Origin of the sequence: Propionivibrio sp., from assembly GCF_029255185.1 — a bacterium.
Lineage (GTDB): Bacteria > Pseudomonadota > Gammaproteobacteria > Burkholderiales > Rhodocyclaceae > Propionivibrio.
The window spans coordinates 1-56669 of sequence record NZ_JAPUVO010000129.1 but is presented as its reverse complement, the minus strand read 5'-3'; the positions used below and the strand labels follow the sequence as shown (position 1 = coordinate 56669).

At 57.8% G+C, this 56669-nt stretch carries 56 protein-coding genes and 1 pseudogene (1 of these 57 running past the window's edge); 24 read left to right on the top strand and 33 right to left on the bottom strand.

Annotated elements, in window-relative coordinates; genetic code table 11:
- From flgB to Q1J43_RS13105, 12 genes are all read left to right on the top strand, one after another.
- Window positions 1-36 carry the 3' end of a flagellar basal body rod protein FlgB gene (gene flgB / locus Q1J43_RS13160; RefSeq protein ID WP_301102953.1) on the top strand. It extends 366 nt beyond the left edge of the window, so 36 of the gene's 402 nt are visible here — the last part of the coding sequence; its start codon lies off the left edge, out of view; its stop codon occupies window positions 34-36.
- A 5-nt stretch (window positions 37-41) separates the two neighbouring features.
- The gene (gene flgC / locus Q1J43_RS13155) at window positions 42-446 is read left to right on the top strand and encodes a flagellar basal body rod protein FlgC (RefSeq protein WP_301102952.1); all 405 of its coding nucleotides are present in this window, start codon (window positions 42-44) and stop codon (window positions 444-446) included.
- 31 nt (window positions 447-477) lie between these two features.
- Complete coding sequence (locus Q1J43_RS13150; RefSeq protein WP_301102951.1) at window positions 478-1167, top strand: flagellar hook assembly protein FlgD; 690 nt, start codon at window positions 478-480, stop codon at window positions 1165-1167.
- A 15-nt stretch (window positions 1168-1182) separates the two neighbouring features.
- A complete protein-coding gene (flgE, locus tag Q1J43_RS13145) occupies window positions 1183-2502 on the top strand; it encodes a flagellar hook protein FlgE (protein ID WP_301102950.1) in 1320 nt (439 codons plus the stop codon).
- A gap of 31 nt (window positions 2503-2533) precedes the next feature.
- A complete protein-coding gene (gene flgF / locus Q1J43_RS13140) occupies window positions 2534-3277 on the top strand; it encodes a flagellar basal-body rod protein FlgF (RefSeq protein ID WP_301102949.1) in 744 nt (247 codons plus the stop codon).
- A 14-nt stretch (window positions 3278-3291) separates the two neighbouring features.
- The gene (gene flgG, locus Q1J43_RS13135) at window positions 3292-4074 is read left to right on the top strand and encodes a flagellar basal-body rod protein FlgG (protein ID WP_301102948.1); all 783 of its coding nucleotides are present in this window, start codon (window positions 3292-3294) and stop codon (window positions 4072-4074) included.
- A gap of 10 nt (window positions 4075-4084) precedes the next feature.
- Window positions 4085-4747, top strand: a complete 663-nt coding sequence (locus Q1J43_RS13130) for a flagellar basal body L-ring protein FlgH (protein ID WP_301102947.1) — start codon at window positions 4085-4087, stop codon at window positions 4745-4747.
- Window positions 4748-4799: 52 nt separating this feature from the next.
- Window positions 4800-5885, top strand: a complete 1086-nt coding sequence (locus tag Q1J43_RS13125; RefSeq protein ID WP_301102991.1) for a flagellar basal body P-ring protein FlgI — start codon at window positions 4800-4802, stop codon at window positions 5883-5885.
- A 42-nt stretch (window positions 5886-5927) separates the two neighbouring features.
- Window positions 5928-6869: a flagellar assembly peptidoglycan hydrolase FlgJ gene (flgJ, locus tag Q1J43_RS13120; protein WP_301102946.1), complete on the top strand. Its 942-nt coding sequence runs from the start codon at window positions 5928-5930 to the stop codon at window positions 6867-6869.
- Between the two features lie 61 nt (window positions 6870-6930).
- Window positions 6931-9168, top strand: a complete 2238-nt coding sequence (gene flgK, locus Q1J43_RS13115) for a flagellar hook-associated protein FlgK (protein WP_301102945.1) — start codon at window positions 6931-6933, stop codon at window positions 9166-9168.
- 10 nt (window positions 9169-9178) lie between these two features.
- Window positions 9179-10789 carry a flagellar hook-associated protein FlgL gene (gene flgL, locus Q1J43_RS13110; RefSeq protein ID WP_301102944.1) on the top strand — a complete coding sequence of 537 codons (1611 nt, stop codon included), beginning with the start codon at window positions 9179-9181 and terminating at the stop codon, window positions 10787-10789.
- A gap of 50 nt (window positions 10790-10839) precedes the next feature.
- Window positions 10840-11268: a hypothetical protein gene (locus Q1J43_RS13105; protein WP_301102943.1), complete on the top strand. Its 429-nt coding sequence runs from the start codon at window positions 10840-10842 to the stop codon at window positions 11266-11268.
- Here the strand turns inward: Q1J43_RS13105 and fliR are convergent.
- The 13 genes from fliR to fliF all read right to left on the bottom strand — a co-directional run bounded on the left by fliR (window position 11265) and on the right by fliF (window position 22027).
- Window positions 11265-12047, bottom strand: coding sequence for a flagellar biosynthetic protein FliR (fliR, locus tag Q1J43_RS13100; protein ID WP_301102942.1), 783 nt, complete (start codon window positions 12045-12047; stop codon window positions 11265-11267). The genes Q1J43_RS13105 and fliR overlap by 4 nt on opposite strands.
- A 7-nt stretch (window positions 12048-12054) precedes the next feature.
- Window positions 12055-12324: a flagellar biosynthesis protein FliQ gene (gene fliQ, locus Q1J43_RS13095; RefSeq protein WP_301102941.1), complete on the bottom strand. Its 270-nt coding sequence runs from the start codon at window positions 12322-12324 to the stop codon at window positions 12055-12057.
- Window positions 12321-13082, bottom strand: a complete 762-nt coding sequence (fliP, locus tag Q1J43_RS13090) for a flagellar type III secretion system pore protein FliP (RefSeq protein ID WP_301102940.1) — start codon at window positions 13080-13082, stop codon at window positions 12321-12323. Before fliP ends, fliQ begins: the two co-directional genes overlap by 4 nt.
- Window positions 13069-13515, bottom strand: coding sequence for a flagellar biosynthetic protein FliO (gene fliO, locus Q1J43_RS13085; RefSeq protein ID WP_301102939.1), 447 nt, complete (start codon window positions 13513-13515; stop codon window positions 13069-13071). Before fliO ends, fliP begins: the two co-directional genes overlap by 14 nt.
- Before the next feature lie 78 nt (window positions 13516-13593).
- The gene (gene fliN / locus Q1J43_RS13080) at window positions 13594-14010 is read right to left on the bottom strand and encodes a flagellar motor switch protein FliN (protein ID WP_301102938.1); all 417 of its coding nucleotides are present in this window, start codon (window positions 14008-14010) and stop codon (window positions 13594-13596) included.
- The gene (fliM, locus tag Q1J43_RS13075) at window positions 14007-15008 is read right to left on the bottom strand and encodes a flagellar motor switch protein FliM (protein WP_301102937.1); all 1002 of its coding nucleotides are present in this window, start codon (window positions 15006-15008) and stop codon (window positions 14007-14009) included. The genes fliN and fliM overlap by 4 nt, the downstream gene beginning before the upstream one ends.
- A gap of 6 nt (window positions 15009-15014) precedes the next feature.
- Window positions 15015-15560 carry a flagellar basal body-associated FliL family protein gene (locus tag Q1J43_RS13070; RefSeq protein ID WP_301102936.1) on the bottom strand — a complete coding sequence of 182 codons (546 nt, stop codon included), beginning with the start codon at window positions 15558-15560 and terminating at the stop codon, window positions 15015-15017.
- A 64-nt stretch (window positions 15561-15624) separates the two neighbouring features.
- Entirely contained in the window at window positions 15625-16647 is a 1023-nt protein-coding gene (locus Q1J43_RS13065) for a flagellar hook-length control protein FliK (RefSeq protein ID WP_301102935.1), read from the bottom strand.
- Window positions 16648-16766: 119 nt separating this feature from the next.
- Entirely contained in the window at window positions 16767-17213 is a 447-nt protein-coding gene (gene fliJ / locus Q1J43_RS13060) for a flagellar export protein FliJ (protein ID WP_301102934.1), read from the bottom strand.
- On the bottom strand, window positions 17210-18640 hold the full coding sequence (gene fliI / locus Q1J43_RS13055; RefSeq protein ID WP_301102933.1) for a flagellar protein export ATPase FliI: 1431 nt from the start codon (window positions 18638-18640) through the stop codon (window positions 17210-17212). Before fliI ends, fliJ begins: the two co-directional genes overlap by 4 nt.
- Before the next feature lie 13 nt (window positions 18641-18653).
- On the bottom strand, window positions 18654-19328 hold the full coding sequence (locus Q1J43_RS13050) for a flagellar assembly protein FliH (RefSeq protein ID WP_301102932.1): 675 nt from the start codon (window positions 19326-19328) through the stop codon (window positions 18654-18656).
- 13 nt (window positions 19329-19341) lie between these two features.
- Entirely contained in the window at window positions 19342-20340 is a 999-nt protein-coding gene (fliG, locus tag Q1J43_RS13045) for a flagellar motor switch protein FliG (RefSeq protein WP_301102931.1), read from the bottom strand.
- Complete coding sequence (gene fliF, locus Q1J43_RS13040) at window positions 20330-22027, bottom strand: flagellar basal-body MS-ring/collar protein FliF (protein ID WP_301102930.1); 1698 nt, start codon at window positions 22025-22027, stop codon at window positions 20330-20332. The genes fliG and fliF overlap by 11 nt, the downstream gene beginning before the upstream one ends.
- Window positions 22028-22131: 104 nt before the next feature.
- Here fliF and Q1J43_RS13035 point away from each other — a divergent pair, with 104 nt between their 5' ends.
- The 3 genes from Q1J43_RS13035 to fliE all read left to right on the top strand — a co-directional run bounded on the left by Q1J43_RS13035 (window position 22132) and on the right by fliE (window position 25073).
- On the top strand, window positions 22132-23313 hold the full coding sequence (locus Q1J43_RS13035; RefSeq protein ID WP_301102929.1) for an ATP-binding protein: 1182 nt from the start codon (window positions 22132-22134) through the stop codon (window positions 23311-23313).
- Window positions 23313-24671 (top strand): sigma-54 dependent transcriptional regulator, encoded by a 1359-nt coding sequence (locus tag Q1J43_RS13030; RefSeq protein ID WP_301102990.1) that lies wholly within the window; start codon window positions 23313-23315, stop codon window positions 24669-24671. The genes Q1J43_RS13035 and Q1J43_RS13030 overlap by 1 nt, the downstream gene beginning before the upstream one ends.
- Before the next feature lie 78 nt (window positions 24672-24749).
- Complete coding sequence (fliE, locus tag Q1J43_RS13025) at window positions 24750-25073, top strand: flagellar hook-basal body complex protein FliE (RefSeq protein WP_301102928.1); 324 nt, start codon at window positions 24750-24752, stop codon at window positions 25071-25073.
- Between the two features lie 62 nt (window positions 25074-25135).
- Here fliE and Q1J43_RS13020 read toward each other — a convergent pair whose 3' ends face one another.
- The 8 genes from Q1J43_RS13020 to Q1J43_RS12985 form a co-directional block, all read right to left on the bottom strand.
- Window positions 25136-25939, bottom strand: coding sequence for a flagellar brake protein (locus tag Q1J43_RS13020; RefSeq protein WP_301102927.1), 804 nt, complete (start codon window positions 25937-25939; stop codon window positions 25136-25138).
- Between the two features lie 120 nt (window positions 25940-26059).
- On the bottom strand, window positions 26060-26386 hold the full coding sequence (locus tag Q1J43_RS13015; RefSeq protein ID WP_301102926.1) for an EscU/YscU/HrcU family type III secretion system export apparatus switch protein: 327 nt from the start codon (window positions 26384-26386) through the stop codon (window positions 26060-26062).
- On the bottom strand, window positions 26367-27527 hold the full coding sequence (locus Q1J43_RS13010) for a flagellar hook-length control protein FliK (protein WP_301102925.1): 1161 nt from the start codon (window positions 27525-27527) through the stop codon (window positions 26367-26369). The genes Q1J43_RS13015 and Q1J43_RS13010 overlap by 20 nt, the downstream gene beginning before the upstream one ends.
- 6 nt (window positions 27528-27533) lie before the next feature.
- Window positions 27534-27818, bottom strand: a complete 285-nt coding sequence (locus Q1J43_RS13005) for a flagellar protein FliT (RefSeq protein WP_301102924.1) — start codon at window positions 27816-27818, stop codon at window positions 27534-27536.
- Complete coding sequence (fliS, locus tag Q1J43_RS13000; protein ID WP_301102923.1) at window positions 27815-28228, bottom strand: flagellar export chaperone FliS; 414 nt, start codon at window positions 28226-28228, stop codon at window positions 27815-27817. The genes Q1J43_RS13005 and fliS overlap by 4 nt, the downstream gene beginning before the upstream one ends.
- A gap of 9 nt (window positions 28229-28237) precedes the next feature.
- Window positions 28238-29653, bottom strand: a complete 1416-nt coding sequence (gene fliD, locus Q1J43_RS12995; RefSeq protein WP_301102922.1) for a flagellar filament capping protein FliD — start codon at window positions 29651-29653, stop codon at window positions 28238-28240.
- Window positions 29654-29715: 62 nt separating this feature from the next.
- On the bottom strand, window positions 29716-30081 hold the full coding sequence (locus tag Q1J43_RS12990; RefSeq protein ID WP_301102921.1) for a flagellar protein FlaG: 366 nt from the start codon (window positions 30079-30081) through the stop codon (window positions 29716-29718).
- A gap of 90 nt (window positions 30082-30171) precedes the next feature.
- Window positions 30172-32466 (bottom strand): flagellin, encoded by a 2295-nt coding sequence (locus Q1J43_RS12985; RefSeq protein ID WP_301102920.1) that lies wholly within the window; start codon window positions 32464-32466, stop codon window positions 30172-30174.
- A gap of 346 nt (window positions 32467-32812) precedes the next feature.
- Between Q1J43_RS12985 and aceK the strand changes: the two genes are divergently transcribed.
- Window positions 32813-34594 carry a bifunctional isocitrate dehydrogenase kinase/phosphatase gene (aceK, locus tag Q1J43_RS12980; RefSeq protein WP_301102919.1) on the top strand — a complete coding sequence of 594 codons (1782 nt, stop codon included), beginning with the start codon at window positions 32813-32815 and terminating at the stop codon, window positions 34592-34594.
- A 34-nt stretch (window positions 34595-34628) separates the two neighbouring features.
- Here aceK and rpmG read toward each other — a convergent pair whose 3' ends face one another.
- The 3 genes from rpmG to radC all read right to left on the bottom strand — a co-directional run bounded on the left by rpmG (window position 34629) and on the right by radC (window position 35798).
- Complete coding sequence (rpmG, locus tag Q1J43_RS12975; RefSeq protein WP_301102918.1) at window positions 34629-34784, bottom strand: 50S ribosomal protein L33; 156 nt, start codon at window positions 34782-34784, stop codon at window positions 34629-34631.
- Window positions 34785-34799: 15 nt separating this feature from the next.
- Window positions 34800-35033, bottom strand: a complete 234-nt coding sequence (gene rpmB / locus Q1J43_RS12970; RefSeq protein ID WP_301102917.1) for a 50S ribosomal protein L28 — start codon at window positions 35031-35033, stop codon at window positions 34800-34802.
- An 87-nt stretch (window positions 35034-35120) separates the two neighbouring features.
- Entirely contained in the window at window positions 35121-35798 is a 678-nt protein-coding gene (gene radC / locus Q1J43_RS12965) for a DNA repair protein RadC (protein WP_301102916.1), read from the bottom strand.
- Window positions 35799-35858: 60 nt separating this feature from the next.
- Here radC and coaBC point away from each other — a divergent pair, with 60 nt between their 5' ends.
- Both coaBC and dut read left to right on the top strand, forming a co-directional pair.
- Window positions 35859-37049, top strand: coding sequence for a bifunctional phosphopantothenoylcysteine decarboxylase/phosphopantothenate--cysteine ligase CoaBC (coaBC, locus tag Q1J43_RS12960; RefSeq protein WP_301102915.1), 1191 nt, complete (start codon window positions 35859-35861; stop codon window positions 37047-37049).
- Window positions 37049-37498: a dUTP diphosphatase gene (gene dut, locus Q1J43_RS12955; protein ID WP_301102914.1), complete on the top strand. Its 450-nt coding sequence runs from the start codon at window positions 37049-37051 to the stop codon at window positions 37496-37498. Before coaBC ends, dut begins: the two co-directional genes overlap by 1 nt.
- A 10-nt stretch (window positions 37499-37508) precedes the next feature.
- Here the strand turns inward: dut and pabB are convergent, their stop codons facing one another.
- From pabB to Q1J43_RS12935, 4 genes are all read right to left on the bottom strand, one after another.
- On the bottom strand, window positions 37509-39281 hold the full coding sequence (gene pabB, locus Q1J43_RS12950; RefSeq protein ID WP_301102913.1) for an aminodeoxychorismate synthase component I: 1773 nt from the start codon (window positions 39279-39281) through the stop codon (window positions 37509-37511).
- Window positions 39282-39319: 38 nt separating this feature from the next.
- The gene (locus Q1J43_RS12945) at window positions 39320-39547 is read right to left on the bottom strand and encodes a sulfurtransferase TusA family protein (RefSeq protein WP_301102912.1); all 228 of its coding nucleotides are present in this window, start codon (window positions 39545-39547) and stop codon (window positions 39320-39322) included.
- A 32-nt stretch (window positions 39548-39579) separates the two neighbouring features.
- Complete coding sequence (locus Q1J43_RS12940) at window positions 39580-41064, bottom strand: M48 family metalloprotease (RefSeq protein ID WP_301102911.1); 1485 nt, start codon at window positions 41062-41064, stop codon at window positions 39580-39582.
- Window positions 41065-41202: 138 nt separating this feature from the next.
- Window positions 41203-41406: a cold-shock protein gene (locus tag Q1J43_RS12935; RefSeq protein ID WP_186409536.1), complete on the bottom strand. Its 204-nt coding sequence runs from the start codon at window positions 41404-41406 to the stop codon at window positions 41203-41205.
- A 241-nt stretch (window positions 41407-41647) separates the two neighbouring features.
- Here Q1J43_RS12935 and clpS point away from each other — a divergent pair, with 241 nt between their 5' ends.
- The 4 genes from clpS (at window position 41648) to aceB (ending at window position 47397) form a co-directional block, all read left to right on the top strand.
- Window positions 41648-41956, top strand: coding sequence for an ATP-dependent Clp protease adapter ClpS (clpS, locus tag Q1J43_RS12930; protein ID WP_301102910.1), 309 nt, complete (start codon window positions 41648-41650; stop codon window positions 41954-41956).
- The gene (gene clpA / locus Q1J43_RS12925; RefSeq protein ID WP_301102909.1) at window positions 41957-44215 is read left to right on the top strand and encodes an ATP-dependent Clp protease ATP-binding subunit ClpA; all 2259 of its coding nucleotides are present in this window, start codon (window positions 41957-41959) and stop codon (window positions 44213-44215) included.
- 235 nt (window positions 44216-44450) lie between these two features.
- On the top strand, window positions 44451-45752 hold the full coding sequence (aceA, locus tag Q1J43_RS12920; protein ID WP_366141915.1) for an isocitrate lyase: 1302 nt from the start codon (window positions 44451-44453) through the stop codon (window positions 45750-45752).
- A 46-nt stretch (window positions 45753-45798) separates the two neighbouring features.
- Entirely contained in the window at window positions 45799-47397 is a 1599-nt protein-coding gene (aceB, locus tag Q1J43_RS12915; RefSeq protein ID WP_301102907.1) for a malate synthase A, read from the top strand.
- 125 nt (window positions 47398-47522) lie between these two features.
- Here the strand turns inward: aceB and Q1J43_RS12910 are convergent, their stop codons facing one another.
- The 4 genes from Q1J43_RS12910 to Q1J43_RS12895 form a co-directional block, all read right to left on the bottom strand.
- The gene (locus tag Q1J43_RS12910) at window positions 47523-49406 is read right to left on the bottom strand and encodes a potassium transporter Kup (RefSeq protein WP_301102906.1); all 1884 of its coding nucleotides are present in this window, start codon (window positions 49404-49406) and stop codon (window positions 47523-47525) included.
- A gap of 130 nt (window positions 49407-49536) precedes the next feature.
- Window positions 49537-51510 (bottom strand): pyruvate carboxylase subunit B, encoded by a 1974-nt coding sequence (locus Q1J43_RS12905; protein ID WP_301102905.1) that lies wholly within the window; start codon window positions 51508-51510, stop codon window positions 49537-49539.
- Between the two features lie 34 nt (window positions 51511-51544).
- Complete coding sequence (locus Q1J43_RS12900) at window positions 51545-51769, bottom strand: hypothetical protein (protein ID WP_301102904.1); 225 nt, start codon at window positions 51767-51769, stop codon at window positions 51545-51547.
- A 31-nt stretch (window positions 51770-51800) separates the two neighbouring features.
- On the bottom strand, window positions 51801-53351 hold the full coding sequence (locus tag Q1J43_RS12895; protein WP_301102903.1) for an acyl-CoA carboxylase subunit beta: 1551 nt from the start codon (window positions 53349-53351) through the stop codon (window positions 51801-51803).
- A 320-nt stretch (window positions 53352-53671) separates the two neighbouring features.
- On the opposite strand from Q1J43_RS12895, the gene Q1J43_RS12890 reads away from it, so the two are divergent.
- Window positions 53672-55642: a fructose-1,6-bisphosphatase gene (locus Q1J43_RS12890; protein ID WP_301102902.1), complete on the top strand. Its 1971-nt coding sequence runs from the start codon at window positions 53672-53674 to the stop codon at window positions 55640-55642.
- Window positions 55643-55755: 113 nt separating this feature from the next.
- The gene (locus Q1J43_RS12885) at window positions 55756-56496 is read left to right on the top strand and encodes a hypothetical protein (RefSeq protein ID WP_301102901.1); all 741 of its coding nucleotides are present in this window, start codon (window positions 55756-55758) and stop codon (window positions 56494-56496) included.
- Here Q1J43_RS12885 and Q1J43_RS12880 read toward each other — a convergent pair.
- Window positions 56460-56669: pseudogene (locus Q1J43_RS12880) on the bottom strand (ISAs1 family transposase); the annotation flags it as partial. The gene Q1J43_RS12885 and the pseudogene Q1J43_RS12880 overlap by 37 nt on opposite strands.

Here is a 56669-nt window from a genome sequence, read left to right as displayed (position 1 = left end):
CAGATCAAAACGTTGATGGCCGCGGCGCAAGGATAATCATTATGAGTGTATTCAACGTTTTTCATATTGCCGGAAGCGCCCTCTCGGCGCAGGCCATGCGTCTTAACACCGTGGCCAGCAACCTGGCCAACGCAGACAGCATCGCCGGTCCGGATGGCAAACCCTACCGCGCCAAGCAAGTCGTTTTTGAGGCCACGCCAATGAATGGCCAGGCCGGGCAGGGGGTGCGCGTCAAACAGGTGGTCGAGGACGCCAGCCCTGGGAGAATGGTTTTTGACCCGCGCAATCCGGCGGCAGACGAAAAGGGCTATGTGATGATGCCGAACGTGAGTGTGGTTGATGAAATGGTCAACATGATTTCAGCCTCGCGTTCGTATCAGACGAATGCCGAAGTCATGAATACCGCCAAGCAGTTACTGCTTAGGACGCTGACGCTCGGCCAGTAATTACAGAATACACAGGACACAGGAGAATCACATGACAGCCGTGCAATCGACAACTTCCGCTAGCGATCTTTACGCTTCGATCAACGCCGCCAATGCAAAAGGCAGCACGACGGCGGCCACGACCTCGACCACGCAAGAGGCGCAGGATCGCTTCCTCAAGCTGCTGGTGACGCAGCTGAAAAATCAGGATCCTCTGAACCCCATGGATAACGCCCAGATGACCAGCCAACTGGCGCAGATGAGTACGGTTTCCGGTATCGAGAAACTCAATACGACGCTCAACTCGCTGGTCGATAGCGCTGGCAGCAGTCAGTCGATGCAGGCTGCGGGAATGATCGGCAAGAGCGTGCTGGTTTCCGGTGCGCAACTCTCCTTGGCCAGAGGGCAGGCCTATGGTGGGGTTAACCTGTCTGGAGCGGCCGATCAGGTGAAGCTGAGCATTTTCAATTCAGCCGGGCAGGTGATTCAGACACAGAATCTTGGCGCGCGTGATGCCGGAGTTTTCAACTTTGCCTGGGACGGTAAGACCGACGCGGGAACGACTGCGGCAGATGGCATTTACAAGTTTTCAGTCAGCGCCACGCAAGGTGGAAACAAGCTCGTGACGGATCCGCTGCAGATTGGCACAGTTTCTGCTCTTGTCAGGTCGGGCAGCGGATTCCTTCTGGATCTGGGTGCTCTCGGAACAGTCGATTTCAAGAACGTGCAACAGATTCTCTAAAATCAGGAGTATCAAATGTCATTCCAACAGGGTTTGAGCGGACTTAACTCGGCGGCCAAGGGGCTGGATGTAACCAGCAACAACATTGCCAACTCGTCAACCGTTGGCTTCAAATCGGCAGCGGCGCACTTTGCCGATGTCTATGCCAACTCGCTTTCCGGTTCAGGCGCTTCGCAGGTTGGCATCGGTACGACAACGATGGCCGTCCAGCAGAGTTTCACGCAGGGCAATGTGACGACGAGCAATAACCCTCTTGACATCGCGATTAATGGCGGCGGTTTTTACCGCATGAGCACCAACGGCACGATCACCTACAGTCGTAACGGTCAGTTTCACCTGGACAAGAACGGTTTTGTTGTCGATGATCGTGCCCGGGTGCTGACCGGATATCCGGTCGATGCCTCGACCGGCAGGGTGGTCCAGTCCTCACCGGTTGAGTTGCAACTGGACTCTGGCGATCAGCCCCCCGTTGCCACGGGGTCCGGGGTTGGCGCCTCGCCGGGGGTGAAGGCCAATGTTAACCTGGACTCGCGCGCGACCACGACGACCTGGATTCCTGCCAACCTCGGTTCGGCCGGACCTCCGGTAGTTCCTGCCGACACCGTGTGGTCACCTAGTCCGGCGACCTATAACTGGTCGACCGCCCTGTCGATTTATGACAGTCTGGGCAATGGACATACCCTGTCGCTGTACGCGGTCAAGACAGTCAATCCCAGGGAGTGGCAGATTCACGCGAATGTTGATGGTACGACCGATCGGGAGGTGACGCTGACCGGCTCGACGCTGACCTTTGATACTTCGGGGTCGCTGGTCGGTTCCAGCGTCGTCAATGCCTCGATCGACCTTGCCGCCGTCATGACGGATCTGGGCAAGGTGAATAGCGCGGCAAGCCCTCTGGCCTTCACCATTGACTTTGCCGGTAGCTCGCAATACGGCAGCCCCTTTGGCGCTAACCGTCTTGAGCAGGATGGGTACACCTCGGGGCGCCTGACCGGGGTCAGCGTCGCCGGTGATGGCGTCCTGCGCGGCAACTACAGCAACGGCCAGGCACGCGATCTGGGGCAGGTGGTCCTGGCCGGTTTTACCAACCCGAATGGCCTGAGCTCGCTGGGTGCCAACCAATGGTCGGAAACTGCGGCGTCCGGCGCGGCGCTAGTCGGCGCGCCTGGAAGCGCAAGCCTTGGCGTTCTGCAAGCGGCAGCGATTGAGGAGTCGAATACCGACTTGACAGCCGAGTTGGTCAATATGATCACCCAGCAACGCAACTATCAGGCTAACGCGCAATCGATCAAAACCCAGGATCAGATCCTGCAGACGCTGGTCAACCTACGCTGATCGTGCGGCGCTCGGAAAAGGATAGCGTGCTATGGATCGACTGATCTACACGGCAATGACCGGCGCCAAGCACGCCTTCCTGCAACAGGCCGGCGTTGCGCAAAATCTGGCCAATGCCTCGACGACCGGTTACCGGGCCATGGAACACCGCTTCCGTGCTGTACCAATACAGGGCGAAGGTGCGCCGACGCGGGCTTTCGTTGTTGATGCTTCGGTGGCCAATGCGTTCGACCAGGGACCAATGCTGACGACCGGGCGGCCGCTGGATGTGGCCATTCAAGGGGCCGGCTGGATTGCGGTGGAAGCCCTTGACGGGCGCGAGGCCTATACCCGCGCCGGAAACCTGCAGATCAACGTCAACGGGCAATTACAGACTGCCGGTGGCCTTAACGTGCTGGGCGACGGTGGGCCGCTGGCCATTCCGCCGGACAACAGAATCACGATCGCAGCGGACGGAACGATTTCAGCCGTCCCTCTTTTCGGTACACCGAACAACGTTAGCGTGGTCGGCCGCATCAAGCTGGTCAACCCGCCGGAAAATGAATTGGCTCGCGGTGACGATGGTCTTTTCCGCGCCAGGGGCGGAGAGCCCGCCGCGCTTGATGAAACCGTAAAAATCGCATCCGAAACGCTGGAAGGCAGTAACGTCAATCCGGTCGACGCCATGGTCAGCATGATTAGTCTGGCCCGCCAGTTCGAGATGCAGATCAAGATGCTACAGACGGCCGACGCCAATGCCAGCAAGGCCAGCCAGATTCTTTCGATGAACGCCTGACAGGACTAGAACACATGATCCGTTCCCTCTGGATTGCCCGTACCGGCCTGGATGCCCAGCAAACAAGCCTGGACGTGATCGCCAACAATCTGGCCAATGTCAGTACCAACGGCTTCAAGCGTGCACGACCGGTGTTCGAGGATTTGCTCTATCAAACCCTGCGCCAGCCGGGAGCACAGTCTTCGCAGTCAACGCAGATTCCCTCCGGGCTGCAACTCGGTACCGGTGTGCGACCCATATCGACGGCAAGTATTTTCACCCAGGGCGCGTTACAGCAAACCGGCAATTCTCTGGATTTGGCGGTCAATGGTGCCGGCTTCATTCAAGTCCTGCTGCCCGATGGCACAACAGCTTATACGCGAGATGGCTCTTTCCAGAAGGACAATCAGGGGCAGGTGGTGACTTCCAGCGGTTATGCGGTGCAGCCGAGCATTACCATTCCGGCCAATGCCTTGACCATCACCATCGGCACCGACGGCGTTGTGTCTGTCACCCAGTCGGGATCGACGGCCATCACTCAGGTCGGTAGCTTGCAATTGGCCACCTTCATCAATGAGGGGGGCTTGCAGAGGATTGGCGAGAATCTCTTTCTGGAAACGGCGTCGAGTGGAACGCCGACACCGACTACGCCGGGAACCAATGGTTCGGGAATCATCGTGCAAAATTATGTGGAGACGTCGAACGTCAACGTTGCCGAGGAACTGGTGAGCATGATCCAGACCCAGCGCGCTTACGAGCTCAATTCCAAGGCGGTATCGACCTCCGACCAGATGCTCGCGCGCCTGACGCAGTTGTAAAGGAGTAACGATGAGAAACTGGCCATATCTGGTTCTTGCCGGCGGGCTGCTCGGCGCTTGCACCACGGTGCCGCCGACCAATGTGCATCAACCAATGACCGCCCGTCCGGCGCCGCGAACGGAAAGCCTGGCGGCCACCGGCAGTATCTTTCAGGCCGGCGTATCGCGAACCTTGTTCGAAGATCGGCGTGCGCGCTACGTTGGCGATACGATGCACATTGCCATCGCCGAAACCACCTCAGCGTCGACCAAGTCAAATACCAAGGCCAGTCGTGACACCAGCATCAGCGCGGCGGTGCCGACCATCACCGGCTTGCCGGGTAAACCCTTCCAGGGCATGGGTTTGTCGGCAACCGGCTCGAACAGCCTTGATGGCAAAGGCGAAGCGGCTGCCAACAACGTCTTTACTGGGACCATCACGGTTACCGTGATTGAAGTCCTGCCCAACGGCAACCTTCTGGTTTCAGGTGAAAAACAAGTGTCTATCGGTGCTGGCACTGAGTTTATTCGACTGTCCGGGATCGTTAACCCGTATTTCATCAACTCGGCGAATACGATTAGTTCGGGGAATGTTGCTGACGCGCGCATTGAGTACAAGGAGAGCGGTGTCATCAGCGAGGCGCAGGTCATGGGTTGGCTGGCGCGATTCTTCCTAAGCGTCCTGCCTTTCTGAGGAGTCTGTCGTGATCAGCATACGAAGCGGCAAATTCTGGCGTCTTGCGGCAATTCTTGCCTGTTGCCTCTTGCCGCTCATTAGCGGCTCCGCCTGGGCGGATCGGATCAAGGATCTGGCCTCGGTACAAGGCGTTCGCAACAACCAACTGGTGGGTTACGGGCTGGTGGTTGGACTGGATGGTACGGGTGACCAAACCACGCAGACGCCTTTTACGACACAAAGCATTATCAACATGCTGGCGCAACTGGGAACGACCCTGCCGACAAGCCAATCACTGCAACTGAAGAACGTTGCTGCGGTGATGATCACCACCAACCTGCCGCCGTTTGCGCGAATCGGCCAGCAGATCGATATTACCGTCTCGTCAATGGGGAACGCCAAGAGTTTGCGCGGCGGTACCCTGGTGATGACACCGCTCAAGGGGGCTGACGGGCAGATTTATGCTCAGGCGCAGGGTAATCTGATGGTTGGCGGCGTCGGGGCAACGGCGGCCGGGAGCAAAGTCGTGATCAACCACCTGCTGGCTGGCCGCATTATTGCGGGGGCGACGGTCGAGCGTGAGGTGCCGACAGCGCTGGGACAGGGCCCCTTCGTTCATTACGAGATGGGCACGAGTGACTTTGGTACCACGCAGCGTGTGGTGGACGTGATCAACCGCGAGATGGGATCAGGCACGGCGCAGGCGGTCGATGGGCGACTGATTCGCGTTAATGCCCCTGAGGAAGCCCATGCCCGTGTGGCGTTCATGGGGCGAATCGAGAATCTTGAAGTACAACCGATGAAATCGATGGCCAAGGTCATTGTGAACCCACGCAATGGTTCGGTAGTGATGAATCAGATGGTTACCATCGAATCCTGCGCCATCGCCCATGGCGCGCTGTCGATAGTGGTCAAAGGCGAGGAGCAAGTCAGTCAGCCCAATGCATTTGCCGGTGGTCAGACGGTGACAAGCACGCAGTCCGAGATTGAAATAAAGCAAGGTAGCGGGGCGCTGATGCCCTTGAAGGCTGGCGCCAACCTTTCCGACGTGGTCAAGGCGATCAATGCACTTGGTGCGAATCCGCAGGACTTGATATCGATCCTGCAGGCAATGAAGGCGGCGGGAGCACTGCGCGCTGATTTGGAAGTGATTTGAATCTGCAACAATTTCTGGCGCGATAATTGCTTGGATTCAGCTATGAAAGCTGAAGACCTCAACGCCAACCATTTTGTCCTTGATCTGAAGGCGACGGCAGATCTGCGCGTCAAGCTCAAGCAGGATCCCCAGGGTGGTTTGAAACAGGCGGCGCAGCAGTTTGAAGGCATGTTGCTGCAAATGATGCTCAAGAGCATGCGCGACGCGACTCCCCAGGACGGACTGATGGACAGTGATCAGACCCGTTTCTTCACTTCCATCATGGATCAACAACTGGCGCAGAACCTTTCGACACAGGGCAAGCTGGGTTTTGCCAAGCTGATCGAGCAGCAACTGGGGCGCAACCAGGTTTCGGGTGCGCCGCTTGATTCGGCGGCCGCGCTTGAAACGCTGCAACAGACCTTGGTTGCGCGACAAACGGCAAATTCTGCCGTTGCCTTGGGTGGCGGCGCCGAACGAGTACGCAGTGCCGTCACGACAGGCAAGGACCTTACAGCGTCTGTGGGGGCTTCCAGCAGCGCCAGCGAGTTTGTCAATCGCATCTGGCCGTACGCCGTCGAGGCGTCAAGCGCCATCGGTGTGCCGGCGCAATTTCTGGTCGCGCACTCGGCACTGGAGAGCGGCTGGGGCAAGAGCGAGATTCGTTCTGCCGACGGTTCGCCAACCTACAACCTGTTTGGCGTCAAGGCCGGACGCAACTGGCAGGGGGCGTCGGTCGAGGTGCCGACCACCGAATACGTGAATGGTGTGGCGCAGACTTCAAGCGAAAAATTCCGGGTATATGGCTCATATGCCGAGTCCTTCCGTGATTACGCGAATCTCATTAAGAACAATCCACGTTTTTCATCTGTGCTTGGCCAGCAGGACGGCACACAGTTTGCCCAATCACTTCAGCAGTCGGGGTATGCCACTGACCCCATGTATGCTGACAAGCTTGGCCGGATCATCAGCGGCAGCACTTTGCGTCAGGCAATGGCAGGTTAGCGTGCTGACCTTAATATTCTTGCAGAATTGCCGATAACGTCAGAGAACAGGAGTTAGCATCATGAGTACAGGACTACTAAGTTCGGCAATTTCCGGTATGCAATCGGCACAGGTCGCCTTGCAGACGGCAGAGCACAATATCAGCAATCAGAACACACCAGGTTTTAACCGGCAGCGCATCGTTCAGGCGACCAATATCGCCATGAGCACCGGGGCTGGATTCATCGGCCAGGGCGCACATGTGTCTACGGTCGAACGCATGTACAGCGGTTTCCTGAACAATCAGGTCAACCGTGCGCAGACCACCAGTAGCGAACTTGATACCTATTACACGCAGATTGCGCAAATCGACAACATGCTTGCCGACCCGAATGCCGGCCTGTCACCGGCCTTGCAGGGGTTCTTTCAGGGCGTGCAGCAGGTCGCGGCGAATCCCGCCCAGTTGCCCGCACGGCAGGCCATGATTTCTTCGGCGCAGGCTTTAGTTGCCCGTTTTAAGGGGCTCAATGACCGCCTCAGTCAAATGCATGACGATATCAATACCCAACTTGGGGCGCAGGTTGGGGCGGTTAATTCGTATGCTCAGCAGATTGCCGATCTGAATGGGAGCATCATCGTTGCCCAGTCGGCGATCAACCAGCCGGCAAACGACCTGCTCGATCAGCGCGACCAATTGGTGAGCGAATTAAATAAGCTGGTCAGTGTCACGACGACGACCAACCGCGATGGAAGCTTCAACGTCTTCTTTGGCACCGGCCAGCAGTTGGTTGTCGGCACGCAAGTGATCACCATGACGGTCGAGCCTTCAGTTGCCGACCCGAGTAAATTTACGGTGGGACTGAGCAGCGGGAACGGCAATCAGGAATTGCCTGAAGCGCTGATTACTGGCGGCAGTATCGGGGGCCTGCTTAAGTTTCGCAGCGAGTCGCTGGATCGGACAACCAACGATCTGGGCCGGAATGCGGCTTCACTGGCCTTGACCTTCAACGCGCAGAATGCCCTGGGCCAGGATTTGCTGGGTCAGGCCGCGGGTGATGCCGGTTTTGCTGCCGACGTCTTCACGCTCTCACAGCCTACGGCAACGGCCAATGGCCGGAATGGTGGTACGGCCGTGCTAACGTTGGCTTTGGTTACGCCGCCACCAATAGACGGCGCCTACACCCTGGCGCAACCGCTGGTTCCCGTGGATCCGCTTAAACCTTTCGAATTGACCAGACAATCAGATGGTAAAACCTGGAACAATGCGACCTTGGCGGGCCTTTCAGCGGCTGTTCTGAGCAGCGAGGGGCTTGACCTGTCCGGTGCGAGTGTGGCGCTCGGAGCATCGACACAAGTTTTTAGCGCAGCGGCAACGGGCACCAACTTTTACACAAAGCTAACGAATTCTGACTATCGCCTGTCTTACGACGGCACCACTCTGGAATACACCGTGCAGCGTTTGTCTGATGGCAAGTCGTGGAACGATACTTCGCTGCCAGCCTTGTCGACGACTGTTGCAAATAGCGAGGGGTTTTCTATCTCGCTGGCCTCGGGAGCGATAGCGGGTGGCGACTCTTTCTTGATCAAGCCCGTCGCCGACGCGGCCAAAAACATGGCGGTCAATCCGACGGTGGCCGGGGATGCGCGGCTGCTTGCCGCCGCCGCGCCTTTCCGTACCGCTACGGCCAGCGCGAACACCGGTTCGGGAAAGATTTCGGCCGGGCAGGCGGCTTTTGGTTTCAGTACCGCATCAATAGATGCCAGCGGGGTGACGATCAAATACGACAGCGCCACCGATACGCTACGTTTCACCAATGTGCTGCCGGCCGGGGCGAATATTTCTGTGACGACAGGCGGCGTGACGACAGTTTATCCGTCAGGCTCACTGGCCATAGACTATACCTCAGGTGCGCAAATTTCATTTGCTGGTGTCAGCTTCCAGATCAGCGGCAACCTTAATAACAACGACACATTCACCGTGGGCAAGAATACTGCCGGGGTGTCCGATGGGCGTAATGCGCTGGCGCTTGGCCAGCTTCAAACGCAGAGCACGATGTCGGGAAAAACGGCAAGCTACCAAAGCGCCTATGCCCAACTGGTCAGCGATGTAGGCAACAAGGCGAGGCTGGTTTCGGTGACCGGAGAGGCCCAGCAGGCTCTGGTGAAGCAGTCGCAAGCGGCACGCGAGGGGCTGTCAGGCGTCAATCTTGATGAAGAAGCAGCCAATTTGATCCGCTATCAGCAGGCTTATCAGGCTGCGGCCAAGTCATTGCAGATTGGCACCAACTTGTTCGACACCTTGTTGGGAATAATGAATTAAGAGGTTTTCCATGCGAATCAGTACCAGTCAAATCTTTGATGCCGGTGCCTTGGGCATCCAGAACGGCCAGAGCAGTCTATATAAGCAGCAGAACCAGATGTCGACCGGGCGTCGGGTGCTGACGCCGCAGGATGATCCTGTTGCCGCAGCACAAGCCCTGGTGGTAACGCAAACTCAGGGCGTGAATGCGCAATACATTCAAAATCAGGGGCAGGCAACGAGTCAACTCGGGATGGTTGATAGCCAACTGACCTCTCTGGTTGACCTGCTGCAAAATGTACGTGAGCGCGTGGTTCAGGCGGGGAATACAACCTTGGCCCAAAGTGACCGTGCGGCGATTGCCACCGAGCTTGACTCGCGCCTATCCGAGATGCTGGGAATCGCCAATAGCGATAACGGTGTCGGTGAATATCTGTTTTCAGGATACCGGGGAAACGTGCTTCCCTTCGCCGTTGATACGACGCTCGGCGTAAGCCCGCCAGCAGCGAGCGCTTCGATCGGGTATTTTGGTGATGAGGGTGAGCGCTTGCTACAGGTCTCGTCCTCACGCCAGATGGCGATCAGCGTCGCCGGCAGCGATCTTTTCATGACTGCCAAAAAGGGAAACGGAACCTTTGTTCCTGCGAACGGTGGAAATGTAGGTGCCGCCATCACCGTCAAAGATCCACTGTCTACCGTCGCCACTGACTCAGGTACGGTCGTTGATCGGCAGCAATGGGCGGCGGCATTGGCTAACCCGTTGGCCGGCCAGCCACTTCAGATTATCTTTGCCGACCCAACACACTACGGTATTTACGACCCCGTCTCCACGTTAACGACCGGGCCGCTTCTCTATACGTCCGGCGCCGCGATTCCACTGATCACGGGTTCAACGCCAGCGGTAGATTTTTCTGCGCAGGTCGTTGTTACAGGAGTTCCGGTTGCTGGGGATACGATTACGATTAGCCCGAGTTCCAACCACGGGACTGCCACCGTTGATGCTGGATCGGTGCTCGATTATCAGAAATGGGCCGCAGCGGTGAATGACACCAATGCCGGCTTGCCGGTTGAGATTCGCTTTTCCCTGGACTTTTCCTCAGTTCCGACAGGCGTGTTGAGCTATGGTATTTACGATCCGGTCGGCGGGCTGACGGCATTGAAACCCTATACCTCAGGGCAGGAAATCCAACTGGTCACGAACAACGGGGTGGATTTTGGTTCGCAGCTTATGGTCAGCGGACAGCCGGCTGTCGGCGATACCTTTACGGTGACGCCCAGCACCAACCAGAGCCTGTTTCAGACCATGCAGAATCTGGTTGGCATTTTGCGCAACCCCGTCGGGGCAGGGTACACCTCGACACAGTTTGCAAATGACCTGGGTGCCGAGTTGACAAATATCAATCAGGCCTTCGATAACGTTGCCAGGGTGCAAGCGATTGTCGGGACCAGGATGCAGGAGATCGATTCACTGGGCAACTCAGCGTCGGACCTGGATGTTCAATACCAGGCCACCTTGTCGAGCCTGCAGGACCTTGATTACGCCAAGGCCATCTCAGATTTCATGAGCCAGAAAATGAATCTGGAAGCGGCACAACAATCCTTTGCCAAGATCAGCAGTTTGAGCCTGTTCAATTACCTGTGAGGGGCGACGTGTATAGTGCGCGAATTTTTTCAGCACTCTTGGTTGGGTTATTGATCGCTGCCTGTGAATCGACACAAACAGTTATTCCAAAAACCGGATCGATCGTTCCCGATGCCGTATTCCAACTCACGCCGACCACTGCCGTGACTCTGGATACCGTGCTTGCCGCTGCGGCAGCGGGCGCACTGATCTACGTGGTCTATGATCCTCTAGCGCCAAACTGGAGTATCGAGGAAAGGCTGCTCAACAAAGATACCTATTTGCTGTCGCTGCGGGCCAAGAGTTTCCGTACCGGCGGTGACGGCGAGGCGATCCAGATCGTCAAGCGACGTGCCTTGCAGCTTCAGCGCGAAAAGGGCTACGCTGGCTATCGCATTCTTGATTACTCGGAAGGCATCGAATCAAGTACCCCACTGACGCACCGTGTTTCCGAGGGAACCATACAACTGGTCAAAACTCAGCTTTCCCCGATGCGTTAGTTACTGGCTACGAAATAGCCGAGCATCGATTGCAGTCCGAACTCGAACAGTTGTTGCAGCGGCGCATTCAGATACGATAGGCTGAACAGCAGGGCGGCAAAGCCCAACACAATGGTTACCGGAAAACCGATGACCATGAGATTGAGCTGTGGTGCCACACGCCCGAGGACGCCCAGGGCAATATTAGTGATCAGCAGCGCGACGACCACTGGCAGCGCCAATAAAACTCCGGAAGAAAAAATGAGCCCCCCGGCATTGGCAATGTTCGACCAGCTTCCGCTGGCGGCTGCCCCAAGGCCTATGGGCAGGATCGTAAAGCTACGTACCAGCGTGGCAATGACCATCAGATGGCCGTTGATGGCCATGAAAATCAGCAAGGCGAGCATGCCCAAGAACTCTGAAATGACCGGGGTCTGGGACGCGCTCTGCGGGTCATAGGCGGTCGCGAAACCCAGCCCCATCTGGTTGCTAATCATGGTGCCGGCCAGATCGATGGCGCTGAATACCAGGCGCATGGCAAAGCCCATGGCCAAGCCAATGATCATTTGCTCGGCTAGGATTAGCAGGCCAAGTCCGGAAGCGGGATCCATCGAAGGAATGCTTGGCAAGGCGGGGGTGATGGCCATGGCGATGGCCAGCCCGAGCAGAAGGCGCACCAGCGGCGTTAGTCCGGCATTATTGAATGGCGGAGCGGCGACCAGGAGCGCGAGGATCCGTGCCAGCGGAAAGAAAAAGGCGACGACCCAGGCGTTGATTTCGACAGAGCTCAGGCTGATCATGGGCCGTTCAGCCGATGATCTGGGGAATGCTCTCAAAGAGCCGGCGGATGTAATCGACCATCATCTGTAGCATCCAGGGTCCGGCCAGGATCAGCACCAGGAACATGCCAACCAGTTTGGGGATGAACGAAAGCGTCTGTTCGTTGATCTGCGTCGCAGCCTGAAAAATACTAATGACCAAGCCGATCACGAGTGCTGACAGCAGCAGTGGTCCGGACAGGATTAAGGTCATCTCGATGGCCTGACGGCCAATATTCATGACCAGTTCGGGAGTCACGTTGCAAAACTCATGACCAGCGAACCGAGCAGCAGATGCCAGCCATCGACAAGTACAAAAAGCATCAGCTTGAACGGCAAAGACACCATGACCGGCGACATCATCATCATGCCCATCGACATCAGTACACTGGCGACCACCATGTCGATGATCAGAAAGGGAATAAAGATGATGAAACCGATCTGGAAGGCGGTTTTCAACTCGCTGGTGACGAAGGCCGGAATCAGCACACGCATCGGGATATCGCTCGCTGACTCCAGGGTGGGCAGTTTGGTCAGCCGGGCAAAGAGGCCAATGTCGGCTTCGCGTGTTTGTTTCAGCATGAAGCCACGCAGCGGTATTGCGCCACGTTCAAGCGCCTGGGCGAACGTGATGCGGTTCTCGGCAAGCGGCTGGTAGGCGTCGACATAAATCTTGTCCAGAACCGGGGCCATGATGAAAAAAGTCAGAAACAAGGAGAGGCCGATCAGAACCTGATTGGGCGGCGAGGTTTGTGTGCCCAGTGCGTGTCGCAACAAGGAAAGCACAATGATGATGCGGGTAAATCCGGTCATCATCAAGAGGGCGGCAGGGATGAAGGTCAGTGCCGTCAGCGTAACCAGCGTTTGCACGGAGAGCGTGTAGGTCTGACTGCCGCCAGCGCCGGGGGTGCTGGTCAGCGCTGGCAAGCCGCCGGCCTGGGCCCAGGCCGCCAGCGGTGAGAACAGCAGGAGCAGAGCGACTGGCATGAGCCAGCGGGTGTGTTTATTTATTTTCATTCTTGCGCTCGCTCATCTGCTTGAGCCATTGGCCAAAGGGCTTCTCGCTACCGGAGGCAGGCAGTTCGCCTTTGGCCAGGGTGTGCAGCGTTTTGATCTGCCCCGGGACAATGCCGACGACCAGCCAGGTATTGCCGATTTCGACGAGGACGATTCGTTCCCGGGTGCTGAGCATCAGGCCGCCAACAATGCGCAGGGGGCCGTTGTTGCCAAAACTGTGTCCGCCGTTGAGCTTACGCAGAAAATAGGCGCCAAAGAACAGGATGCCGATAATCAGCGTCAGGCCGAGCAGCATTTGCACTATTGCTGCACCGGATACGCCGGGCGCTTCGACACCGGAGGTCTGGGCAAAGGTGCGCGCCGAAAGCAGGGCAAGCAGCAGCACGCAGAGGCCGCGGGTAAAACGAGGAGGCAATCGGTAGTATCGAATCAAGGCAGTCGGCCAGTGTCCATTCTGGCCGCTATCTTAAAGCATGCGTACGTAAGGTGAAACCTTGATGCGAATCTAAATCTAGCGTCCAACCTTCCGCATGCGTTCGGAGGGGGTGATGATGTCAGTCAGACGGATGCCGAATTTGTCGTTGACCACCACGACTTCGCCTTGCGCGATGAGTGTGCCATTGACAAAGACCCCCATCGGTTCACCGGCCATCGCATCAAGTTCAACGACTGAGCCATGGGCCAGTTGCAGCAGGTTCTTGATGGTGATTTTTGTTCTGCCCAGTTCGACGGCCATCTGAACCGGGATGTCCAGAATCATGTCGAGTTCATTCATCATTTCAGCCTTGCCGCCGGTCTCGCTAAAGGCGGGAAATATCTGAGCCGGCTTGGCTGCCGGTGCGGCTTCGGCAATCGCCTGCTCGGCCATCGCTGCGGCCCAATCGTCTTCAGCGCTTGGCTCTGTAGCGTTCGGAGTTTCGTCAGTCATGATGTCCCTTTCAGAGCGACTTCCTCGCTCTCCGACGTTATGAATCGTTCGATCTTGAGTGCGAATTGTCTTCCTTGCTGCCCATAACGGCATTCCATCAGCGGAATATTGTCCACGCTAGCAACAATGGTTTCGGGGATGGTAATCGGAATGATGTCGCCGGCCTTCATCTTGAGAATCTGGTCAAGGGTGACCGTGGTCGCGGCGAGCTGTGCGGTGATTTCGACTTCGGCATCTTTGAGTTGCTTGCGCAGCATGACGATCCAGCGTTGATCGGTCGACAACTGGTCGCTTTGCATCGAGCTGTAGAGTAAGTCGCGGATCGGTTCAATCATTGAGTAGGGGAAGCAAATGTGCATGTCCGCTGCCGTTCCACCAAATTCCAGCGAGAACGTCGTCGAAATGACGATCTCGGACGGGGTGGCAATGTTGGCAAACTGCGAATTCATCTCGGAGCGGATGTATTCGAAGGAAAGGTCATATACCGGTTTCCACGAGCGGGAGTATTCCTTGAAGATAACGCCCAACAGCCCCTGAATGATGCGTTGTTCGGTCGGCGTGAAATCACGGCCTTCGACACGGGTATGGAAGCGACCGTCGCCGCCAAACATGTTGTCAACGACGAGAAAAACCAAGTTAGGGTCGAGAACGAAAAGCGAAGTGCCACGCAGCGGCTTGGCTGCAACTAGATTCAAATTGGTCGGCACCACCAGATTGCGTATGAATTCGCTATATTTTTGCACCCGGATCGGACCTACCGAGATGTCAGTCGTCCGATGCATGTAGTTGAACAACCCGATACGCAGATAGCGGGCGAATCGCTCGTTGACCAGTTCGAGCGTCGGCATGCGTCCGCGGACGATACGTTCCTGCGTTCCCAGGTTGTAGGGACGAGCGCCATCGACACTCGCATCGACGGCTTCAAGTTCGTCTGTTTCGCCGGAGACGCCCTTAAGTAGCGCGTCAACCTCGTCCTGGGAAAGAAAGTCGGTGGCCATTGCCGCTTATTGAATGATGAACGAGGTAAATAACACTTCCCTGATCGGGCCTTCGCCTGCCTTGACGCCCGGTTCAAGAATTTCATTGATCAAGTCACGCACTTCGTCGGCCAGGGTTTCCTTGCCTTCTTTGGTGATCAACTCAGTGGCCTTTTTCCCTGACAGAAGCATCATCACGTTGTTGCGCAATTTTGGTGTGTACGACCTTAGTTGTTCGCCTACGCTCAAATTTTCGACTTCAACCGAAATCATGATTTGTAAAAACTGATCACCATTTTCGGGAACAAGGTTAACGGTAAACTGGTCAAGCGCGACATAAACCGGCGCTGCTTCCTTTCCAGTTTTCTTCTTGTTGACTTTTGCTTTTTCGATTGTAACCTCGCCCTCATCGCCCCCCTGGGCAGCACGCCCTTTCAGCAAGAAGAAGGCGCCAAAGCCGCCAACAAGCAAAGCCAGTACAACGGCGGCAGCGATAATGATTATCAGCTTCTTGCTCTTTTTTGGAGGGGCCACGACGACTTCCTCCGCTTCGGGCTTGGCATCCTTGGCCATAGGCGAAACCTCCCTTTGTTAATTGTCTGTCAGTTTTTGCCGTCCAGCGGGTAGTGCATGGCAATCAGGCGAAAATATCAACCAGCCCGTTTCCCTGCTGCGCACCAAATGCTCCGATTTGCAGCGATCCTGCCGTGTTCCCGGCAAGTATAGCGTTATCGGCCATCGACCGCGATGAACTCTGCTGTTGCTCAGCGTTTCCACCCTGTTGTCTGAATGATTCGGCGCTGACGTTGGTTTGTCCCAATTCAATACCTGCACTGGCAAACATCTCGCGCAGTCTTGGCAAAGCCGTTTCGATCGCGTCGCGAACCTCGCCATGTGCCGAAGCAAAGGAAACCGAAGCGTTGCCCTTGTCCATGTTCACCGATATCTCTATCGGCCCCATTTGCGGCGGGTTCAAGGTCAATTGGGCGGACTGCTTGTCGTTAGTGGCGAGCCAGACGATTTTCTGGCCAAAATCTGCGCCCCAGTTTTGATCGCGGATTGGTGTGGGTAGGGCTAGTGATGGAATATCACGGTGAGTCGGGAGGTTGCTAATGTTGTTTGGCGCGGTGTTGTTGAGCACCGGGATGCTGTTTGAGAGGGGGTCGGTCGAAATGTTCTTGGGCAGTACGGCCTCAACCGCCACGGCAACAACGGGGGCAGCGGCAAATTTTGCCGCTTTGTCATCAGTGATCGGCGCCCCGGTTAGCACGGGTTCGGCGATGAGGGATTCGGTTTTTCCTTCTGCTTTAGGGTTTTTCCCGGGTGTTACGGATGTCTGCACTGCCGTCAAAGGGTCGGCCGTGACCTTGTCGGTCTTGGCAATGTCCGGCAAGGCGCTTTGGGTGCTGGTTTGCGGCGCAACAAACCCGAGTGCAGCCAGGAGGGAAGCCGCATCGGCGGTATCGGTTGGTGCCGCCGCATCAGCGACGGGTAAATCCGCTTGGATGGGAGGGGCAAAGGGTATCTCGGGTAGGCTGGCGGCCAGTTGGCCCAGCAACAGGCTGGCGAAATCCTGAGCGGATGTATCGCTGTCGCTCACATTATCGACTGCGGTGGCCTGTGTTGGCTTGGACGGTGCCGAAACGATGGTAATTGACATGGTCTTTCCTTGGTGGCGACTATTGCTCTGGTATGAGCAATATGCGTGCCATACGGAAAATCCTGGCGCTGTCTTCGCCAGGAATAAGTGATGAAACCGGCGATGAAGCAGGCGATGAATTAGCCAGCCGTCTTGTCGTCTTTCATGCGTGCAGCAAACTCGTCCTGGGTTTTTTGTTCACGCTTGAGTTCCTGGGCGTTTTCGCTGGCGTAGTGGCGTTCGGAAAGGGTATCGAAGGCCTTGAGTTTCGTTCGTTGCTGCTGCCAGTGTGTTTGGCCGGAAGCCGTGCGCTGCACCTGCTGTGCGACGGCCAGGCCCTGCGCATCAATGGCTTCGTCAAGTCGCGTGAGAAATTCCTGATAGTTGCGAAATTCGCGCTGAGCCAAGCCGTTCTGCGCCGCCGCCTGAAACCGTGTGGCGTATTCGCCGCGATACTGTTGCAACATTTCGAGTTTGTTTTTTGCGTTGCGTTCGTTGGCAACCAATCGTGCGAGTAGTTGCGTTGCATCATCGGCGCGCATTTGCATCAATTCGAGAACGGTTTGCAGGGAGAAAGGCTTGGTCATGACCGAACTGCGCGGTGAGCACCGAAGAGGGCATAAAGTTGATCAACGCTGCCTGAAAAATTGGCGCGTTCACTCAGGGTTTGCTGCAGGAAGCTTTCAAAGACGGGGTAGAGCTTGATCGCCTGATCGAGCAGCGGGTCGGTGCCAGCGACGTAGGCGCCGACGCTGATCAGGTCGCGTGAGCGTTGAAAGCGTGAGTAAAGCTGCTTGAAGTGGCGGATTTGTTCCAGATGTTCCGGCTCGATCAGATTGACCATGGCGCGCGAGATCGATTGCTCAATATCGATTGCCGGATAATGCCCGGCGTCGGCCAGCGTCCGCGACAGAACAACGTGACCGTCGAGGATGGCGCGTGCGGCATCGGCAATCGGATCTTGCTGGTCATCGCCTTCGGCCAGCACGGTATAGAAGGCGGTGATTGACCCTCCCCCGTCGGCCCCGTTGCCAGCGCGTTCAACCAGTTGTGGAAGCCGGGCAAACACCGAAGGCGGGTAGCCACGGGTGACCGGTGGCTCGCCGATGGCCAGAGCAATTTCACGTTGCGCCATGGCAAAGCGGGTCAGCGAATCCATGATCAGTAGGACATGGCGACCCTGATCGCGAAAGTATTCGGCGATCGATGTGGCGTAGGCGGCGCCTTGCAGGCGCATCAGCGGGCTGACGTCGGCCGGCGCGGCGACGACGACCGACCGGCGCAGCCCCTCCTCGCCGAGAATCTGTTCGATGAACTCCTTGACTTCGCGGCCGCGCTCACCAATCAGTCCGACGACAATGACCTCGGCCGAGGTGTAGCGCGCCATCATGCCGAGCAGGACGCTCTTGCCGACACCGGATCCGGAAAAAAGCCCCATGCGCTGCCCACGGCCAACGGTCAGCAGGGCATTGATGGCGCGAATGCCAACATCCAGCGATTGTTCGATCGGTGCGCGTGACATCGGGTTGACCGGGCGACTTTGCAGCGGACGCAGGGTGTCGGCGATGATTGGCCCGTGTTTGTCGAGGGGGCGGCCGGCACCGTCAATCACCCGTCCAAGCAGGGCGTTGCCGACTGGAAGAAGCTTGGCGCGATCAATGGCGCGCCGCTTGGTGTTTGGTGCTTGCCCCAGCTTTGGTGGCGTGGTGCGTGTTTCCAGAGCAACTACTCTGGCGCCAGGCGACAGGCCGTAAACATCCTCCGACGGCATCAGAAATAGCCGTTCGCCGTTGAAACCGACCACCTCGGCTTCGATCGACGAACCGCCGGCAGGAAGAATCCGGCAAGAACTGCCCAGTGGCAACTTCAGACCGGAAGCTTCCATGACCAGGCCATTGAGGCGTGTCAGGTGGCCGCTGGGGAGCAAGGGCGTGGCCTGACTGGCAGCTTCGCGGCAGTTGTCGAGAAAGCCGCGCCAAGCGCTCAGGCGCTCGTTTTTCAGGGCGTCATTCATGGTCATCAACGCCTCACGGCATATCGCTCAGCCACTCCTGGCTGATGCCGATGGATTCGATCACTCTTCGCCAGCGGGTTTCCAGGGTGGCGTCGACTTCGCTAGCGCCAAGTTCGACGCGACATCCGCCTGCGCTCAGCGTGGCGTCATCAATGATTCGCCAGTTGTTGTGCGCGAGCTGATCGCCAAGGTGCGAGCGGATCAATGCCGCATCGTCGGGATGGGCGAAGAGGGCCGGATGGCCCATATGCGGGTGGAGTGTGGAGACTGCTTCCTTGACTACCGGCAGCAGCAGTTCCGGTTTGACGCGCAGGCTCTGGTGCAGCATCTGACTGGCGATTTCAACGGCGGTCGCCAGCAATTGGTCGGCAACCTGCTGGTCGAGCGCCATGAGCGACTGCTGCAGACTGGTCATCAGAACATCGATTCTGGTCGCGCTGGCGCGCGTTAGCGCAAGTCCTTCCGCATGACCAGCGGCGTAACCCTGCGCGTGAGCTTCGATATGCATGCGCTCAATGTCGTCCGCCGTCGGCAGGACTACCGGCTCGGCACTTTCAGCTTTGCTGATGTCAGCCGGTGCCGCTGCTACTTTGGCTGTGTGTGCGGCGTCCTGTTCGGCTTCGTCGAAGGCAGCAACTTCCCAGCGCTGGTAAGCGGTGAGTTTCTCTTTGGGAGAAAAGCTGGTCATGGCCGCAGCGCGCTCAGATCATTTCCTCGCCACCCGCGCCGCCGAGCACGATCTGGCCTTCGTCGGCCAGACGGCGAACAATCTTGAGGATTTCCTTTTGCTCGCCTTCGACTTCCGAGAGGCGCACCGGGCCGCGCGATTCGAGATCTTCGCGCAACATTTCTGCCGCACGCTGCGACATGTTCCTGAAAATCTTTTCGCGCAATGGCTCGGAAGCGCCTTTCAAGGCAAGAATCAACGAGTCAGATTGGATTTCGCGTAGGAGCAACTGGATGCCGCGGTCGTCCAGATCAAGCAGGTTCTCGAAGACGAACATTTCATCGAGAATTTTCTGTGCCAGGTCGGGGTCGTATTCGCGGATCGAATCAACGACCGTCGTTTCATTGGCGGTGCCCATGAAATTAAGGATTTCAGCGACCGCGCGCACTCCGCCCATGGCCGACTTCTTGATGTTGGCGGAGCCCGAGAGCAGGCGAAGCATGACGTCGTTCAACTCTCTTAGCGCCTCGGGCTGAATCCCTTCAAGGGTGGCGATGCGCAGTATTACATCGTTGCGCAGGCGCTCGGTAAAGTGATTAAGAATGTCACTGGCATGGTCTTTTTCGAGGTGGACGAGAATGGTGGCAATGATTTGCGGGTGTTCGTTGCGGATCAGATCGGAGACTGTCGGCGCATCCATCCATTTCAGTCCTTCAATGCCGTTGGTATCGCCGCCCTGAAGAATGCGCGAGATCAGGTTGGCCGCCTTGTCGTCCCCCAGCGCCTTGGTCAGCACTGAGCGGACATAGGCGTCGGTATCGACGTGCACTGCTGCGGCGTCGCGCGCTGTCTTTTGGAATTGAGCCAGAACGTCTTCTACCCGGGTGCGCGGCACCGACTTCAAGGCGGCCATGGCGTGCCCCAGCTTCTGTACCTCTTTCGGGCCGAGGTGCTTGAGCACTTCGGAGGCGTAGTCCTCGCCGAGCGCAATGAGCAGAATGGCGCTCCTTTCCACGCCGTCTTCAACTGGCATTGGCGCCCGTCCAGTCCTTGATGATGTTGGCGACAACATTCGGGTCTTGCTTTGCGAGGTCGCGTGCGTGCCCGAGTTTTCGCTCCAGGGACTCTGCTGCCGAAGGTGGCAGATTTTCCTCGTCGTCGACGACGATGTTGACGCGCGCTGGGCGCGGCGGTGCGGCAAGCATTGACTTGGCGAGCGGGATAACAATCTTGAGCATCAGGTAGGCGATGATGGCAGCAATAGCGCCGTATTTGAAGAGTTCCTTGAGCAGCGAGAGAATCTCCGGGTCTTTCCAGAGCGGGATTCCCGAATCGTTCCGGTCAATGGTTGTGAACGGCGCATTGGCCACCGAGACGGTGTCGCCGCGTTCCTTGTTAAAACCCATGGCCTCCTTGACCAGCTCGTTGATCTGTTTGAGTTCGACGTCAGAGAGCGGCTTGTTGAGGCCTTTGGCGTCCTTGCGGTGATTGATTACGACCGCCGCCGACAAACGCTTGATCGTACCGACCGATTGTTTGGTGTGACGAATGGTCTTGTCGACCTCGTAATTAACCGTCGAATCCTTGCGCGTGTTAATCGGCTGGGCGACGCTGGCGATCGGCGCCTGAACACCGGCGGCGTTAAGCTGGCCCGGCAAGGGTTGGCCGGGGGCAGCGACAGTGCCTGCGCCGGGGACGGCCGGCAGCGTTAGCGGAGCGGTGGCCGGCACGGGAGGTTGGTTGGAGAGCGCCCCCGGAATGCCGAGTGCCGACGGCGTGGCGCTCGCCGATTCACTACTCTGCTGGCTGCGGATGCTGATGTCGGGTGGTGTGGTATTCGGACGGTGTGTTTCAGCCGTCTGCTCACTTTGCGAGAAATCAACATCGGCGGCAATCTGGACGCGCACGTTGCCTTGTCCGACAATCGGCGACAGTATGTCGTCCACCCGCTTGATGGCGCTTGCCTCGATTTCCTGGACGTAACGGATCTGCGACGGATCGAGGCCGACCTCCATTAATTTGCTCTTCAATTGCGAGAGTAGCGCCCCACTCTGGTCAATGAGCGTGACTCCAGAGACGGCAAGATTCGGTACGCTGGCGGCGACCAGATTCTGGATGCCGGCGATTTGCGAGGGATCGAGCAAGCGACCGGGGTACAGGTTGATCAACACGGAAGCCGAGGGTTTCAATTCTTCGCGAACGAAAACGCTTGGTTTGGGAATCGCCAGATGTACGCGCGCTGTCTGAACCGCGCCGATCGACTGGATGGTGCGAGACAATTCGCCTTCGAGGCCGCGCTGATAATTGACCTGCTCGGCAAACTGACTGATGCCAAACTTCTGATTTTCCATGAGCTCGAAGCCAACGCCGCCACCTTTGGGCAAGCCTTGCGTGGCGAGGCGCAGGCGGACCTCATGCACCCGCCCACCGGGGATCAGAATGGCGCCGCCACTTTCGTTGAAGCGGTAGGGAATGTTGAGCTGTTCAAGCGAAGCGATGATGGCGCCGCCATCACGTTCGGAGATATTGGAAAAAAGAACACGGTAGTCGGCCTGCTTGAGCCAGGTGCTGCTGGCCACGATCAGGGCGACGACAGCAGCAATCGAAATCATCAGCAGAATCTTCTGCTGGTTGCTCAAACGCGACAGGGCATAGCGCAGGCGATCAGTCAGATTGTCTGTGCCTACTGTAGGTCTGGTGTTGGTTCCGGTCGCCGCCATGCTTGCGATAATGTGTTAACTTTGCGATTAATCAAGCAAAAAGCGAAAAGTGCTGAGAAATATTCTACTATTGTAGCTGTTAATTGCACGGGATTTTCCATCGAATGAGTGAAGCGGCGCAAATAGCGGCCCCGGAGATGAAAGCGCAGGAATTGCAGCGTGCTTTTGATGTTTTCAATCAGGTGTCGCTCGAGCTCACTCAGGCTTACGAGGGCTTGCAAGGTCGTGTTGAATCGCTGACCGCCGAGTTGGCCGTTGCCAATGGTGAGTTGCTTAGGCAATACCAGGAAAAGGAGGCGCTTTCCGAGCGTCTTTCCCTGCTGCTTAACGCCCTACCCGCCGGTGTGGTGGTTCTCGACAGCGCAGCACTGATCAGCGAAGCCAATCCGGTCGCCCGACAAATGCTCGGTCAGGCCATCATTGGCAGCGATTGGTCAGCGCTGGCGCAAGCGCAGCTTGCTGCCAGCGATGCGCCGGACGAGTGGCAGCTTGACGCGCGGCGCGTTTCGATTGCCGAGAGTCCGATTGATTCAGCAGGCGGGCGTCTGCTGCTGATTCACGACATTACGGTTGCCCATGAACTCAAGGCCGAGGTTGAACGCAACCAGCGCCTGGCGGCGATGGGTGAGATGGCCGCCGCGCTGGCGCACCAGTTGCGAACACCGCTGGCCACGGCCTTGCTTTACAGCGCCAATCTTGCTCAGCCGGATCTTTCCGATGCCGCACGTACCCGCTTTGCCGGTAAGGCGAGTGAACAGTTGAAGCGTCTCGAGCGCTTGATTCAGGATGTCCTTCTTTTCGCGCGCGGTGAGAGTATTGGTCGTGATGTGATCCCTGCCGCAGCGCTGATTGCCGAAGTCGCCCAGACGATGGCGCCCCTGTGCCAGGAAAAAGGGGTCAGTTTCAGCGTCACCGCCCAGGTCGGTGATGCTATGATCACCGGCAGTCGGAAGGCGCTCGGTGGTGCGCTGGTCAACCTTTTGGAAAATGCCCTGCAGGTCTGCGAGGGGCGTCATGAAGGCGCTGCACAGGTCAGTCTGGGCGCCTGTATCGCTGGTCGGCACCTTCGACTCAGCGTGCGCGATACCGGGGGCGGTATCGCGCCGGAAGCGCAGGCGCGGATTTTCGAACCCTTTTTTACCACTCGGGGTCAGGGGACAGGGCTTGGTCTGGCCATCGCGCTCGGTGTCGCGCGTGCTCATGGCGGCAGCATCGAAGTCAGTTCAATACCCGGTGAGGGGTCGGAATTCGTCATGCTGCTGCCTGCCGGGACGATAGCTGAATGATGGCTCAGGGATTGCCGATACTGGTTGTCGAAGACGACCCCAATTTGCGCGAAGCGGTGTGCGATACGCTCGAACTTGCCGGGCAGGCGGTCGTTTCTGCGTCGGGCGGGGAAGCGGCGCTCAATCTGCTCGAAGCACAGCCTGTGGCGCTGGTGGTCAGCGACGTGCGCATGATGCCGATGGACGGGATTGCCCTGCTCAAAGAGGTTCGTAGCCGTTTCCCGCATCTGCCGGTGGTGTTGATGACCGCCTATGCCGATGTTGACCGGGCGGTTGAGGCCATGCGTTGCGGCGCCTGCGATTTCCTGCTCAAGCCTTTCGAACCGAAGGCGCTGCTTGAACACGTGGCGCGCTACCGTCTGCCGGAAGCGATGGATGACGACCGGGTGGTCGCCAAGGACCCGGTAAGCCGCAATCTTTTCGCCCTGGCCGCACGTGTGGCACAGACCGACACCACAGTATTGCTAACTGGTGAAAGCGGCGTTGGCAAGGAGGTTGTCGCACGCTACATCCACAATCATTCGCAGCGTCGGTCTGGCCCCTTTGTCGCCATTAACTGCGCGGCCATTCCGGACAGCTTGCTCGAAGCGACTTTGTTTGGCTATGAGAAAGGTGCGTTTACCGGTGCGCAGCAGGCTCAGGCCGGCAAGTTCGAACAGGCACAGAATGGAACACTGCTGCTCGATGAAGTGACCGAGATGCCGATCGGACTGCAAGCGAAGCTCCTGCGCGTTCTTCAGGAACGTGAGGTCGAGCGGGTTGGTGGCAAGAAACCGGTCGCCCTGGATATTCGCATTATTGCCACGTCCAACCGGGACATGGCCGAGGCCGTGAGCAGGGGCGTTTTGCGCGAGGACGTTTATTATCGGCTGAACGTGTTTCCCCTGTTGATTCCCGCCCTGCGTCAGCGTCCCGACGATATTGTGCCGCTGGCGCAGCATTTTCTGGCCGAGCACGGCGGTCGTTCACGGCGGACCGGGCTGCGCCTGTCAGCGTCTGCCGAGGATGCACTGCGCCGACACGGGTGGCCGGGAAACGTTCGAGAACTGGAAAATGTCATGCAGCGCGCCGTGATCTTTGCTCCGGGGAATGTCGTTGAAGTTGATGCCTTGCATCTCACGCTGGCGGTGTCGATGCCAGCGGCCGGTGCCATGCGGCAGAATACAGATTCATCAGCAGCACTGGCGGACGAGCAAAAGACCGATAATATGAGAGACATGGAGCGTGAGCATATTCTGGACACCCTGAACGCGGTGGCTGGTTCGCGCAAACTTGCCGGCGAACGCCTGGGAATGTCTGAACGGACTTTGCGACACAAGCTTAAACAGTACCGGGAAGCCGGGTTGTTCATCGAGTGAGCAGATAATTTCCGTTCGCGGCTGTCAATCTGGCGCACTTATTGCGTTGGTCATTGTGACAAATGTTTGGAGAAGGTAATGGATACCCAGGGTATTGATCAGATGCTGAGTGTTTTGCGGGCGACTGCGGCGCAGGCCGGTGGCCGTGTATCCGAAGCACAGAGCCCGGCAACGGGTGGGGCTGACTTCGCTCAGGTGTTGCAGAATTCGATCGCTCAGGTCAATCAGACGCAGCAGCAGGCGGAGGGCATGGCGGCAAATTTTGCCGCCGGCGAGGGTGGCGGCAATCTGCACGAGGTCATGATTTCACTGCAGAAAGCCAATATTTCTTTTCAGGAAATGGTACAGGTGCGCAACAAGCTCGTATCGGCGTATCACGACGTGATGAATATGCAGATATAAAACGCTGCGCTGACTTTTACACTGTGCAGAGAATAACGGCGCTTCGAGGCGCCGTTACTGTTTCAGGCCAAGCCGTTCAGTCTTGCCTTGCGTTCGCGTTCGATGCGCGTGATGTAGCGCTGAACCAGAGTAAGTCGGGAGGCGGATAAGTTTAGGAATTCGCAACCGACGCGGAAAAACCGCGAGCCACTGCGAGTGGTGACGTCAAACTGGTTGCGCACACACAGGCTAACGATCAGCAAACCCTCGTCGGGCAGCATGATTTTGCACTCGTCCAGGATGTCTCCGCGCTGGAAAAGTCCGGCCTGATCGGGTGGTACGATCAGGCCAACACCGCCGCCGCTGATATCCATCAGCGACAGATCGAGACGCAACGTGCTGTCGTCTGGGCACTTGACGATGGTATTAAGTTTGAGTGGATTGACTACCGGAGTGGGCAGCCGAAAATACTCGCGGCGCTGCAGACGGAGCAGTGTTTCGGGAACGCTGGCGAGAAAGGCGAGGCGTCCGTCGTGCTGTGTTTGTGACACTTTGTTCAGGCTGAACTGAACTTTCACCTTGTCGATAATCGTCGTGAAAATGAGCTTGTTGGTCAGCAACGCCCTGCGGTTCATCTCGTCGTCGCTGCCCATGTCGAGGAAAAACTCGCGATTGTCGGTGCTCAGGGCGATGATCGAGGTGAGCAGGAAAGAATTGCCCCGGTCAAAATGGACCGTGACCATCGACCCTTTTTGAATCAGGGCACGCAGGACAGCAAGGATTTCCGACTTGGAGTACAGCAAAAACTTGCTGTAGTCGTTGGGTCGCTCGAGTTCAAATGCAGCTGGTGAGGGTTCTGAGTCCGCCTGGACTTCGGTTTCTGCCATTTTCAATCCTGAAAGCGTTTTCTGTGAAGAGTTTAAAGCAAATTTCCTCCAGGAGAAATGAAAGACTTGAGCAGGAAGGATGACGTAAAGGCTTATGCCAAAACGATTCGTCCAGGCAACTTACGTTTTTTCGAGCGTTTCAGGCAAGGCTGAGAGAACAGGGGATGCGGCGGCCGGCAGGCCATTTTCCAGGCGATAGATCCAGGCCAGCAGTTCCGAAACGGCGATGTAGAGTTGCGGCGGAATGCGCTGATCGAGGTCGATCTGCATCAGCAACGAGACGAGCTCCGGTGATTCGTGCACATAAACGCCGTGTTCGCGAGCGCGCAAGATGATCTGTTCGGCGACTACGCCGCGCCCTTTGGCGACCACTCGCGGGGCTGCGTCCGTCTGGCTGTACGCCAGAGCCACAGCACTTTTCAGCGGATCATTGTCGGCCTTGGCCATCGCTCTTGCCGGCAGTAAGCGAAGCTACGCCAAGCGAGGCCAGGGTGATGCCGGCCTCATCAAGCTGGCTGCGCAGCGCCACGCTCGAAGCGCGCATCAGGGCGCGTGTTTCAGCGTTGCCGGCCGTCATCATCAGGGTAATCTGGGTGCCCTGCAGGCGAAGCTGGGCATCGATTTCACCCAGGTTCGGCAGCGTCAGGTGCAGCCGTGTTGCCCACTTGGCGGCGGTCTCGTCGCCCCCATGATCACGCCGAGCGGCGTCTTCGTCAATTTCCCAGCGCATTTCCTGACCCGGCCAGATCTGGCCCTGCCAACTGAAGTTTTGTGTCGCCAGCGCTTCCAGTTGTTGTTGCACAAGGGTTTGCGTCTGTGGTGCGACCACCTGACCCGGCGCTGCTGACGGTTGAGTAGAGCTGGTTTTGCTGACCTCAGACGTCGGCACGTCGTCTGCAGCTAGACGCAGGGCGGCCGCCGGTTCGCCAGCGCCAACCGGCGCTTTGGGCTGCGCTACACGGCCCTCTTGCGCAGTCATCGCAATCGTCGCGGTTGTGAATGCGTTCGGTGAAGACAGTTTTCCTTGAGGCTCCTGGAGTAGCGCTGCTTGCGGAAAACGGCCTTCAACCCACTCGGCTTGATGCGCTTCGTAGAACATCCCGCTTTGTGTAATCGCCTGCTTGAGCTGGGGCAGCAAGTTTTGTGCGCTGACTGGCGTGGCGCTGAGCGGCTGGTTGGCGTTTAGCGGTGTGGCGGCTCCGCCCTTGGCGTCGCGGGTTTCGGAAAGCAGGTTGCTAATCAGTTGGCCGGTACGGCTAAGCGTTGCCGAGGTCGAGGCGGCAGCCGGCTTGCCGCCTTCGTCCGGGCGGGTGGCTACGGCCAGTGCCAGCTTGCCATCAGATTCGGTGACCAGGAGTTCGAGCGCATCACCACTTTTGGCAGAAAAAGGGAGCGCCAGAGTGACATTGCGTTGGTTGATCATCGCCCGATACGTGCCATTGGGCAGCATGGCCTGAATTTCCGCCATGACCTTCTGACCGGCGATCAGGCCGGAGAGCTTGTCGGCAATTTCCTGCGCCGGCGCCACCGGACGCAGTGCACTGTCGGCAGAAACCTGCAGGCGGCTGGCGACGTCGGCGGGGATCATTGCAGCTTACGGGCTGGTTTCGCGCAGCAGAATGCGCAATGATTTCTGGCGTTCTTCGACCAGTGTGCGAGTTTGCGCATCCAGGTGCTGGCAGCGTTCAATGAGTGTTCGCGCCTGCCCCTGTTCTGATGGCGGCAGTTGCGCGCCAAGGTCGTCAGGCAGTTTGTCTGCAAGAGTGCCGCGCTCCTCGTCAGCGCGCGCCAGGCTGTCCCATTCCTGCGCGGCTGCGGCACGGGCCATGGCCTCGGAGAGCGCCAGAAAATTTTCCAGCACACGTAGATTCTGGCTCATGCCACCGCTTGTTGTTGCTGGGACGGCGCAATGTCGCGCCAGGCTGAATGAATTTCTTCGAGCAAACCGGAGACTTCTTCCAGCGCCTGCAAGTCATTCTTCATATTGGCGCTGAGCAGACGGAACACCATGTAATCGTAGAGGGCTTCGAGCCGGGGGGCGATATCGCCGCCATTCTCCTGGTCAAGGCTGGCCTTTAAGCCGTTGCTGATGATGTCGATGGCCTGCGAGATGGCATGACCCTTGGCGGCGATTTGTTTCAAATGCATGGCGGCGCGGGCGTTGCCGATCGCCGCCTGGGCGCCGGAGAAAAGCAGTAGGATCAGCCGGTGCGGGTCAGCGACCTCAATGGCTGCGTCAACGCCTACCTTCTGGTAGGCTGAAATCGCGTTGCGTGCATTGCCGAACATTTAGTACTCCTAACCAATCTTGGGCAGGTTGGCGAGTTGTTGCGTTAAATAGGTACTGGTCTTATTCAGGTTGGAAATCGTCGTATCCAGCGTGGTGAACTGCTTGCGGTAACGCGCCTCGATTTGTGTCAGGCGGTCGAGAATTTTCTCGCCCTGCTTGTCCAGGCTCTTGATCGAAGCGTTAAGGCCATCGGTGCGGGTGCTGATACTGCCGCCGGTGCTAGTCAGCCCTTCGGCGGCCGTCTTGAATGCGCTGCCATAAGCCGAAACCAGATTGGCGACGCCGGTAAAATCACTGCTGATCGCTGTTGCCAGCTTGCTCGAATCGACGACCAGACTGCCATCCTTCTGAATGTTGACGCCAATATCGGACAGGCGCGTCAAGGTGGTGCTGGTGATGCCTGTGGGAATGCTGCCGGTCACCGAGCGCAGGGTGCTTTGCGCCAAGCGCAGGGTGCTGTCGCCATTGAGCACGCCGGCCGCCTTGGTTGCTGCGTTGTAGCTGCCCAGGCTGGCGCTGGCGGTATTGAAGTCGTTGTAGGCTTTGACAAATGCATTGACGCCGACAGTCAGGCTGGAGGTGTCGCGCTGCACGCTAAAATTGGTTGTGCCTTCTTTGAGCAAGTTGATGGTCAGCCCCTGAACGACACTGGTGATGGTGTTGCCGCTGTTCGTCACGTCGATGCCATTGAGCTTGAATACGGCATCGGAGGCTTCGTCGCCGACTTTCTGGACCAGGCCGCCGCTGTCGGTTGATGGGTCGTAATTGAGCGAGGCGATGTCACCGGTTACGCGAATGACGTTGCCGGTGCCCATGCCTTGGCTGGTCAGCGACAAATAGCTGTCGCTGCCACTGGTGATTACCGTCGCGGTGACGCCGGCACTGGCGGCGTTGATGGCATCGGCGACTCCGCTCAGAGTGGTGACGCCGCTGCCGATGGTAATGGCTGCCGCGCTGCTGCCGGCGATCAGGCTGAAGGCGCCACCACCGCCAACCCCATCGGGGCCGCTGCCCGCGACGCTGCCCGTTTCGATGGTCAGCGTCCGGTCGCCGCTGCCGAGCGCCGGGCTGGCCAGCGAGGTCAGACGTTGCGCCTTGGCCAGCGAGGTGACTTCGATTGTATAGTCCCCCGCAACGGCCGAGGCCTTGGCTGACGCGGTGAGAATGGTGCCGTCGGCAACGGTGACCCGGTTACTGGTGAACTTTGTTGCCGCCGTGATCCCGGTGCTGGGGATCAGGTTGGACGCGGCGGTCTGTAACGCGGAAATCGAGCCTTTGAGCGAACCGAGCGCCGAAATCTTGGCCTGATACGCTGCCTCTTTCTTTGCCAGCGCAGTCAGCGGGCGCTGCTCCACCGACATCAACTGTGAGACGATGCTGTTGACATCCAGGTTCGAGCCCAGGCCCGGAGAGGAAATTGCCATGATTGACTCCTGCTGCGTTCAGCGCCTGACTGATCAGCACGCCACGCGTCGATGCGTGGCGCTCAGGCGTTCTGTTTTACAAACAAACCTTTGATGCTGTCAAGCGCTTTGGCGATGGCGATCATTTCTTCCGAGGGTATCTGGCGGATCACTTCCTTGGTGTCGCGGTCAATGATCTTGACAACAATGCCGCCCGTCTCGTCGCTGAGGCTAAATTCCAATGCATCATTGGTCGGTTGAATATACTCCTCAACGCTTTTTACTGCAGCTTGCAATTGTTCCGTGCTGGCCGCTTGTACGGGTTTTGCTGGCGGCGCTGCCTTTTCTGGCGCGGACGGCGCGGCGGCCCTGGCCTCGCGTACTACGCTGCTGGCTTCGTGGCTGCTCTGTAGCGGTGACGACGTACTGATAATAGTCTGGATGCTCATGTCGCACTCCTTCGTCTAACGGTGTCAGGGCGCGGTCGCGTTGCCGCCACCGCGCCCCTGGTCTTGCTACGACCTGTTACGGCTGTTCGCTTAGCGGAGCAGCGACAGCACGTTCTGCGGCAGCGAGTTGGCCTGGGCCAGCATCGCCGTACCCGCCTGTTGCAGGATCGAGTTGCGCGTCAGGTTAGCTGTTTCTGCGGCAAAGTCGGTGTCCTGGATACGGCTGCGTGATGCGGTCAAGTTTTCCGACGTTGTTTGCAGGCTGGTGACGACTGAAGCAAAACGGTTCTGGAAGGTACCGAGCGCAGCGCGTGAGGCATTGACCGTCGCCAGGGCGCCGTCAATGGTTGCCAACGCGTTGGTCGCCGAATTGGCCGATAGTACGTCAAGCGTTGCAATGCTCGATACCGCCGAAGCGACCGTCGCCGATTGGGTGCCGGAGGCAGCCAGACCGGCCTTGGTGGCGGCAGCGCCAGCCCACACGATGCCGGAGGCAGCCGTGCTGCTTAGCGTGATCGTGCCGTGATTGGTGGTGTTGGTTCCAGCGGCTGCCGTGCCAATGCGTGCCGTAGTGATACCAAGCAGGGTGGCCAATGCGGTTTGGTCGGTCACGGCGGTAGCCGCACTCGTCGCAGTACCGGTTCTGCCCAATTGCAGACTGTCGGTCGTGCCTGCGACATAGGTCATGGCGCCCGTGGTTTGATTGGACGTTACGTTACCGTTAACCGCAGCGCCGCCCGTGGCCGATGCCAGTGCGAGGGTAATCGCTCGGGCCAATTCCTGGCCGCCGTAGGCAGCGCCATTGGACGCTTGCGTACCCTTGGTGCCGGCACTGACCGCCAGTTGAGCGGCATTGGCCGTGGCGATTGCCGATGTTGCGGCGATCGTCGCTTGCGCACTGGTCACCCCAGCAGCGACTTGTTCCGCCGTTCTGACGCTGGTCACCCCGACACCGAAGGTGCCGCCAGCAGCCGTGAGGACCGCACCGCCGCCAGTAACCGTGGTGGTGCCGGCAAACGCGTTGAAGGCGGTGGCGAATGCTTGTGCATCGGTGGCAGCGACGCCCGTTGCGACGATCGAAAAGCTTTGTGCCGTGCCGCCGACGGTGGTGAAGTCATAGGTGCTGCCCGCCGTCATGCCGGCCGAGAAGGTGAGCGTGGTGCCAATCGCAGCCGTCGTGGCCGCTGTTGCGGCAGTAAATGCGCCAGTACCCAGGGTGGCGGCACCGACGCTGGCGCCGTTTGCCGTCAGGGTGCCGGCGGCAACCGAACCGCCAGCAAAGGTGGGTGTGCCGAAGGCGCCGGCGGTAATCACCGTGCCAAGAACCTGGGCCGCCGGTGAATCGGCAGTCAAACCGGTTTGCGTCAGGAAGGCGGCTTTGGCGGTTGCGGCGTTGGCCGGAGTTGTCGCTGTGGCAACCAGTGCAAGGTTAACGTCGCGGCCATCGGCGGCGGTCAGGGTTAGCACGCCAGTGGTCGCATCGGCAACTGCGGTAACGCCGGTTTGCGTCGATACGGCGGTGATCGCTGCCGCGATGTTGGCACCCTGGCCGGCAGACGTGGTGCCGGCGGCGATGGCGCCGATGTTGATGCCGTTGATGCTGAAGGTGTTGGCGGCAATCGCCGTATTCAGAGTGGTCGCAACGCCGGTAACGCTATTGGAGTTGGCAGTTGCCGTAACCCCCGATTTGTCGCCGATGCTGTTGATCGCGGCGGCAATCGAGAAGGCGCTGGCGGTGCTTTGTCCGGGGCCGGTGCCGAGGCTGGAGGCGCCGACCTGGAAGCCGTTGAGTGTCAGATCGCCGGTGGATAGTGCAGTCGTTGTCGCGGTTGAGGTGGTGGTTGCGGCAAAGCTGGTGCCGACGCCGCCAAGCGCCGAGGTACGTGCGCTGACGATCTGGCTGATAGTGATGCTGTCACTGGAAGTGGCGTTGGCGCCGACCTGGAATTTTTGCGCGGTGAACGAACCATCGAGCAGTTTGGTCCCGTTGAAGGCTGAATTCTGTGCGGTGCGGTCGATTTCAGCGGCCAGCGACTGGACTTCGGCGTTGATTGCCGCGCGGTCCGCTGCGGTATTTGAGGCGTTGGCCGACTGGACGGCTAGTTCGCGCATCCGCTGCAGGCCGTCGCCGATCTGTGCCAGATCGCCTTCAGCCGTTTGCGACAGGGAAACGCCGTCGTTGGCATTGCGCGCTGCCTGGTTCAAGCCGCGGATCTGCGAAGTCATGCGTTCGGAAATGGAGAGGCCGGCAGCGTCGTCCTTGGCGCTATTGATGCGCAGACCAGAAGACAGGCGCTGCAAGGAGGTGGCCAGCGCGGACTGCGACATGTTCAAGTTACGTTGCGCGTTGAGCGACGGTACGTTGGTGTTGATAATTTGGGGCATTTGTATCTCCTGGTCTGAATTGACTTTGGGGTCCTGTTTACTTGCCTTACGGTGTTCTACCGGCCCATCCTTTGTGGCGAATAATTCACTTACAACTCGCTTTACGACCTGCTGAAGCAAAACTTTAGAATTTTCTTCAGCCAGCCGTGTAAGCCCTTAACGGTGTTTTGTGCGCGGACTTTAGCTGCGGTTTTGGCTTCAATCCGATTTACATGGCCGTGCTTATTGCAGGATGAGCTGACACGATTTATTTTTTCCGGATTTTGACGCGACTGCAAACAATGTATATTCATGAGCCTGTTCTATCTCGGACAATTTTCGATTCTGCACCCTTCCGGCAATTACTATGAACATCTCGACAGTCAGAAGCCCCCTGGCTCTAAATATTGCCAAGGCCATGCTCGATGGTTTCGACCGGCACTACCAGTTGATCCGGCACTACGGTCAGCAGGCCAAGCTTCTCTTTGAGGCGGGTGACTGGAAGGGCGTTCACCAGGCGGTCAGCGAACGTATCCCATCCTACGACAATCGCAGCAACGAAACGGCCAAGCTTATCGAGGCGGAATACGGCGCCCATTCACTCGATGACGACACCTGGCAGCAGGTCAAACTGCTCTACATTGGCCAGTTGATCAACCACAAGCAACCTGAACTCGCTGAAACATTCTTCAACTCGGTATGCTCAAGACTGCTGCACCGCACCTACTTTCACAACGACTATATCTTCGCCCGCCCGGCGGTATCCACCGAATACATCCTCTCTGACCCGCCAAGTTATTCAAGCTACTACCCCCTGCAGCGCGGACTACGTCAGATGATCAAGCAAATCGTCCTTGATTTCGACTGGCAACGCCCGTTTGAAGACCTCGACCGGGACGTCGACTACACTCTGCGTACTGTCAAGAAATTCCTCGGCGGCTGGCCTAAGGCAGAATCCAATATCCAGGTTCAGGTGCTGTACTCCGCTTTTTACCGGAACAAGGCCGCCTATATTTTCGGCAAGGCGATCAATGGTCACGTGGTGACGCCTTTCGCCATTCCCGTGTTGCACTCGCCGGAAGGTAAATTGGTACTCGATACCGTCCTGCTCGACACCTCGTGGATCGTTCTGCTCTTCTCCTTGTCACGCGCCTATTTCATGGTCGACATGGAGGTGCCCTCGGGCTACTTTCAGTTCCTGCAAAGCATGCTGCCGAACAACAAGCCACGTTCGGAAATCTACACCATGCTCGGCCTGGGCAAGCAGGGCAAGACAATGTTCTTCCGCGATCTGAAGGATCACCTGCGCCACTCTGAGGACAAATTCATCATCGCCCCGGGCGTTCTCGGCATGGTCATGCTGGTGTTTACCTTGCCCTCTTATCCCTATGTGTTCAAGATCATCAAGGACGTTTTTGCGGCGACGAAAGAGGTTGATCACGAAACGGTCAAGGCCAAATACATGCTGGTCAAGAAGGTTGACCGCGTCGGCCGGATGGCCGACACCCTGGAGTTTTCGCTCGTTGCCTTGCCGAAAAAACGGTTTTCAGACGAACTGATCGAGGCCTTGCGCACCCACGCCCCGTCGCTGCTGGAAGAAGACGGCAATGACCTCGTCATCAAGCACCTCTACATTGAACGGCGCATGACCCCGCTGAACATCTATCTCGACTCGGCCAGCCCCGAAGAGCTTGACCACGCCGTGCTTGAATATGGCAACGCCATTCGCGAGCTGGCCAGCGCCAACATATTTCCCGGCGACATGCTGTGGAAAAATTTCGGCATGACGAGCTACAACCGCGTGGTGTTCTACGATTATGACGAAATCGAATACATGACCGACTGTAATTTCCGGGCCATCCCGGAAGCTCCCTATCCGGAAATGGAAATGTCGAGCGAGCCATGGTATTCAGTGGCCAGGAACGATGTGTTTCCCGAGGAATTTGCCGCCTTCCTGCTCGGATCACCCAAGATCCGCTCATCTTTTCTCAAATACCACCGCCATCTGCTGAGTGTCGATTTCTGGAAAGCAACGCAGGAGAAAATTCGCGCCGGTCACGTTGTTGATTTCTTTCCCTATCCACAGGAATTGCGCTTTTGTAACGCTTACGGAACAACCCAAAAGCCGGACGAAAAAAAACCTCACTAGTTAAGCAAGGTTTTTTTTCGGCCAGGCTGAATTATTACTTCAGCTTGGTTTCCTTGTAGGCGACATGCTTGCGAACTTTGGGATCATATTTCATGATTTCCATTTTCTCCGGCATGGTCTTCTTGTTCTTGGTCGTCGTGTAGAAGTGGCCGGTGCCGGCAGTCGACTCGAGTTTGATTTTTTCACGCATGGCTGGAGCTCCTTGTCAGATCTCGCCGCGGGCGCGCAGGTCAGCGAGCACGACGTCGATACCGTTCTTGTCGATAGTGCGCAGACCGGCGCTGGAGACGCGCAGGCGCACCCAGTGGTTTTCGCTTTCAACCCAGAAACGGCGGTATTGCAAATTCGGGAGGAAGCGGCGCTTCGTTCGATTGTTGGCATGGGAAACATTGTTCCCAACCATCGGGCCTTTACCCGTTACTTGGCAGACACGCGCCATGATTGTTGCTCCAATTGATCTTGGGAAGAAAGCCGGCGATTTTAGCCTATACGGCCGGGAAAGTTCAAGCTATTTCTGACAGTTCGGTTATAGCAAGCCGCGTTCGGCGAACGACAAGGGTTGAGATTGCCCCGCCACAATGAAATGATCAAGCACCCGAACATCAACCAAAGCCAGCGCTTGCTTGAGTTCACGGGTGAGTAACTGGTCGGCGGACGATGGCTCGGAAACGCCGGAAGGATGGTTGTGCGCCAGAACCACAGCAGCCGCGTTATGCCACAAGGCTTTCTTGACGACTTCTCTTGGATAGACGCTGGTTTGCGTCAGTGTGCCACGAAACAGTTCTTCGGCGGCTATCAGACGGTTTTGCGCATCGAGCCACAGTGCCAAAAACACTTCATGCGCCAGCCCGGACAGATACAGCTTCAGATAATCGCGCACTGCGCCCGGGGTTGCAAAGGCATTAGCCTGCTTCATGTCCTCGACCAGGGCGCGACGCGACATTTCGAGGACGGCCTGCAACTGGGCGAATTTGGCCGGCCCCATTCCGGGAATCTGCGAAAACTCCGCCTCAGACGCTGAAAAAAGACGATTCAGACTGCCAAAACGCCGGATCAACTCGCGCGCCAGATCGACCGCACTTTTTCCTTTGACGCCAACACGCAGGAAAATGGCCAGCAATTCGGCATCGGAAAGGGCAGCAGCGCCCTGCACAAGCAAGCGTTCGCGCGGGCGTTCGTCCTTCGGCCAGTCGGTAATTGCCATGGCGCAATCTCGGTTAGAATGCTTCGTTCGTCATTTTAACCAGGCTATCGGGTCATCCGCATGGAATTAATGGGAAAACGCATTGTCCTCGGCATTACCGGCGGCATTGCCGCCTACAAGGCAGCCGAACTTGTCCGCCTGCTGATCAAGCAGGGCGCTACGGTTCAGGTGACCATGACCGAGGCCGCCACCCGCTTCATCGCGCCGGTCACCTTTCAGGCTCTCTCCGGGAAACCCGTTTTCTGCGACCAGTGGGACCCACGGGTTGCCAACAACATGGCGCACATCGACCTCTCGCGTGACGCCGATGTGCTGCTCATCGCCCCGGCTAGCGCCGATTTTCTCGCCAAGCTGGCGCATGGTCTGGCCGATGATCTGCTCAGCACCCTCACTCTGGCGCGCAACTGCCCGCTGCTGGTGGCTCCGGCGATGAACCTTCAAATGTGGGAGAACCCGGCCACACAGCGCAACATCGACACCCTGCGCGGCGACGGCGTCGCCATTCTCGGCCCCGCCTGCGGTGATCAGGCCTGCGGCGAACAAGGCCCTGGCCGCATGCTCGAAGCCGAAGAAATCGTCGCCGAACTGGTCGCCTTCTTCCAACCCAAATTACTCAATGGCAAGAAAGTTCTGCTGACCGCCGGCCCGACCTTCGAGGCCATCGACCCGGTACGCGGCATTACCAATCTGTCGAGTGGCAAGATGGGCTTTGCCGTGGCGCGCGCCGCGCGGGAAGCAGGTGCGCAAGTCACGCTTGTCTGTGGACCGGTCAGCCAAAACACGCCGCGCGGTGTGACACGCATCGACGTCACCAGCGCGCTTGAAATGCACGCCGCCGTCATGCAGCGCGCTGCTCTGCATGACGTTTTCATCGGCGTCGCCGCAGTTGCCGACTATCGCCCGAGGAGCGCTGCCGAACACAAAATCAAGAAGGACGGCAACAGCGCGCCGTCCATTGAACTGGTCCTTAATCCGGATATCCTGTCCGAGGTCGCGGCCCTGCCCGTGCCACCGCTATGCGTCGGTTTTGCCGCCGAAAGCCACAATCTGGCCGAATACGCAGAGAAGAAGCGCGTCACAAAGAAGATTCCACTAATCGTCGGTAACCTGATTCAAGATAGTTTTGGCGCGGATGGCAACACGCTGATCCTATTTGACGAAAACGGCCAGTTGCCGCTGCCCCCGGCGCCCAAGCTTGAACTGGCGCGCCAACTGGTGGCGCGCATTGCCACTTTGCTGGAGAACCGCTAATGCACCGCATCGAAGTCCGCCTGCTCGACCCCAGACTCAAAGACAACCCACCGCATTACGCCACTCCTGGCTCCGCCGGCCTTGATTTACGCGCCTGCATTGATGCCCCGTTAAAAATCCACCCCGGCGACACCCTGCTGATCCCAACCGGCATCGCCATTCACCTGGCCGACCCCGGTCTGGCCGCGATGATCCTGCCGCGTTCCGGACTGGGGCATAAACACGGCATCGTGCTCGGCAACCTGGTCGGTCTGATCGACTCCGACTATCAGGGTGAAATCATGGTGTCGACCTGGAATCGCGGCAAGGAGAGTTTCACACTCAACCCGCTTGACCGCCTGGCCCAGCTCGTCGTTGTTCCGGTCCTGCAGGTCGCCTTCAACGTCGTTGACGAGTTTGACGCCAGCACCCGCGGCGACGGCGGTTTCGGCAGCACCGGCAAGTCCTGATTACCCCCGCTCAGACCCGCAGACTGACGGGAATCAGCCCGCGCAGGGCGTTGGCCATATAGATCGCCGACGCACCCAGCAGGTCATCCCGCGTCAGCACCGCCTCGACCGCCCGCCCCGATTCAAGCAGTTGCCGACGCATGACACCCGGCAACAGCCCACAGGCCAATGGCGGCGTCAGCAAGACGCCGTCATGCTCGACGAACACATTGCTGCGCGCACCCTCGCAGACCTCGCCACGGGTATTGAAGAAAATCGAATCGAATAGCTCGGGATGCTCGGCCAGAGCGGCCAGCGCCCGCTGGTATCGGCTGCGAGCGCTCGTCTTGTGACGCAGGAGATAGTCGTTAGCATCGAGTTGTTCGTCCGCCAGCACCACCCACCACGGCCCAGTCTCGTCGGTTAACGGCGTCAGGCTGACGTGGTAATGGCCCTCATGTGTCAAGGTCAAACGAACGCGATAAGTTCCTATTGCACGCGCAGAGGCGTGCTCAGCCAAAGCGGCAGAAATGGCCGGCAGATCACAGGAAAAACAAAGAGCATGTGCCGACGCCTGAAGTCGCTCCAGATGCAAGGTGAGAAGCGGGTAATCACCACCTTCCAGGCGCAGCGTTTCAATGAGCTCAAAACCGGGATCGCAGCCGGTGAGAAATTCAGACTTGAGCAGGCATTCGGCATATTCAAGTTCGGCAACGGCGTCGATGACGATGCCGCTACCTACCCCGAGGCGCGCGCGCCCGTCGGGCTGAACGTCCAGGGTGCGAATGGCAACATTGAAACGGCAATCGCCACCCGGCGCCAACCAGCCCAGTGCTCCGGTATATAGGCCGCGTGGTGCAAACTCCAGTTCAGAGATACGCTGCATGGCGCGAATTTTCGGCGCCCCGGTAATCGAACCGCAGGGAAACAAGGCCCGAAACAGCTCAGACAGACTCGCCCCGGGCAAGTCGGCACTGACGCTTGAGACCATTTGCCACAAGGTCGGATAGGCTTCGGCCACACACAGTGAGTCGACCCTGACCTTGCCCGGCGCCGCCAGTCGCCCCAGATCGTTGCGCAACAAATCGACGATCATGATGTTCTCCGCACGCTCTTTCTCCGAAACTAGTAGCGCCGCGCGCTTCGCTTCATCCTCCGCAGGCGTGGCGCCACGTTGCGCGGTACCCTTCATCGGACGCGTTAGCACATGACTACCGCGTCGTTCGAAAAACAGTTCAGGAGAAAAAGAAAGAACGGTTTTCTCGGGAGTGACCAGGTAAGCGCCATAGCGTACCGGCTGACGCTCGCGCAGACGGGAATAAAGCGCTAACGAATGGCCGTAGACCCGGCAATCAATAGGGAAGGTAAGGTTAATCTGGTAGCAGTCGCCATCGGCAATCCAGCGCCGGATCTGCTCAACGCTTGAGCCGTGGTCTGCGGCGCTCAGCATCACCTTGACTTCAGCCACCCCAGCCACACGCTCGTGCTCGGCCAGGCCGTCCAGACAGCACTCAAGGAAGGCAATTACGCCCTGCGCGTCAAGGTGCCGTGCCTGCCCAAACACCCAGCCGCACAAACTGGGCGCAGCGGACGGTATGACGGCGGGTTCGAAACAGGCGCCAAGCTCATAGTCTGCGGCCAGGGCGATCCATTCGCCCTGGGCTGAAGCGGCCTCCAAGGCAGCAAACACCAACGCTAGGTCACCACCGTCAGCAAAAGAGATGACTCGACGAAACTCTGACAACACGATGGCACCACCATCGTCGGCGTCAAACAGCGCGAAATAGCCGCCAAGCGCTGTCATTTATTTTTCAGTCTTGGCAGCAGCGGCAGGAAAGCGATCTACTTGCGCCTGAAATAGAATTCGAAGGCCTGCTCGGCCTCACCGTCAGACAGCAACTGATTACCGGTCTGCTTGGCAAAGGCGTGAAAATCCTTGACCGCGCCCGGGTCGGTGGCCACAACGCGCAGCACTTGTCCGGAAGACATTTCGGACAGCGCCTTCTTGGTACGCAAAATTGGGAGCGGGCAGTTTAGCCCCTTGACATCAAGTTCTCGATCAAACTGCATGATCAGTTCCAGAGCAAAAATAAGGGCACATTTTACCCGCCACTCCTTTTCAATTTTTCTTCTTCGACCTGAAGTTTGCGCAATTCGCGCAGACGCGCATCGACGGCAGACTGCTCGTAAAAATTACCATCGGTCGCCTGCTGGGCAAACTGCAATTGCTCGACGGCCTGTCCGAGCTGCCCCTGGAGCATGTAAAACTCGGCCTGCGCCCGGTGCTGCAACAAACGCTTGCCCAAGGCGGCATAGGTTTTCGCCTGCAGGCCGTAGAGCTTGTAATCGGCGAAGTTAAGTTGCAACTGGGCGTCCAGAAACAGCAGGGCCTGATCGTACTGCCGTCCGGCGTAGAGCGATTCGGCATAACCATAAACAAGGGATTTCGCTTGGGAGAAGCGTTGCAGGGCCTCACGATAAATAGCCTGGGCAGCGGGCAAGTCGCCGGCATCCGTCCTGATCTGGGCGGCTAGAACGGCAATCATTGGCGACGAAACCTTCAGCGCCCTTAGCGCTTCAAACTCGCGCTGCGCTGCCGGCACATCCTTGGCGCGCATCAGCGCGAAGACCAGGCCATAACGGGCGGCGGCCTGCGAGGCATGTTTGCGCTCACGCAACTGGATTTCGAAGTCAGTGACGGCCTCGCGTGGCGTGCCCATCAGCGCTCGTAGCTTGGCGCGCACAAGGTGAAAATCGAGGCTGCTGACAACCTGCCGATACGCCGAGTCCTGCGCCCGATTCTGCATATCGGAAATCCGCTCAAGCGTCAGCGGATGCGAGCGCAAATAGACCGGCGCATTATTCTCGTACAGCCGCCCTGCTTTTTGCAGACGCTCGAAGAAATCACCCATGCTGCGCACATCAAAACCGGCCTTGTCCAGCGATTGATAACCCATCCGATCCGCCTCCCGCTCGAAATCGCGGGAATAGGCCAGTTGCGCCTGAACGACACCGGCCTGAGCCGAGGTGATGGTGGCCGCAGCTACCGACGAATTGGCGCGTGCCGCCAGCACACCAACGGCCATGGCAATCATGCTTGGAATGGTGTTCTGCTTCTCCTTGGCAATCTGGCGCGCCAGATGATTCTGTGTTACGTGAGCAATTTCGTGGGCGATCACCCCCGCCAGTTCGGACTCGGACTGAGCGGTAAGAATGGTGCCGGTGTTCACCCCGATAAAACCACCGAACATCGCAAACGCATTCACCGTGTTGTCGCGAATGGCGAAAAAATTGAAATCGCCCGTCGGATTTGCACTGGCTTCAACCAGACGCCGACCCAGTCCATTGAGATAGTCGTTGATTTCCGGATCGTCCACGTAACTTGGCTCGCGCAGACGAATTTCATTCATGATGGTCTCGCCTATGCGGCGTTCGATCTGAGGGGAAAATTCGGCGCGCGCCGCCTCACCAAGATCCGGAAGATCACTGCCCAATGCGTGGGAAGTGCCCGCAATGGCAATAGCCGCCAGCAGTGGCACGGCAGCACGGGCCAAACGGCAGAGCGGGCTAGGAGGAGGCGAGTTCACGATACGAAAGGCCACATAGAGTAAAGCCTGATGCCATGATACCGGACTGTGCCCAATGAAATGTTCCCAGTTGTTGCAAGCCAAAAACAAGGCTAAAAAAAACCCGCCAGAGGCGGGTTTTTTTGGCGCGGCTGAAACTCAGGCACGCCCAATATTCGATGCTTGCTTGCCCTTGGGACCCTGCGTTACATCAAAAGAAACTTTTTCGCCCTCTTTAAGGGTCTTGAATCCGCCCATGGTGATCGCGGAGAAATGCGCAAAAAGATCTTCGCTGCCATCATCCGGAGTAATGAAACCGAAACCCTTGGCGTCATTGAACCACTTAACTGTACCTGTTGCCATATTGCTACATCCTTGAAAAGAGACTAGATCCGGGCATCGCCCGACGTGCATGTTTGAAATTCAACTGCTGCCTGAATCAAAACATGGACACTTTGTACGCTAGTTGCAGGCGATGCGTCAAGCATTTTTTCAAGCGCCTTTTTCAAACGCCTGTGATGGCCGTGTGATTTATGTGTGAAAAGCGGCAAGCAGGGTTGCCGCGTTGTTTTGCACATTTAAAAAGACTGGTTAGAATTGAAGCATGACTAGACAGCATCAGGAAGGCTCCGTAATCGAGGCCAAACGCAGCAAACTGGCACCTCCGCGGCTTTACACGGTGTTGCTACTCAACGACGACTTTACCCCGATGGAGTTTGTTGTTCTGGTGCTGCAAAAGTTTTTTTCCATGAACCGAGAACAAGCAACGCAAATTATGCTCAAAGTACACGTGGAAGGGCGGGGCATCTGCGGGATTTACCCGCGTGACGTCGCCGCCACCAAGGTCGAGCAGGTGGCAAGCTTCGCACGAGACAACCAGCATCCGCTGGCGTGCGTGATGGAGGAAAACTGAATGATTGCGCAGGAACTTGAAGTCAGCTTGCACATGGCCTTTGTCGAAGCACGGCAAAAACGACATGAGTTCATCACCGTCGAACACCTTCTGCTGGCCTTGCTCGACAACCCGTCAGCGGCGGATGCGTTGCGCGCCTGTGGCGGAAACATTGAACAACTGCGCAGGGATCTCTCCAAGTTCATTGTTGAGCACACGCCGGCAATCGACGGTGAGGAGGATATCGACACCCAGCCAACGCTCGGTTTTCAGCGCGTTATCCAGCGCGCCATTCTGCACGTCCAGTCGTCCGGTAAAAAAGAAGTTAATGGCGCCAATGTGCTGGTCGCCATTTTTGGCGAGAAGGATTCGCATGCGGTGTATTACCTGCAAAAGCAGGGAATCTCCCGACTGGACGTGGTCAACTTCATTTCCCATGGCATCAGCAAGGTTCCCCAAAGCGCTGCACGCAGCGAAAGTGGCGTTGAAACCGAAAGCGAAACGCAAAATGCTGCCGGGCCGCTGGAGAGCTACACCATCAACCTCAACACTCTTGCCCTGCAGGGCAAGATTGACCCGCTGATCGGGCGTGAAAAAGAGCTTGAGCGAGTCATCCAGACTCTCTGCCGTCGGCGCAAGAACAACCCCTTGCTGGTCGGCGAGGCGGGCGTTGGCAAGACCGCCATTGCCGAAGGACTGGCCCGCCGGATCGTTGAAAACAACGTTCCCGAGATTCTCGACAAAGCCAGCGTCTATGCACTGGACATGGGCGCACTGCTAGCTGGGACAAAATATCGTGGTGACTTCGAACAGCGTCTGAAGGGCGTTTTAAAGCAGTTGAGCGAAAACCCACAGGCAATTTTATTCATCGACGAAATTCACACGCTGATCGGTGCTGGCTCCGCGTCAGGCGGTACACTGGATGCGTCAAACCTGCTCAAGCCGGCGCTCTCCAACGGCCAGCTCAAGTGCATCGGCGCGACAACCTACACCGAGTACCGGGGTATCTTCGAGAAGGATCACGCGCTGTCGCGTCGCTTTCAGAAGATCGACGTCAACGAACCTTCGATCCCCGAAACAATCGAAATTCTCAAAGGTCTGAAAACCCGCTTTGAGTCGCACCACGGCATCAAGTATTCAGCCGCCGCTCTGACCTCTGCCGTTGAACTCTCGGTACGCTTTATACCCGACCGTCATTTGCCGGACAAGGCCATCGACGTCATTGACGAAGCCGGCGCTGCGCAGCGTATTCTGCCAAAATCCAAACAGAAGAAACTGATCGGCAAGCAGGATATCGAGGAAATCGTCGCCAAGATCGCGCGCATTCCGTCAACCCACGTTTCGTCGGATGACCGTAGTGCCCTGAGAAATCTTGACCGCGATTTGAAAGCGGTTGTCTTCGGACAGGAAGCGGCGATTGATGCCCTGGCAAAAGCCATCAAGATGTCGCGCTCCGGCCTCGGCAATCCAGCCAAGCCCATCGGCAGCTTCCTTTTTTCTGGCCCAACCGGCGTCGGTAAAACCGAAGTCGCCAGACAGCTCGCGTACTGCCTCGGCAACGAGTTGATTCGCTTTGACATGTCTGAATACATGGAGCGACACGCTGTCTCGCGGCTGATTGGCGCCCCGCCGGGTTATGTCGGCTACGATCAGGGCGGCCAGTTGACCGAAGCGCTGACCAAGAAGCCCTATTGCGTGCTGCTCCTCGACGAAATCGAAAAAGCGCATCCGGACGTCTACAATATTCTGCTGCAGGTCATGGATCACGGCACGCTGACCGACAACAACGGTCGCAAGGCCGATTTCCGTAATGCGGTCATCATCATGACGACCAATGCCGGGCAGGAATCCATCCAGAAAACAAGCATGGGTTTTACCAACGCCAAGCAGGCTGGCGACGAGATGGTCGAAATCAAGCGACTGTTCACCCCCGAGTTTCGCAACCGGCTCGACGCCACGATTTCATTCAGGGCACTCGATCACGAAGTCATTCTGCGCGTGGTCGACAAGTTCCTGATGCAACTAGAAGAGCAGTTGCACGAGAAAAAGGTCGAAGCCACCTTCACCGAGGCGCTCAAGAACCATCTGGCAAGCAACGGTTTCGACCCGCTGATGGGTGCGCGACCGATGGCCCGCCTGATTCAGGACACCATTCGGTCGGCGCTGGCCGACGAACTCCTGTTCGGCAAACTGGCCAACGGCGGCCACGTCTGCGTCGATATCGGCACGGACGGCAAGGTGAAACTGCTCTTTGCCGAAGAGGCTGCCGAAGTCGCCTAGCAGCCTGTACGTCCGCAAAACTACTTTTATCCCGAATTTTGAGATGCCGACTCTAACCTATTGGTTTTTTGCATTAAAAATAAATCTTATGTCTTATATAAGACACTTGTTCCCAATGGGAATTAACTCTATAATCCAGACAGTCGGCTGCCTGCAAAAGAAATGATATTGCGCTAAACGGGCGGTTTGATTTTTCTCGAATTATGATCGTTTCTCTTACCAATCTGTGAGGTCAATCATGAGCACACGTGAACAACAAATCGCCGAACTTGAAAAAGACTGGGCTGCAAATCCGCGCTGGAAGGGAGTCAGGCGGGGCTACTCTGCCGCTGACGTCGTCCGTTTGCGTGGCTCTTTCCCGATTGAATACACCCTTGCCCGTCGCGGCGCAGAAAAGCTTTGGAGCCTGGTCAACAACGAGCCCTACGTCAACTGCCTTGGCGCGCTGACCGGCGGCCAGGCCATGCAACAGGTCAAGGCCGGGGTCAAGGCCATCTACCTGTCCGGCTGGCAGGTTGCCGCCGATAACAACAGCTACTCGGCGATGTATCCGGACCAGTCGCTCTACCCCGTCGACTCGGTGCCCAAGGTCGTCGAGCGCATCAACAATTCCTTCCGTCGTGCCGACGAGATTCAGTGCTCAAAAGCCATCGAGGCGGGGCACAAGGAATACATCGACTACTTCGCCCCAATCGTCGCTGACGCCGAGGCCGGTTTCGGCGGTGTGCTAAATGCTTTCGAGCTGATGAAGGCGATGATCCGCTCCGGCGCCGCCGGCGTTCACTTTGAGGACCAATTGGCGTCCGTCAAGAAATGCGGCCACATGGGCGGCAAGGTTCTGGTGCCAACGCAGGAAGCCGTCCAGAAACTGATCGCTGCGCGTTTCGCTGCCGACGTCTGCGGCGTACCAACGTTGGTTATCGCGCGTACCGATGCTGAAGCCGCCGACCTGCTGACCTCGAATCATGACGAGAACGACAAGCCCTTCATCACCGGCGAGCGCACCACCGAAGGCTTCTACAAGACCCGCCCGGGCCTCGATCAAGCCATCTCGCGCGCCGTGGCCTACGCCGCCTATGCCGACCTCGTCTGGTGCGAAACCGGCAAACCAGATCTCGAGTTTGCCCGCAAGTTCGCCGACGGCGTACATGCCAAACACCCGGGGAAAATGCTGGCCTACAACTGCTCGCCGTCGTTCAACTGGAAGAAAAACCTTGACGATGCGACCATCGCCAGATTCCAGCGCGAGCTCGGCGCCATGGGCTACAAGTACCAGTTCATCACCCTCGCCGGCATTCACAATATGTGGTACCACATGTTCGATCTGGCGCAGGACTATGTGGCGCGCGGCATGACCGCCTACGTCGAAAAGGTTCAGGAGCCTGAATTCGCTGCTCGTGATCGCGGTTACTCCTTCGTCTCGCATCAGCAGGAAGTCGGCACCGGTTACTTCGACGAAGTCACCACCGTCATCCAGGGAGGCGCTTCATCGGTCACCGCGTTGACCGGTTCGACCGAAGAAGAGCAGTTCCACTAAGCACCGGCAATGCTGTCAAAACAGTAGTTCACCACCAGGAGCCGCCATGAGCCTCAATTTGCCGTCCGGCATGCAAATCAACGCACCGATCCAAGCCGGCTATGAAACCATTCTCACTGCTGATGCGCTGGCGCTGGTCGCCAAATTGCACCGCGCCTTCAATGACCGCCGACAGGCCCTGCTACAGGCGCGCGTTGCCCGCCAGGCACGCATCGACGCTGGCGAAATGCCTGACTTCCTGCCAGAGACCGCGCACATCCGCGCTGGCGACTGGAAGATCGCAACGCTGCCCAAGGCTCTGGAGCGCCGCCGCACCGAAATCACCGGCCCGGTCGAAGCGAAGATGATCATCAACGCCTACAACTCCGGCGCCGATTCGTACATGAGCGACTTCGAAGATTCGAACAGCCCGAAGTGGGAAAACCAGATCCAGGGCCAAATCAACATTTACAAAGCCATCCGTCGCCAGCTCTCCTTTACCAACGAAGCCGGCAAGGAATACGCGCTCAACGAAAAGATCGCCACCCTGCAGATTCGGCCGCGCGGCTGGCATCTTGACGAAAAGCACGTGACCGTCGACGGTCAGCGCGTTTCCGGCGGCATTTTCGATTTTGGCCTCTTCCTGTTTCACAACGCCAAAGAGCAGATCGCGCGCGGTGCCGGGCCCTTCTTCTATCTACCGAAGATGGAATCGCACCTCGAAGCCCGCCTGTGGAACGACATTTTCGTTATGGCGCAGGAATATATTGGCCTGCCGCAAGGGACGATCAAGGCCACCGTGCTGGTTGAAACCGTTCTCGCCACCTTCGAAATGGAAGAAATCCTCTACGAACTGCGCGAACATTCAGCCGGTCTGAACGCCGGGCGCTGGGACTACATTTTCAGTTGCATCAAGAAATTCAAAAAGAACAAGGATTTCTGTCTGGCCAACCGTGGCGCGATTACCATGGAAGTGCCGTTCATGCGCTCTTACGCGCTGCATCTGGTTAAGGTCTGCCACAAGCGCGGGGCGCCGGCGATGGGCGGCATGAGCGCACTGATCCCGATCAAGAACGATCCGGTGGCCAATGAAAAAGCGCTGGCCGGCATCCGCCATGACAAAACACGCGACGCCAACGATGGCTTCGATGGCGGCTGGGTGGCGCATCCCGGCCTGGTGGCAATTGCCGCTGAAGAGTTCCAGAAGGTGCTCGGCGAGCGTCCGAACCAGTGGGAAAAACAACGCGACGAAGTATTCACCGCCAAGGACTTTCTCAACTTCCAGCCCTCACAACCGATCACCGAAGCCGGCGTGCGCAACAACATCAACGTGGGCATTCACTACCTTGGCAGTTGGCTCGCCGGCAATGGTTGCGTGCCAATCCACAACCTAATGGAAGATGCCGCCACAGCCGAGATTGCCCGTTCGCAGGTCTGGCAGTGGGTCGTTTCGCCGAAGGGAATTCTTGACGACGGGCGCAAGGTTACGGTTGAGATGGTGCGCCAGATGATTGCCGAGGAACTGCCCAAGGTCAAAGCCACCATCGTCGCCCAAGGCGAAGACACCGCCACCTACGATCAGGCCGCCGTCATCTTCGACAAGATGAGCCTAACGCCGGACTATCCCGAGTTCCTGACGCTGCCGTTGTACGAGGCGATGGAGTAAGAGATAGAAAAAATCCACCACCAAGACACCAAGGCACAAAGATTCACCAAGAAAACATGAAATCAACTTGGTTTTCCTTGGTGCCCCCTTGGTGACTTGGTGCCTTGGTGGTTCGCAGTTTTCGTTTAAAGCACCACCTGCGTCCCGAGCTCGACCACCCGATTACTGGGGATTTTGTAAAAGCTCGTCGCGCTGCCGGCGTTACGGTGCATCAGAATGAAGAGTTTCTCTCGCCATAGCGCCATCCCCGATCCAATCTTTGGAATCAGCGTCGCGCGGCCAAGAAAGAACGATGTCTCCATCATGTCAATGACCAAGCCCTGCTCGGCACACAGCGATAAGGCCAGTGGAATGTCGGGCTCATCCTTGAAGCCGTACTGGACGGTCAGCCGGTAAAAATCGCCCTTCAGCCGGACAAGCTCGACGCGGTCAATCTCCGGAACATACGGTACGTCAAACACCTCGACCGAGACGATCAGCACCCGTTCGTGCAGCACCTTGTTGTGCATCAGATTATGCAACATGGCATTGGGCACCCGGGTATTGTTCGAGGTCATGAACACCGAGGTGCCGAGCACGCGCGCCGGCATCGACACCAATAGAGCGTCGATAAAGCTTTCCAGTTCAATGGCCTCGCCGCTCAAACGTTCGGTCAGCAACAGCCCACCGCGCTTCCAGGTACTCATCAGCAGAAAAACCAGCGAACCGGCGGCCAGGGGAAACCAGCCACCGTCAGGTATCTTCAAGACATTGGCAAACAGGAAGGTTAGTTCAATCGACAGGAAAACGGCAAAAAGGGCCATCGCTCGCCAGCGGCCCCAGCCCCAGCTTTTGGCAGCAACAAAGGTCGCCAGTACCGAGGTAATGACCATGTCGCCAGTCACCGCAATACCGTAAGCGGCGGCCAGGTTATTGGTCGATCTAAAACCAAGGACCAGGATCACCACTGCGATGAACAAGCCCCAATTGACCCCCGGTAAATAGACCTGACCCTCCGCCTTAGCCGAGGTGAATTGCACCTCCAGGCGCGGCAGGAAGCCGAGCTGCATGGCCTGCCGAGACACCGAAAACGCCCCCGAGATGACGGCTTGCGAGGCAATTACCGTGGCCAGCGTCGCCAGGCCGACCAGCGGGTAGAGCAGCCAGTCCGGCGCCAGATGGTAGAAGGGATTGTCTACCGTCCCCGGGTCGCTGAGCAGCAGCGCACCCTGGCCGAAATAATTGAGGATCAGCGACGGCAGCACGAAGCCGAACCACGCCTGACGGATCGGTCGACTCCCGAAGTGACCCATGTCGGCATAGAGTGCCTCTGCTCCGGTCACTGACAACACCACGGCACCCATGGCAATGATGGCAATGCCACGGTTTTCAATCAGGAAGCCAAGGCCGTAGGTGGGACTGAGCGCTCTGAGCACACCCGGATTCGCCGCAATACTGAAAAGACCAAGCGTAGCCAGCGTGGCAAACCAGAGCAGCATGACCGGGCCGAACAGAGCACCGACCGACGCAGTTCCCCGGCGCTGATAGTAGAACAGGACAAAAAGAACGACCAGCGTCGCCGGAATGATGAAGGGGCGGAAGGCCGGGGTAGCGACATCCAGGCCTTCCAGCGCCGAGAGCACCGAAATGGCCGGGGTGACCATGCCATCGCCATAAAACATGCCGGCCCCCAGCAGCCCCGCCAGCATGATGGCTTTCTCGCGCTTCGGCTTGCCCCGGGCGTCGTGCAGCGCCAGCGCGATGAGCGCCATGATGCCGCCTTCGCCCCGGTTGTCGGCGCGCATGATGAACACCACATACTTGATCGAAACGATGATGATCAAGGACCAGAGAATGAGCGAGAGAATTCCCAGCACGTTTTCGGGAGTCAGCGGGATCGCATGGTTTCCGGCGAAGACCTCTTTCATGGTGTACAGCGGGCTGGTGCCGATGTCGCCGTAAACGACGCCGAGCGCGGCCAGCGCCAGTGCGGCCTGTTGCGACTTGCTCAGAGTTGTGGCGCGATGCATCTAAAATGTCTCTTTCATTTTTTCCTGGTCATCATCGTGTGCTGCGCGTGAAAAACGGGGAGGGAGGGGCATAACGCCCCTCCCTCCCCGTTTTTAATGACATTTGCAAATTTGTCAGGGCTGCCCGCGATTACTCGATGACGCAGAGCACGGCGCCCTTGGCCACGGTGTCGCCGCTCTTGAGCTTGATCCCCTTGACGACCCCGTCACACGGTGCAACCAGGGCGTTTTCCATTTTCATCGCCTCGAGAACGACCACAGCCTCGCCTTTGGTCACCGCATCACCAACATTCTTCAGGTACTTGATGATCATTCCCGGCATCGGCGCCAACATGCGTGTGCCGTGTGCCTCGGCCACGGGGCTGGCGACCGCAGCCGCTGGCACAACCGCTGCCTTGGGCGCGAGCGGAGCCGCAACCGGCGTTGGAGCCGCAGCGGCCACGGCCCGTGGCGCGCTGACCACCGGTGGTGCATCACCCGTAGGGTCCACTTCGACGCTGAAGTATTCGTTGTCGAGGAAAACGTTGAAGGTGCGCAGCCTCTCTGACTTGGCCGGGGCATCGGCCTTGCGCTCGACCAGCTCGCCAGCCTTGGCCTTCTTGATGAGCTCATCCTGTTTCTTGACCGATTCCATGGTGATCGGCTTGACGCTGTCGGGAACTTCAGCCCGGCCGTATTTCCACTCGAGGAATTTCTTGCCGGTCACCGGGAACTGGGCATAGATCAGCAGATCGTCCATATCAGCCGCCAGATCGCCGATTTCAGCCTTGGCTTTTTCTAGCTCGGGCACGAGAACTTCGGCTGGGCGGCAGGTAATCGGCTCTTCACCGCGCGGATAGCCCTTCAATGCCTTCTTCTGCAGTTCCGCATCAATCGGCACCGCCGTCTTGCCGTAGAGGCCGTAGCACAGATCCTTGACCTGACCGGTGATCATCTTGTAGCGCTCATCGGGGGTGTCATGCAGGACGTTGTTGACCGTCTGCACGCCGACAATCTGGCTGGTCGGTGTCACCAACGGAATCTGCCCGAGATCCTTACGCACCTTTGGCAACTCCTTGTACACCTCGTCGATTTTGTCGAGTGCATCCATTTCGCGCAGTTGATTGACCAGATTGGAGAGCATTCCGCCTGGCGTTTGATGCAACAGCACGTTAATGTCGATGATCGAAACCTTGGAGTCGTCAAGCAGATGCTTGTACTTGGGCATCACCTGTTTCTCAAGGACTTCGTTGATCGCGGCGAGCTTGCGAATATCAAATCCAGTATCGCGATTGGTTCCCAGCAGCGACATCACCAGCGGCTCGATGGCCGGGTGTGAGGTGCGATAGGCGTAAGGCGTCATGCAGGTGTCGAGAATATCCACACCCGCCTCGACCGCCTTGAGCTGGCTCATTGACGCCATGCCCGACGTGAAATGACTATGCAGATGGATAGGCACCGTCACCACGGCCTTGAGCGCCTTGACCAGCGCATAGACGTCATACGGCGCAATCATGCCGGCCATATCCTTGATGCAGATCGAGTCGGCGCCCATGTCGACCAACTCTTTGGCCTTGCCCACGTAGTAGTCGAGGTTGTACACCTCGCCGCCGAGGCGCGGTTCAGTCAGGGTGTAGCACATGCAGCCCTGGAAATGCTTGCCGCTTTTCTTGATCTGCTTGACCACCGTCTCGAAATTCCGGTAGTCGTTCAGCGCATCAAAAGTGCGGAAGATATCCATGCCATTTTCTGCGGCACGATCGACGAAGGCCGTCGCCACGTCATCAGCGTAGTTGCGATAACCGACCAGGTTCTGCGCGCGCAGCAGCATGGAAAACGGCGTCTTCTTGGCGTAGCGCTTGAGCGTGCGCAGGCGCTCCCAAGGGTCCTCGTTGAGGAAACGGTGCATGGTATCGAAGGTCGCACCGCCCCAGGTTTCCAGAGCCCAGAAGCCTATTTCATCCATCATCTCGGCAACCTGGATCATGTCCTCGGTCCGCCCGCGCGTCGCAAACAGGGACTGGTGCCCGTCGCGCAATGAGAGATCCATGATCTTCACCGGATTACTTGCTGCCGGGCGGTTGCTGTCGTAATTCATTGCGCTCATCACTACGTTGTCGCTCATTTTTCTGCTCCACAAAGACTTGAAAATTGGATACCTATCGCGCGTTGGAAAAAGCTCGCAGTTGAATCAGCCGGCGCCCGGCCATCATGTCCACACGTCCGGATTGTGCCCACTGACCGGGCTCAATGGCTATGTTTCTGGCCGGAGATACTGGTTCCGGCTCTGGCAGATAAGCGGCCTCCTCCGCTTCTTCCTCCGCCTCCTGCTGCAAGTAGAGTTGAACTGCCGCCAATGCCGCCGCCACCTTTTTTTTCTGCATCGTTCTGCCCCCTGAAGACCTCTGCACCCAATCACATCGGAATATTTCCGTGTTTCTTCATGGGATTCGTGTCACGCTTGTTCTGCAATAGCCCCAGTGCCCTGACGATCCGTGAACGCGTCCTGGCTGGAATAATGATGTCATCGATGTAACCCCGTTGCGCCGCGACATAGGGGTTGGCAACGGTTTCGTGGTACTCATCCTCCTTCTCGGTCAGGTAGGCGGCGGGATCATCAGACTCCCTGGCCTGACGGCCATAAAGCACTTCGGCGGCCCCTTTTGATCCCATGACGGCGATTTCGGCGCTCGGCCAGGCGTAGTTCATGTCGCCGCGCAGATGCTTGGACGACATCACGCAGTAAGCGCCGCCGTAGGCCTTGCGGGTGATCACCGTGACTTTCGGCACGGTCGCCTCGGCATAGGCGTAGAGTATCTTGGCGCCATTGCGGATAGCACCGCCGTATTCCTGCGCGGTGCCCGGAAGAAAACCGGGAACATCGACAAAGGTCACCACGGGGATATTGAAACAGTCACAGAAACGCACGAAACGCGCGCCCTTGATCGATGAATCAATGTCGAGCACACCGGACAGATACGCCGGCTGGTTGGCGACGATGCCGACGCTGATCCCGTTATAGCGGGCAAAACCAACGATCAGATTGGGCGCAAATTGTTCCTTGATCTCAAAGAAATCGCCGTTGTCGACCGTTTCGGTGATGACAATCTTCATGTCATACGCCGCGTTCGGATTATCCGGGATGATCGTGTGCAGAATTTCAGAGTGCCTGTTGACCGGATCGGAACAGGGAATAACCGGCGCCGATTCGAAATTGTTCTGCGGCAAGAAGGAGAGCAGCCGCTTGATGTAATCAATGGCATCCTGCGTCGACGACGCCGCGTAGTCGGAAATCCCGCTCTGCGCAGAGTGCATGTCGGCGCCGCCGAGTTCCTCGACGGTCACGTCCTCGTGGGTCACCGATTTCACCACCTTGGGACCGGTGAGGAACATATAGGAGTTGAGGCGTTCCATGATGACGAAGTCGGTCAGCGCCGGCGAGTACACAGCGCCGCCCGCACAGGGCCCAAGAATTGCGGAAATCTGCGGGACGACGCCGGAGGCCATCACATTGCGCAGGAATATCTCCGAAAAACCGGCCAGGCTTTCGATGCCTTCCTGAATCCGGGCGCCGCCCGAGTCATTCAGACCGATCACCGGAGCGCCGTTCTTCATCGCCAGATCCATGATCTTGCAAATCTTCTCGGCCAGTGTTTCCGAAAGTGAACCGCCAAGCACCGTGAAGTCCTGGGCATAAACATAAACGATCCGGCCGGCGATGGTGCCATGCCCGGTAACCACACCGTCTCCCGGAAAAATCACCTTCTCCATGCCGAAGTTGTGACAGCGGTGGGTTTTGAACATATCGAACTCTTCGAAGGAGTCCGCATCGAGCAGCAGATCAATCCGTTCCCGCGCCGTCAGGCGACCCATCGCGTGCTGTTTGTTAATCCTCTCCTGTCCTCCACCCAAACGCGCCGCTGCACGCCGTTCCAGGAGGTGATCGAGTTGCTTGTTGGTATCCATTCTTTACACCTGAAAATGAGAAATCTTTGGGCAGTGATCCAAGGCACTCGGGGTGCTGCGCACGACACAGTTCCCACCCCCTTGTTCTGATCTCACCACCGTTCGCAGCCCTCGATTCTAGCTGCTTTCCAAAAACAATTGGAACTCTTCTTGAACTACCGTGTTAGCGCAAAGTAGCCAAATTCTGTCGCCCATGTTGGCTGTTGTTGCACCAAAATTTGTCAAAGTACCCACAAATTCTGCTGACGAGCCCTTGAGAGATTTGACGGGAAACTGGCCCCCGGTAATACTGGACATCCCTGTGCAACGCAAAGGCAATCATGCAAACCTCCCACCTCAAATACCTCAAACTGCTGTCAGAAAAATACCCGTCAATCCAGGCTGCTTCAACGGCAATCATCAACTTCACGGCCCAGTTACAGCTTCCCAAGGGGACCGAGCACTTTCTATCCGACATCCACGGCGAGAACGAAGCCTTCCAGCACGTCGTGCGCAATGGCGCCGGATCGATCCTGCGCAAGATTGACGAAATGTTCGGCAACACCATGTCCAAGCAGGAGCGGCGCAAGCTGGCGACACTCATCTATTATCCTGAGCTCAAAACCCCGATGATGTTGCAGTCCGTCCCCGACAAGGACGAGTGGAGCCGGCTGACCCTGGTTCGTCTGGTCAAATTTTGCCGCCGGCTGAGCGCCAAGTATCGCCGCGAAAGCGTCCGCAATCTGCTGCCCAAGCATGTGGCCGAAACCATCGAGGAACTCCTCTACGACCAGGAAGGTGTCGAGCACAAAGCGGCCTACTACCAGAGCCAGATCGACACCATCGTATCGACCGGCAGCGCACTGGCCTTCATCACCAGTCTGGCTGAACTGATCCAGCGACTGGCCGTTGAACGCCTGCACGTCATCGGCGATATCTATGACCGCGGCCCCGGCGCCCATCTCATCCTAGACGATCTGATGGAGCACCACCAAGTTGATATCCAGTGGGGAAATCACGACATCCTGTGGATGGGTTCGGCCGCCGGCAGCGAGGCCTGCATTGCCAATGTCATCCGATTTTGCCTGCGCTACGGCAATATGGAAACGCTCGACAACGGCTATGGCATCAGCCTGCTACCGCTCGCCTCCTTCGCCCTTGAAACCTACAAGGACGACCCCTGCGAACTGTTCATCCCCAAGGTGGCGGCCGGCAGCAGTTCATTCACCACCCAGGAAATCCGCCTGATGGCGCAGATGCAGAAGGCCATTGCGATCATCCAGTTCAAGCTGGAAAGTCAGCTCATCAAGCGGCGCACGCATTACCAGATGCAGGACCGTCTGCTGCTCGACATGGTCGACTATGCGCGCGGCATCATCACCCTCAACGGCGTCGAGTACCCGCTGCTCGACACCTTCTTCCCGACCATCGACCCGACGAAGCCCGACGCACTGACCGCCGAGGAGAAAATCGTCGTTGAAAAATTGCGCCTATCCTTTACCAACAGCAAGAAGCTTCAGCAGCACGTCCGCTTCCTGTTCTCAACCGGCAGCCTGTACCTTATCCATGACGGCAACCTGCTCTATCACGGCTGCATCGCCATGAACGACGACGGCGAGTTCAAATCCTTCAACGTCGATGGAAAATCCTTTGCCGGCAAGGAGTTTCTCGACCGCGTCGACCGCCTCGCCCGGCAAGGCTATTTCGACATCGACAATCCGGAGAAAAAACAGTACGGCATGGACGCCATGTGGTTCCTGTGGTGCGCGCCGCAATCGCCGCTCTTCGGCAAAGAGAAGATGGCCACTTTCGAGCGCTACTTCCTGGCCGACAAGGGCACGCACACCGAGCAGCGCAACGCCTATTACACGCTGCGCGATACGGAACAAAGCGCCTGCAAGATCCTCAGGGAGTTCGGACTCAATCCGGACAGTGGCCGCATCATCAACGGCCACGTCCCGGTCAAGGTGGCCAAGGGCGAGCGCCCGATCAAGGCCAACGGTCGGCTGATCGTCATTGACGGCGGCTTCTCCAAGGCCTACCAGCGCGAAACCGGGATCGCCGGCTACACCCTGATCTCCAATTCACGCGGCCTGCTGCTTGCCGCCCACCAGCCCTTCGAGTCGACTCAAAAGGCGGTGTCCGAGGAGCTCGATATCGATACCAAAACGGAGATCATCCACAACCATCCGCACCGCATGCGCGTCCGCGACACCGACCGCGGCCGCGAAATCCAGGAGCAAATCGACGAACTGCAAGCCCTGCTGCACGCCTACCGAGAGGGCCTGATCCACGAACACAGCATGCAGTAGCCGTGTCAGACTCACCTTCGCCAGCGAGCCGAATGCACATTTAGTATTGGACGCCAAAACCTCTGTGTTGCTACTCTTTGTCATGACAGCCCGTTTACTTCGGAGTTGATCTTATGCCCGACACCGTCCTGCAGCGCTTTTTCAGACGGGGCGTTCCTGTTATCGCTCTCCTGGCGCTCGCTTTCGGCGCCCCGGGTGCCTACGCTGACCTGACGCAAACCGTCATCAACACAAACGACAGCGGTGCCGGCTCCCTGCGCCAGGCGATCATCGATTCGAATGCCGCCAGCGGCACCAGCATCATCAACTTCGCCGTGGTCGGCGTCGGCTGCATCGGCAGCGCCCCTCCAACCTGTACGATCACGCCCGCGACAGCGCTGCCGGCCATCACCTACCCGGTCACCATCGACGCGACCACGCAGAGCGGGTACACCCTGACGACACCGAAAGTGGTGATCAGTGGCGCGTCGGTCCCGGCAGCGACCGGGCTCGATATCACCGCCGGGAACAGCACCATCAAGGGGCTGGTCATTAACGGATTCACCAAGCAGATTTCGCTAACCGGCAACGGGAACAACACCGTTCAACAGTGTTTCATTGCGGTATCGTCGGCCGGGACAGCTGCTGTTTCGGGCGGCGGGGCGTTGAGCACAGGGATCAATGTGGGCTCGGACAACAACCTGATCGGCGGGGCGAGCACCGCTTCACGTAACGTTCTGGGGGGCGCTGGCGCTTATTCAGTCAGCATCTTCGGCAACAACAACACGATTTCATACAACTATATCGGCGTCACCGTCAGCGGGGCAGGGCAATTGCATCAAATTCCCTTTAACCCGAGGAGACTGGCGCGATAAGCATCGGAAGAAGCGGCGAGAATGCGACGAGCATAGATACCCCCTTTTTTCTTGGAGGTATCGAGGCGGAAAAGATTGAGGACGAGGCGACGGACGATAGCGAAATTGGCCCCGGCATTTTTGGTACGAGCCCGCATCTGGTCGTCGTTCAGTGCGACGTCGAGGCACCAATG

Excerpts from the sequence above, each read along its gene's own strand:
- flgC (WP_301102952.1), top strand. The coding sequence starts at position 42 with ATGAGTGTATTCAACGTTTTTCATATTGCCGGAAGCGCCCTCTCGGCG.
- Q1J43_RS13150 (WP_301102951.1), top strand. The coding sequence starts at position 478 with ATGACAGCCGTGCAATCGACAACTTCCGCTAGCGATCTTTACGCTTCG.
- flgE (WP_301102950.1), top strand. The coding sequence starts at position 1,183 with ATGTCATTCCAACAGGGTTTGAGCGGACTTAACTCGGCGGCCAAGGGG.
- flgF (WP_301102949.1), top strand. The coding sequence starts at position 2,534 with ATGGATCGACTGATCTACACGGCAATGACCGGCGCCAAGCACGCCTTC.
- flgG (WP_301102948.1), top strand. The coding sequence starts at position 3,292 with ATGATCCGTTCCCTCTGGATTGCCCGTACCGGCCTGGATGCCCAGCAA.
- Q1J43_RS13130 (WP_301102947.1), top strand. The coding sequence starts at position 4,085 with ATGAGAAACTGGCCATATCTGGTTCTTGCCGGCGGGCTGCTCGGCGCT.
- flgJ (WP_301102946.1), top strand. The coding sequence starts at position 5,928 with ATGAAAGCTGAAGACCTCAACGCCAACCATTTTGTCCTTGATCTGAAG.
- flgK (WP_301102945.1), top strand. The coding sequence starts at position 6,931 with ATGAGTACAGGACTACTAAGTTCGGCAATTTCCGGTATGCAATCGGCA.
- flgL (WP_301102944.1), top strand. The coding sequence starts at position 9,179 with ATGCGAATCAGTACCAGTCAAATCTTTGATGCCGGTGCCTTGGGCATC.
- fliR (WP_301102942.1), bottom strand. The coding sequence starts at position 12,047 with ATGATCAGCCTGAGCTCTGTCGAAATCAACGCCTGGGTCGTCGCCTTT.
- fliP (WP_301102940.1), bottom strand. The coding sequence starts at position 13,082 with ATGAAAATAAATAAACACACCCGCTGGCTCATGCCAGTCGCTCTGCTC.
- fliN (WP_301102938.1), bottom strand. The coding sequence starts at position 14,010 with ATGACTGACGAAACTCCGAACGCTACAGAGCCAAGCGCTGAAGACGAT.
- fliM (WP_301102937.1), bottom strand. The coding sequence starts at position 15,008 with ATGGCCACCGACTTTCTTTCCCAGGACGAGGTTGACGCGCTACTTAAG.
- Q1J43_RS13070 (WP_301102936.1), bottom strand. The coding sequence starts at position 15,560 with ATGGCCAAGGATGCCAAGCCCGAAGCGGAGGAAGTCGTCGTGGCCCCT.
- Q1J43_RS13065 (WP_301102935.1), bottom strand. The coding sequence starts at position 16,647 with ATGTCAATTACCATCGTTTCGGCACCGTCCAAGCCAACACAGGCCACC.
- fliJ (WP_301102934.1), bottom strand. The coding sequence starts at position 17,213 with ATGACCAAGCCTTTCTCCCTGCAAACCGTTCTCGAATTGATGCAAATG.
- fliI (WP_301102933.1), bottom strand. The coding sequence starts at position 18,640 with ATGAATGACGCCCTGAAAAACGAGCGCCTGAGCGCTTGGCGCGGCTTT.
- Q1J43_RS13050 (WP_301102932.1), bottom strand. The coding sequence starts at position 19,328 with ATGACCAGCTTTTCTCCCAAAGAGAAACTCACCGCTTACCAGCGCTGG.
- fliG (WP_301102931.1), bottom strand. The coding sequence starts at position 20,340 with ATGCCAGTTGAAGACGGCGTGGAAAGGAGCGCCATTCTGCTCATTGCG.
- fliF (WP_301102930.1), bottom strand. The coding sequence starts at position 22,027 with ATGGCGGCGACCGGAACCAACACCAGACCTACAGTAGGCACAGACAAT.
- Q1J43_RS13035 (WP_301102929.1), top strand. The coding sequence starts at position 22,132 with ATGAGTGAAGCGGCGCAAATAGCGGCCCCGGAGATGAAAGCGCAGGAA.
- Q1J43_RS13030 (WP_301102990.1), top strand. The coding sequence starts at position 23,313 with ATGGCTCAGGGATTGCCGATACTGGTTGTCGAAGACGACCCCAATTTG.
- fliE (WP_301102928.1), top strand. The coding sequence starts at position 24,750 with ATGGATACCCAGGGTATTGATCAGATGCTGAGTGTTTTGCGGGCGACT.
- Q1J43_RS13020 (WP_301102927.1), bottom strand. The coding sequence starts at position 25,939 with ATGGCAGAAACCGAAGTCCAGGCGGACTCAGAACCCTCACCAGCTGCA.
- Q1J43_RS13015 (WP_301102926.1), bottom strand. The coding sequence starts at position 26,386 with ATGGCCAAGGCCGACAATGATCCGCTGAAAAGTGCTGTGGCTCTGGCG.
- Q1J43_RS13010 (WP_301102925.1), bottom strand. The coding sequence starts at position 27,527 with ATGATCCCCGCCGACGTCGCCAGCCGCCTGCAGGTTTCTGCCGACAGT.
- Q1J43_RS13005 (WP_301102924.1), bottom strand. The coding sequence starts at position 27,818 with ATGAGCCAGAATCTACGTGTGCTGGAAAATTTTCTGGCGCTCTCCGAG.
- fliS (WP_301102923.1), bottom strand. The coding sequence starts at position 28,228 with ATGTTCGGCAATGCACGCAACGCGATTTCAGCCTACCAGAAGGTAGGC.
- fliD (WP_301102922.1), bottom strand. The coding sequence starts at position 29,653 with ATGGCAATTTCCTCTCCGGGCCTGGGCTCGAACCTGGATGTCAACAGC.
- Q1J43_RS12990 (WP_301102921.1), bottom strand. The coding sequence starts at position 30,081 with ATGAGCATCCAGACTATTATCAGTACGTCGTCACCGCTACAGAGCAGC.
- Q1J43_RS12985 (WP_301102920.1), bottom strand. The coding sequence starts at position 32,466 with ATGCCCCAAATTATCAACACCAACGTACCGTCGCTCAACGCGCAACGT.
- aceK (WP_301102919.1), top strand. The coding sequence starts at position 32,813 with ATGAACATCTCGACAGTCAGAAGCCCCCTGGCTCTAAATATTGCCAAG.
- rpmG (WP_301102918.1), bottom strand. The coding sequence starts at position 34,784 with ATGCGTGAAAAAATCAAACTCGAGTCGACTGCCGGCACCGGCCACTTC.
- rpmB (WP_301102917.1), bottom strand. The coding sequence starts at position 35,033 with ATGGCGCGTGTCTGCCAAGTAACGGGTAAAGGCCCGATGGTTGGGAAC.
- radC (WP_301102916.1), bottom strand. The coding sequence starts at position 35,798 with ATGGCAATTACCGACTGGCCGAAGGACGAACGCCCGCGCGAACGCTTG.
- coaBC (WP_301102915.1), top strand. The coding sequence starts at position 35,859 with ATGGAATTAATGGGAAAACGCATTGTCCTCGGCATTACCGGCGGCATT.
- dut (WP_301102914.1), top strand. The coding sequence starts at position 37,049 with ATGCACCGCATCGAAGTCCGCCTGCTCGACCCCAGACTCAAAGACAAC.
- pabB (WP_301102913.1), bottom strand. The coding sequence starts at position 39,281 with ATGACAGCGCTTGGCGGCTATTTCGCGCTGTTTGACGCCGACGATGGT.
- Q1J43_RS12945 (WP_301102912.1), bottom strand. The coding sequence starts at position 39,547 with ATGCAGTTTGATCGAGAACTTGATGTCAAGGGGCTAAACTGCCCGCTC.
- Q1J43_RS12935 (WP_186409536.1), bottom strand. The coding sequence starts at position 41,406 with ATGGCAACAGGTACAGTTAAGTGGTTCAATGACGCCAAGGGTTTCGGT.
- clpS (WP_301102910.1), top strand. The coding sequence starts at position 41,648 with ATGACTAGACAGCATCAGGAAGGCTCCGTAATCGAGGCCAAACGCAGC.
- clpA (WP_301102909.1), top strand. The coding sequence starts at position 41,957 with ATGATTGCGCAGGAACTTGAAGTCAGCTTGCACATGGCCTTTGTCGAA.
- aceB (WP_301102907.1), top strand. The coding sequence starts at position 45,799 with ATGAGCCTCAATTTGCCGTCCGGCATGCAAATCAACGCACCGATCCAA.
- Q1J43_RS12910 (WP_301102906.1), bottom strand. The coding sequence starts at position 49,406 with ATGCATCGCGCCACAACTCTGAGCAAGTCGCAACAGGCCGCACTGGCG.
- Q1J43_RS12905 (WP_301102905.1), bottom strand. The coding sequence starts at position 51,510 with ATGAGCGACAACGTAGTGATGAGCGCAATGAATTACGACAGCAACCGC.
- Q1J43_RS12900 (WP_301102904.1), bottom strand. The coding sequence starts at position 51,769 with ATGCAGAAAAAAAAGGTGGCGGCGGCATTGGCGGCAGTTCAACTCTAC.
- Q1J43_RS12895 (WP_301102903.1), bottom strand. The coding sequence starts at position 53,351 with ATGGATACCAACAAGCAACTCGATCACCTCCTGGAACGGCGTGCAGCG.
- Q1J43_RS12890 (WP_301102902.1), top strand. The coding sequence starts at position 53,672 with ATGCAAACCTCCCACCTCAAATACCTCAAACTGCTGTCAGAAAAATAC.
- Q1J43_RS12885 (WP_301102901.1), top strand. The coding sequence starts at position 55,756 with ATGCCCGACACCGTCCTGCAGCGCTTTTTCAGACGGGGCGTTCCTGTT.